Genomic DNA, 55,362 nt, shown 5'->3' with positions numbered 1-55,362 from the left:
GCGCCGCAGTGTGTTGACTCGTTCCTCGCCCATGCCGACGAGGGCCTCGTTGAGCTCGTCCTCCGTCATTCTGCCCAGCGCCTCGGAGGCCATCTGCCGCAGTTTGGCGGCGACGCTGCGCTCGAAGCGGGCACGGTCGGCGAGCTGGTGGGCGATGACGACGCAGTAGTTGCGCAGCGCCTTCTTGCGCAGCTTGCTGACCTCGGGGTCGTCGGCGAGCTCGGCGAGGACGAGGTCGAAGGAGCGGAAGAAGTCCAGCTGGCGGACGTCGCCGATCTGGGTCAGCGAGCTGGCCACGCCCCGGCGGTAGAAGACGCCGCGCAGGCTGGCGGCGACGTAGGAGTCGGCCCTGCGGTGCAGCTCCCAGATCCAGGGGCGGTCCTCGGCGGTGCGCAGTCCGTCGTGGAAGCGCAGCAGGCCGCGGTCGAGCAGCCGGCGGTGGTAGACGCCTGCCCACGCGTACGGGTAGTCGACCATGGTCGTCTCGTCGACCGGGAGGATCGAGGAGCGCGGGTCGAGCGGTATGTGCCGGCGTCCCTCGGGGGCCCGGTGGACGGCGCGCTCGACGCCGGTGACCTGGACGTGGTCGGTGCGCACGAAGTCGACGTCGAAGCGCTGGACGCAGTCGGTCAGGTCGCTCAGGTAGCCCGGGGCGAGCCAGTCGTCACCGTCGAGGAAGGTGAGGTAGGTGCCCTCGGCCGCGTCGATGCCGGTGTTGCGTGCGGTGGCCAGACCGCCGTTCTGCTCGTGCCGGATCACCCTGCTGTTCTTGAGCCGCTTGGTGAGTTCGAGCAACGCCTCGTAGGTCTTGTCCTTGGTGGACCGGTCCTCGACGAAGATGAACTCGAAGTCGTCCCGTGCGTTGTTCGCGAGGCTGGTCACCGTGTCGGCGACGTAGGTCTCGATGTTGTAGCAGGGGACGATGACGGACAGGGTCGGTTCGTTGGCCACGTGTGTACACCCGTGCTCGCTTCGGAAATATCTCCGCGATCCTTCGACGGCTCCGCCGCTCGGACGCGACAGCACAGCAACTCTCAGGTGAACACGGAATGACATTGCGATACGACCGGAAGTGAATTGGCCGTTCCGCCGCGGGGGTGGCTTTCCGGGCGGGTGACCCGGTTCAGCGGATGCCGTACCGGGCCTCGATCCCCGCGACGACCAGGGCCGGCCCCTCCTCGAAGCCGCGGTCGTAGTCCTCGAAGATCTCCGCGCCCGCTGCGGCCGACAGGGGGAAATCGGCCATGCGGCGGGCGCGCTCGGCGACGTCGTAACCCTCGCGGCGCTCGTCCGGCAGCGGCCGCACGCCCTGCTCCTCGGTGACGAAGCCGATGGTGTACGAGTACGCCGTCGAGGTCGCCCGGACCGCGGGCCGGGGACCGCGCCCCCGACGGGACGGTCGACGGCGTACGGCTCTTCGACGCCTTCCGCGGACCGCACTGGACCCTGCTGGGCGCGCGGGCACCGGAGCCGGGCGACGGGGTGCGGACCGTCCGCGGCCCGGCCCCCGAGCCGTACGGAACGGGCCTGTTCCTCGTCCGCCCGGACGGTTACGTCGGCTGGACGGGCGACTCCCCGGCGACGCTCACCGGCTACCTGGCGCGCCTCGGCCTGGGCCGGTAGGCGTCACGAGCTCGCCAGCGACAGCTTCACCGCGAACCCGAGGAACAGCGCGCCCGCCGCCGAGGTCGCCGTCGCCGACAGACGCTTGCGGCGGCGGAAGGCGGCGGCCAGCCGCGTGCCGCCGAATATCAGCGCGCTGAGGTAGAGGAAGCTGGCCACCTGGGCGAAGGCGCCGAGGACCACGAAGGACAGGGCCGGATAGGCGTACCCCGGGTCGACGAACTGCACGAAGAAGGCGACGAAGAACAGGATCGCCTTCGGGTTGAAGAGGCTGACGACGAGGGCACGCCGGAACGGCCGCTCCTGGCCGGCGGCATCCTCGGCGGCGGCCGCCTCGACCAGGCGCTCCCGCCGCGACCGCCACATCCCCCGGGCGGCCCGCAGCATCCCGATCGCCAGCCAGGTCAGATAGCCGGCGCCCGCGTACTTCACGATCCCGAACAGCACGGCGTTCGCCTGGAGCAGCGAGGCGACCCCGGCCGCCGACAGCGTCATCAGCACGGTGTCCCCGCACCACACGCCCGCGGCGGCGGTGTAGCCGGCCCGGACACCGCGACGGGCGGCCACGGACAGCACGTAGAGCGAGTTGGGGCCGGGCAGCAGGACGATCAGGACCAGGCCTGCCAGATAGGTGGGGAGATCGATGACGCCGAACATGCCTGGAGTGTCGCACGCCGGTCCGACACTCCCGTCGTCGGTGCTGGTCAGAAGGCGTCGGAGGGGACGTAGGTGCCCCACACCTCGCGCAGCGCGCCGCACACCTCGCCCACCGTCGCGCGGGCCCGCAGCGCCTCCCTCATCGGGTACAGGACGTTGTCCTCCCCCGCGGCGGCCTTCTTCAGCGCGGCCAGCGCCGAGTCCACCGCCGCCCGGTCCCGTTCGGCGCGCAGCCGGGCCAGGCGGTCCGCCTGCCGGGCCTCGATCGCCGGGTCGACCCGCAGCGGCTCGTACGGCTCCTCCTCGTCCAGCTGGAAGCGGTTGACGCCGACCACGACCCGTTCGCCCGAGTCGGTCTCCTGGGCGATGCGGTACGCGTTGCGCTCGATCTCCTCCTTCTGGAAGCCGCGCTCGATCGCCGCGACCGCGCCGCCGAGGTCCTCGACCCGGCGCATCAGGTCCAGCGCCGCCGTCTCCACGTCGTCCGTCATCCGCTCCACGGCGTACGAGCCGGCGAACGGGTCCACCGTCGCGGTCACGTCGGTCTCGTGGGCCAGGACCTGCTGGGTACGCAGGGCGAGGCGGGCGCTCTTGTCCGTGGGCAGCGCGATCGCCTCGTCGAAGGAGTTGGTGTGCAGGGACTGCGTGCCGCCGAGCACCGCGGCCAGGCCCTGCACCGCCACCCGGACCAGGTTCACCTCGGGCTGCTGGGCCGTCAGCTGGACGCCCGCGGTCTGGGTGTGGAAGCGCAGCATCCAGGACCTCGGGTCCTTCGCGCCGAACTCCTCCTTCATCACCCGCGCCCAGATCCGGCGGGCCGCGCGGAACTTGGCGACCTCCTCCAGGACCGTCGTACGGGCGACGAAGAAGAAGGACAGGCGGGGCGCGAAGTCGTCGACGTCCATGCCGGCCGACACCGCCGTACGGACGTACTCGATGCCGTCCGCCAGGGTGAAGGCGATCTCCTGCGCGGGCGAGGCGCCCGCCTCGGCCATGTGGTAGCCGGAGATCGAGATCGTGTTCCACTTCGGGATCTCGGTCCGGCAGTACTGGAAGATGTCCGCGATCAGCCGCAGGGACGGCTTGGGCGGGAAGATGTAGGTCCCGCGCGCGATGTACTCCTTGAGCACGTCGTTCTGGATGGTGCCCGTGAGCCGGTCCGCCGCCACCCCCTGCTCCTCGGCCACCAGCTGGTACAGGAGCAGCAGCAGGGCAGCCGGGGCGTTGATGGTCATCGACGTCGACACCTTGTCGAGCGGGATCCCGTCGAACAGCACCCGCATGTCGTCCAGGGAGTCGATGGCCACGCCGACCTTGCCGACCTCGCCGTGCGCGAGGGGCGCGTCGGAGTCGTGGCCCATCTGGGTCGGCAGGTCGAAGGCGACGGACAGGCCCGTCGTGCCGTGCGCGATCAGCTGCTTGTAGCGGGCGTTCGACTCCGTCGCCGTGCCGAAGCCCGCGTACTGGCGCATGGTCCAGGGGCGGCCCGTGTACATCGTGGGGTAGACGCCCCGGGTGAACGGGTAGGCGCCCGGTTCGCCCAACTGGCGCGCCGGGTCCCAGCCCGCGAGGTCCCGCGGTCCGTAGACCGGCTCGATCGGCAGTCCGGACTCCGACTCACGCGCCATCGTGGTGCCTCCGCAGTACGTGTCCCGCTCCCCGCAGTGCGTTTGTTACTCCCCACCATGCCCCGTAGTTCGGCGGCGGTCACGCGGGGAAGCATCCCAGGATGAGGAGCAAGGGGATCTTGTCGCGGCGCGCCGCCGCGCTCGGGCGGTCCACCGCCATACGCGGGCGGTCCACCACCGCACCCGGACGGCCCATCGCCGTACCCGCACGGCCCACCGCCGCCGCGCTCGCCTCGGGCGCCGTACTCGCCGCGCTCGCCGTGCTGTGCGGCTGCAGCGTGCAGGCGCCGGACGGGGACGCCAAGCACCGCCTGCCGGTCCACATCGAGTTCCCCGGCAGCTCCGGCCCGCCGTCCAGCCCGTCCCGGGCCTCGCCTGCCGCACCGGGCTCGCCCGGCACCCCGCGGGCATCCCGCGCCCCGGCGCCCGTGCTGTGGTCCCGCGGCGACTCCGGCACCGGCGTACGCGAGCTGCAGGCCCGCCTGCGCCAGGTCGACTGGCTCTTCGACGGGCCGACGGGGACGTACGACGACCTGACGGAGAAGGCGGTCGCGGGCTTCCAGGGCAAGCGCGGGCTGCCGGCGACCGGCAGGACCGACACCGTCACCTGGCGGCGGCTGCGGGACATGACGCATGAACCCGGCCGGTGGGAGCTGTACCTGATGGGCGGTCAGCCGGCCGCCGCGCCCGACCCGCGCTGTCTGACCGGACGCGTGCTGTGCATCAGCAAGACCAGCCGGACGCTGCGTTGGATGGTCGACGGGCGGACCGTGTCGACGATGTCCGTGCGCTTCGGCGCGCAGTACACCCCCACCCGCGAAGGTGTGTTCCACATCTACTGGAAGTCACGGCACCATGTGTCGACGCTCTACGACTCGCCCATGCCGTACGCGATGTTCTTCAGCGGCGGCCAAGCGGTGCACTACTCCTACGACTTCGCGGCACGGGGCTACGCGGGCGGTTCCCACGGGTGTGTCAACGTGCGGGACGAGACCGCGATCGCGCGGCTGTTCGCGCAGGTGCGGAAGGGCGACAAGGTCGTCGTCCACTGGTGACGCGCGAAGCGCGGGGAGCACCGAGAGGGTGTGTGGGGCGCGGGCGGGACCGGGGGAACGTGTCCCGCCCGCGCCATGTGCACGAGCCGTGGGTACGGGGGGAACCCCGGCTCAGTGCGACGGCCGATGACCAGTCGGCTCACTGAGTACTGCGTCCCGGGGGCCGAAAACGTCACACCCCGCGCGAAAAAATTTCGGCGCGGGACGAACGCGCAGGTCAGCGAGGCGAGAACGGGTCAGAGCGCGCTGTACGTCGGGCTCGGCGCCGGGGCCTGAGGCCGCGTCGGACGGTGGGCCGGCAGCGGGCCGAAGGCCGTGGGGGCGGGCGTGACGGCGCCGCCGTCCTGGTGGTGGTCGTTGCCGTGGTCCCGGTGACCGTCCCGGTCCCGGTGATGACGGCCCCGGTGGCGGTCGTCGTCGCCGCCCTGGCCGTCCCCGTCGTCCCCGTCGCCCTTGCCGCCCCGGCCGCCGCGCTCGTCCGCGTCGTCGCCGCCGGTCCTGCCGGGGATGTGGCCGTCCAGGACACCACGGCAGTACCGCCACACGCGCGCGGCTCCGCCCGCGGCCCCCTCCAGGGCGCGCTTGCGGTCGGCGTCGAGGTTCCTGCCGTCCCGGATGTCGCGGCAGGCCGAGAGCGCGCCGCTCCACCACTCGTCGGCCCCGCGGGAGGTGCCCGCGGAGCCGGTCGGTTCGCCGGTGGCCGGGTCCTGTCCGGCCGTGTCGCGCCGGGAGTCGGTGCCCGGGGTGGCGCTCGCCGTGCCGCCGGGCGTCGGGGTGCCGGACTCACCGCCCTGCACGCTGCCTTGGGAGGGCGGCACGAGCGGCTGCTCGGGGGCCGAGACGGAGGCGGCGGGCCCGGGAGGGTCGTTCTGGAACGGCGTCGGCAGGACTCCGGTTCCGGCCGCCACGGCGACGCCGCCGAGCATGCCGGCGGCCAGCGCGGCGGCCAGCGCCAGCCGCACCGGGCGGGCCCGGTTCCAGCGGCGGTCGGGGCGGGCCCGGCCGCCGATGCGGACCAGGCCGACATCGGACGAGGCTTCCGTCCGGCCGGCGCGCCGCGCGGCGAGTTCGTCGCGGTGGCCCGCAGCGACCCGCTCCGCCTCGCTCGCTTCGCGTGCCTTGCGGAATGCGGCCAACGCGCCTTCCTCGCCAGGGAGTTCACCTGCCGCGGGGGCGTCGACGGAGAGTGCGCCGAGGGCCTTGGCGAGTCGCTCCGCCTGCTCACGGGCGGACGCGTCGACGGCTTCCAGCGACTCCCCGCGCAACAGACGTTCCGCCGTTTCACGGTCCAGCCACTTGTACTGCTCGTCGGCCATCACATGTCCTTCTGCGTCCCCGAACGCGTATGCGTCACAGTGGCGGACGTCACCGCGCGACGGCGTGGTTCTCGCTGGGCCGGCAGTGCGTCGAGCACCCCGGCGGATTCCGGATCCTCGCCGAGCAGTTCCGCGAGCCGCTTCAGACCGCGGTGCGCGGCCGTGCGTACGGCGCCGGCGCGCTTGCCGAGGGTCTCCGCGGCGGTCTTGGCGTCGAGGCCGACGACCACGCGCAGGACGACGGCCTCGGCCTGGTCCTGCGGGAGCCGCGCGATGAGGGAGAGGGTGCTGTCGGTGGCGAGGGCTTCGATGGCCTCGCCCGCCGTGTCGGACTCTGCTGCCCGGCCGGTCAGTTCGGTCTCGTCGCCGCCGATCGCGGGCCGGCGGCCGCGCATCCGTATGTGGTCCAGGGCGCGGTTGCGGGCGATACGGGCGGCCCAGCCGCGGAAGCGGTCGGCGTCCCCGCTGAACCGGGCCAGGTCGCGGGCTATCTGCAGCCAGGCCTCGGACGCGACGTCCTCGGCGTCCGGATCGCCCACCAGCGTCCGTACGTAACCGAGCAGTCGCGGATGAACCGTGCGGTACACAGTCCGGAAAGCGGTCTCGTCCCCGTCCTGTGCCGCACGTACCGCGGCGGTCAGCTCCGCGTCGTCCCCCAGCACCCGTGGTTCCTCTATAGATGGTCGCGGCAGTCAGGCCGCCGATCATTGCAGTGATCATGCATCTGCGTTCGACGCGAAAGGCACGTTACGACCTGAAACCGCTCCTCGTCCACGTCCGTACAAGGTGCAACTAACTCGTGACGCAGTGAGGTGTGACAGAAAACGCACTCTCGGCGCTGTAGGGAGTACGGGCCGCCGCGCGGCCCGTGCCGCGCGACGGCCGGGGCCTCTCCTGTGGGGGGTGGCGGCTCCGGCCGTTGCCTCGGCGGCACTCGGCAGATCACGGCGGCGCCCGGCGGACCGGGACGGACCCCGTGGCCGACCACGGGGAATCGGGCACAGAGCCCTTCGAAAGCCACGCGTCCGGCGCGTGACGGACACCGCGTCAGCCCCGGGCGGATCGCCCGTCCCGGCCCCGCGTGAGCCGAATCACTTCTTCTTGGTGCCGGGATTCGGGCTGGCGTCGGGCTTCGCGACGTTGGTGGGCTTGGCCGTATTACCGGTGTTGCCGCTGTTGCCGGCATTTCCGGTATTGCCGGTGTTCGCCTTGGGCTTGTCGCTCTTGGCCGTGTTGCCCGGGTTGGCCGTATTACCAGAGTTGCCGGAGTTGCCCGGCTCGTGGCTCTGGGCGGCCAACTGCTCGGCGCAGTACGCCCCGACGTTCGCCTCGCCGCCCGCAGCCGTGACGAGCCGCTGCCAGGCCGTCGACTCCAGCGCCTTGCCGCTGCCCTTGACCGACTCGTAGGCACGGCAGTGGGCGAGGGTGTCCTTGGCGGTGTCCGGACGGTCGTGCGTCCCGGTGCCGGACGAGGGGGACAGCTTGCCCGACGGGCCCCTGGAGGCCCCGTCCGTGGCGCCCGCGCTCGCGTCCTGGCGGTGCCGGTCGTCCCGCCCGTCGGAGGAGCCGACGGAGCCGATGGCGGCGACCGCGACACCGCCCAGGGTGAGGCCGGCCACCAGCATCGCCGCCGTGGTCTTCACCGACCGCCACATGTGGCGGTGCTCGCGCGGCCGCCAGTCGTCCCGGCGACGGGTCCGCGCCCGGTGGCTGCCGGCGTCCCGGGCGACCCGGAACGCGTCCGTCGCCCGCTGCTCGGCCGCCGGGTCGACGGCGCCGGCGCGCAGGGCGGCACCGAGGTACTCCTCCAGGCCGGCCGGCTCGATCGTGGCCCGCGATCCGTCGGCGCTGTCGTCCGGGTGCACGCGCCGACGGCTGTGCAGCCCACCGTCGCTCTGCCGCTCACCCATGTGCCCATCCATCTCTGTCCGGCGGTCCGCCGCCGCTTTCGTTCATGTCGACTCCCCCAGCGTGCTGGGGCCGTCTTCCGTCACACCCTGGTCCGTCTCGGCCCCGCCTCCGAGCTGGCGGGCGAGCCGTTTCAGGCCCCGGTACGCGGCCGTGCGCACCGCTCCCGGGCGCTTGCCCAGGACCCGCGCGGAGGCCGGTCCGTCGAGGCCCACGACCACCCTGAGCAGCACCGCCTCGGCCTGGTCGCGCGGCAGCCCGCGGACCAGCTCCAGGGCGTACTCGGTGGAGAGGGACTCCAACGCCTGGTCGTGCGTGCTCTGCGGACCGGGCAGGTCCAGTACGTCCTGTTCGAGCGCCGACGCCCGGGGGCGCACCCGTTGCCGGCGCAGGTGGTCCAACGCCCGGTGCCGGGCGATGGTCGCGGTCCAGCCGCGGAACCCGGCGCCGTCGCCCTTGAACCGCCCGAGGTCCCGGGCTATCTCCAGCCAGGCGTCGGAGGCCACGTCCTCCGCATCGTCCCCGACGAGGCCGCGCAGATAGCCGAGCAGCCCGGGCTGCACGAGCCGGTAGGCGACCGCGAAGGCGGCCTCGTCACCGTCCTGGGCCCGCGCGACGGCCGCGCCCAGCTCCCCGTCGTACGCCTGCGTGCGACGGGGTTCCCCTCCGTGGCCCAAGACCGTCCTCGTCCGTACTGAGCTCGTGACCATTGCTCGTGCTCGTTCTCGTAGGGAATCCGCACTGTGCGACACGACCGATCGCGCCGCCCACCCCCACGGTCAACAGCGTCGGGCCTCACAGAAGTGTCACAGTGCACAGCGGACTCCCTGGTCACGCCACTGTCAGTGCCACCTCCTACGCTGCGCCTCACCGATCGGACGACACGGAGGGAAGGAAGCGGCATGGGGGGCAATGGCTGGACGCAGACGGGCCCGTACCGGCGTGATCTGACGGCGGCGTTCCGTCAGGCACAGATGGAGGAACTGGCACAGGACGACCACGGATTCGGAGCGGGCCGCACGATCGAGGCGCTGTGGCTGGACCCCGAATGGCAGGAGTACATCTTCACCGGGGGCACGGGCACCGTGCTGGACCTCCCCATGGTGATCGAGCCGACGGACCCGGAGGACGGCCCGTTCATGCGCCCGCTGACGGAGGAGGAGGTCCGCGCCTGGGCCCCCGACGGCCGCCCCACGTACGCCGACTGGGACGAGGCGCTGCACTCCGACCGACTCGACTTCCCGGGCCGCGCGCAGGGCAGATGCACCGTGCTCTACACGGACGGCGAACCAACCCATATCGGGTATTGGGGAGTTACGGCGGACTAGGGCCTGTGTCCCCCGGCCGGCCGGGCCCCTCCCCTCACACGGGGCCCGGCCGTGTCACCTCGCCCGGGAGCCGGGCCGTGTCACCTCGCGGCGTCGGTCGCGTCGCGGCACAGCAGCCGCAGCGAGCCCTGTCCCTCGTAGCAGCGGCGGGCCTCGTCGATGGGGTCCCACAGGCGGCCGTCGGGCGTACGGATCCAGTGGTCGCCGCCGGTCGCCCACCACTCGGCGCCGCTGTTGCGCACGATCACCTCACCGGCGTACGCCCCGAGACCGCGCAGCACGCTCTGCACGGCGTCGTACGGCGCGCCCTCCCGCCGTATCTCCTCGATCGTCCGGTCGACGCGCCACAGGCTCTGCGCCGAGTAGTCGAGCCGCACCCGCGCGCCCTCGCGCATGGTCACCACCGCGTCCGCCGCCCACCGCGTCGGCTTCGCCGCGGCCTGGGGCCTGGTCTCCTGCTGAGTCGTCACGTACGGAAGAGCGAGGTCAGCGTTCCATTCGTCACCCGTACCCCTGGCCGCACCCGGAACCGGTGCAGTTCTCCCGCACCTCCCCCGCACGACGCTCACAGGAACTTCCCCGAACTCCGGGCGCGCACAGGTGTGATGCTTCGGCGCTCCCGTGCGCTCCATTCAGCGATGAACATGTACTTCCACCTGCGCGCGGTGCCGCCTCCGGCCCTGCGCAACAGCACGACCTGGCTGCGGAAGCTGTTCGAGGACGACTGGGACAGCGTCCGCACACGGGTCGACCGTCATCGCGAGGAAATGCTGGACCGGCGCTACCTCGACCACGACCTCCTCTACGCGGGTGCTCCGCCGTACCAGCCCGAGGAGGAGCCGTGTGCCCAGGTGATCCTGGGCGGCCGGCCGGTGTTCCCCGCCGAGCAGGACAAACCACCGTTCCTGCTGCTCACGGCGGCTCAGGTGAGCCGCGTCTCCGACTACCTCTCGTCCACCGACTTCGGGGCGCTGTGGCACTCGGCGCGCCGTGACCTGCTGCCCAGATACGGCGGCGCGGAGGTGGAACCGCAGACACGGGGTGCCTTCGAGTCGGCACACCGGGATCTGACGGCCTTCTACGCACGGACCGCGGGCTACGGCGACGCGGTGGTCAAGTGGCTCCTCATAGGCCCACACCGCTGAGCACCGTCCGACGGTGACAGGGCATGACTGAGGGACCGCACGGCTGAGAAGCCGCGTGGCTGAGGAGCCGCGTGGCTGAGAGACCGCACGGGCTGAAGGGCCGCACGGGCTTGAGCGCCGGACGGGCTGAAGGGCCGCACAGCTGAAGCACCGCACCGGTCGAAAGACCTCGCGGCTGAGGGCCGCACGGACTGAAGAGCCGTCCGGGCCGAGAGACCGCACGGGCTGAGGGCCGCATGGGCCGAAGGAGCGCACGGCTAAAGCAGCGCTCGGACTGAAGGGTTGTCCGGGCTGAGGGACCGCGGGGCTGAAGCACCGCACGGACTGAAGGGCTGTCCGGGCCGAGGGACCGCATGGGCCGAAGGAGCGCACGGCTAAAGCAGCGCTCGGACTGAAGGGTTGTCCGGGCTGAAGGACCGCGGGGCTGAAGCACCGCACGGACTGAAGGGCTGTCCGGGCCGAGGGACCGCAGGGCTGAAGCACCGCACGGCTGAAAGACCGCGCAGCTGAAAGACCGCACGGGCCGAGAGGCCGCACGGCTGCATGGCCGTCCGGGTTGCTGAACCCTCCGGATTGCTGGGCCGCCCGGGCCGAAGCGCCGTCCGGCATACGGGGCCGTCCGGTATACAAGGCCCCCGGTATGCGGGGCCCTCCGGTGCGCGAGGCCGTCCGGTTCAGCCGCGGCCCCGGGCCCGGCGTGACACCACCGCGCGCAGTACCCGGCGGCCCTCGGTCGACACCTCCAGTGCCTGGCGGAGCCCGCCCGTGCCGTAGCCGGCCAGCAGTTCCAGGACGGTGACCTGGCGTCGCAGTTCGGCGGCGACCAGCGGCGACATGCCCTCCGTACGGCCCTCGGCGGGGATCCCGCCCGCGCGCACGGAGTTGAGGGCGTGCGGGAGCTCGTCGGCCGAGCCGGCGCCGTCCCCGGCGGGGTCGAGGAGCCGGTGTATATGGAGCGAGGCCACGGAGCAGGCGTCGGCCCACACCCGTATCCCGGCTCCGGTGCGCTCGGCCGGGGCGGCGCCGAGCATCCGGCGTGCGAGCAGCGCGGCCTCGTCCTCGGCGGGCTCCTCCGGGCCGACGGAGTCGAGCGCCGTACGCGCCTTCTCCAGGCCCTCCGCCCAGTCGCCGCCGCCGTCCGCGAGGCTCGCCCACAGCGGGCGCAGCACCTCGTCGTCGCCGCCCAGCAAGGGCACGCACCGGTCCAAACAAGCCAACCCGCTGGTCGCCAGTCCGCGTTCGTCGGCCTGAGCGATCAGTTCCACCAGGCTCATCCACGCCTCCCTCGCCAGGGCGCCGACCTTTACGGAGCCCGCACTTCCCCTTACTGCGTGCGACGCCGCCGGAGTGTCACAGCGGCACCACACCGAGCCGGTCGAGCAGGCGGAAGAAGAGGTTTTCGGCCAATGGGTCGGGTTCGGCGGTCAGCACGTCCACCAGCGCCTCGGCCTCGACCGCGTGCCCCGCCTCGGCGGCCCAGGCCACCGCGCGCCCGGCGGCGTCGCCGGGTTCGAGGAAGTAGTCCTCCAGCGTGAGTCCCTCCTGGCCGGCGCCGAGGTACCGGGCCATCGCGGCCCGCGCGAGACAGGTCGTCCAGCCGCCGCTCTGAGGCGCGGCCGCCTCGACGACCACGCAGGCGCTGTCCATGACGTATCCGAAGAGCGCGGGCGCACCGGTCAGCTCGGCCAGGGCGTTCATGTTCCCGACGTCGCCGGCCTCGCTGTCCGGACCCGCGTACTCCCACACCTGCCAGCCGTCGGGCGCCGACGCCCGCAGGGTCATGCCCTCGGCGCCGGCCAGTGTCGCGAGTTCGGCGAGCGGCCGCTCGGCGCGGCCCACGACGAAGTACCCCCAGTAGCCCATGCGCGTCCCCCAATGGCCCGTCCGGTGCGGCTCGGGCCGAATACACCACAGGCCCGCGGGGGTCCGCAGCCTTATGCGGCAATCGGAGGGGTGACGGCCGGACGGCGGCGGGCCGGTGATCAGACCATCGCGGGCACCGGACCGGCCAGCGCCTTCTGGTGCTGCATACGGGTCAGCCGCAGGACGACGAGGATCGCGAAGACGGCGGCCACGATGTCGACGGCGTCCGAGAACAGCATCTGCCGTGCGGCGAAGGCCAGTTCCGACGCGGTGTCGGCCTTGCGGTACTCGACGGCCGCGGCCCGGTCGGCGAACAGGGAGATGATCCACAGCGTCCACCAGGTGTTGACCAGCACGTGCGAGCGGCGCGCGCCCCAGGCGGTGCTGGCGTCCCAGATGTCGAGGGTGATCCGGCGCGGGAACCAGAGGTTCACCACCGGCGTGAACCACCCTCCGATCGCCCAGCCGCGCGACTTCTCGTGCCCGGCCTGGTCGAAGACCTCGGCGTTGACCCGCGCCCGGTAGAACCAGCACAGGAACATGACGATGCTCGCCAGCAGGGCCGTCGTCTGGACGAGGCCCGACACCCGGTAGACGGAGTCGGCGTGGTCGGCCCGCCGGCCCATGCCCGCCGTGTACGCGCCGTCCGCGAGCTCGTCGGCGACCCGCATGTTCAGCAGGTCCGCCCAGATGGCGAACAGGTCGGCGGCGATGACGAGTCCGAGCGCCACGGCGGCGGCCCGGCCGAGCCCGACCGGCGAGCGCAGCCAGGCGTTGGCCGGTGGGGCGAACGGGGCGGCGGGCGCGGGCGCGGGCAGGGCGACGGCGCACTGGGCGCACAGGGTGCCGCCGGGCGCGGCGGCGAAATGATGGCAGCGTGAACAGATCACGATGGAATCCCCCGAGGTGTTGGTCGAAAGCGCCGACGGTCGCTCTCTCCCCCGAAACGCGACGCGCGGCATGCGGAAGATACGGTTCGCGGGCGTCGTACGTCTAATCGATTCCGGTCGGCCGGCCGACGCGGTGGCGGCCCGGCCGGTGTCAGCCCAGCCGGTCCGCGAGCTTCTTGAACTCCGCCCAGCTCAGCGTGGGTCGGCCCGGGTCCCACAGCTTCTGGACGGTGGCCCGCAGCGGCATCCGGATGCCCGCGGCCACCTGCTTCTCCGTCTGGGCGTTCGGGAAGTCGGACCAGACGGCGAAGGACCCGCCGAGGATCTGCCCGTCGTAGCGCGCGGGCACCGCGACGGTGCCGCGCAGCACGCGCGGGGTCCACTGCTCGTAGATCCGCTCTCCCGTCGGATAGACGAAGGTCTGCGGCTGCCCGAGGACGTAGTAGAGGAACTCGTCGTTGTAGTTGAGGACCTGCCGTCCCGCGCTCAGGTACTCCACCGGCTGCCGGGCGCCGATCTCCTTGCCGGTCCAGTAGGCGACCTGGAGGTCCTTGGCGGGCTGCACGGACGTGTTCCGGAAGAAGCCGTCGTTCCAGACCCGCATCGTGCGGTCGTGGGCCCGGATCGTGTCGGCGCGGTCGCCCAGCCAGCCGGTGGCGAGGTCGGCGACGGTGGCGCCGGAGCCGTACCGCTGCCGGGCGGCGGCGGCCGGCTGCGGATACGACGCCTGCGGGTCGGACACCGTCAGGGCCCGGTACTCGTCGCCGCCGAGGTGCCAGTACCCGCCCGGGAACAGGTCGGCGTACTCGCCCAGCAGGTCGTCGACGAGGGCGGCCGCGCTGTCCTTGGAGATGTCGACGGCGCCGCGTGCCGCGACGCCCTGCGCGCTGCGCAGTTGCAGGTCGGGGTGGGCGGCGATGACCGCGCCGAGGTGGCCGGGCGAGTCGATCTCCGGGACGACGGCGATGTGCCGGGCGGCGGCGAGGTCGACGATCCGCCTGACCTGGGCCTTGGTCAGATGGTCCCGGGACACGATCTCCGGGTGGGTCGAGGACTCGATCCGGAAGCCCTGGTCGTCGGAGAAGTGCAGCCCCAGCTGGTTGAACTTCAGGTCCCCCAGCTCGCGCACCCGGTCCTCGATCCAGGATGCGGAGTACGGTTTGCGTGCGATGTCCAGCATGAACCCGCGCTGCGGCTTGGCCGGCTGGTCGCGCACGACGCCCTCCGGGGCCGTACCGCCGCCGTGGACCTCCTGTTTGAGGGTGCGGGTGCCGTAGAAGACGCCCGCGTCGGAAGGGCCGCTGATGCTGACCCGCCCGCCGCGCACGGTCATCGAGTACGACTCCGGGTTCGCGCCCTCGTCGTCGTTGAGTGCCAGTCGTACGTCCCCGGCCCGCACGTCGTCCCGCTCGCCCGCGTACGAGAGGCCGAGCTCACCGGCGATCAGACGCCCCTCGTCGACCAGTTCGGGATCGCCCACGACCACGCGCCGGCCGTGCGCCGGGCGCCAGCCGGGGCCGCGGGCGGGGGTGTGGGAGCGCACGGCGGGGATGGTGCGGGGTGCCTGGGACAGGGGGTAGTTGCGGGTGGGTGTGGGCGTGGGCGCCGCCTCGGCCTCGGACGCCCCGCCCGAGGGCGGCCGTGCCGCTCCCGCGGGGGCTCCCGCGTCGTTCCCGTCCGCGGAGGCCCAGACCCCGAGGCCCACACCGAGGCCGACCGTGGCCACGAAGACCCCTGCGGTCACCGTCCGCCTCTGCCTCAGCTGCTGCGCCGACGGGCGGCGCCTGTGCTGGCTCACCACGCCAACCTACGACTCCCGCGACACGGATGCGTCCACCGCATGTTCCGAAACTCTCCCGTCCGAGTGAATTTCGGGCATCTCTCGGACACACCGTGAACGCTCTCGATAACGTTGGCGACACACCTTTCCCAGTATCCCCTGCCAAAACACCTGTGACGCGAGGATTCACGCTGCCTGCGCACCGTCTCCCGTACGCCTCCGACCTCTCCGGCCGGGCGGCCATACCGGCACTCCCCGAGCAGAGCCGCACCCAGGCGTCCCCCGCGCTGCTGGAGGGCTTCAACACCGCGCCCGCCGACGAGGCGTGCGAGGCGCTCCTGGCCTGCCTGCGCAGCCTCCGCTGGGCCCGGCGCGTCGCCGACCACCGTCCCTATCCCGACCTGGACTCCCTGCTCGCGGCGGCGGACGAGGCGGCGTACGACCTGCCCCCGGGGGATCTGTCGGTGGCCCTGGCGGGCGAGGCGCTGCCGGAGCTGCCGGAGGACACCTACTCGGTGGCCCACATGGCACTGAGCGCGGCCCATGCCGCCTACGAGGCGCGATTCGGCCACGCGTTCGTCATCTACCTGGGCGATGTACACCCCGACGAAGCGCTCGACCGCATTCTCGAAGGCATCCGGTCACGATTGACCAACGATCCGGAGGAGGAGCGGGTGATAGCGGCGGAGGAGCTGCGGCGTCTGGCAAGAGGCAGACTGGCCACGTTCCTCGGCCCTGCGCGGTCGTACCCACCAGCGGCTTCGCCGCGGGGCACGACCGGCCCGAACGCGCCCGTACCCGGTAAATGACCGATGCGGCCACGACCGGTGGGCCCACCCTGGTGGCCGCCCGGCAGTAGCCCGTCCGGTGCCACTTTGATCACACCAACGGGCCCCCCGTCAGCGGCGGCGCACCGCATGGCTACGATGCTGGGGGCCGGTGGACCGTACCCGGCCGGGCCCGACCGACAACCGAAGCCGGCGCGGCCCTAGTCCCCGCTCCCGGAGGGTTCTTCCGTGCCGGCTGGAACGCTGTACCGCGGCCGGGAAGGAATGTGGTCCTGGGTGGCTCACCGAGTCACCGGCGTCCTCATCTTCTTCTTCCTGTTCGTTCACGTGCTGGACACCGCTCTCGTGCGTGTCTCCCCCGAGGCCTACGACAAGGTCGTAGCCACGTACAAGACGCCGATCGTCGCGTTGCTGGAGTACGGCCTCGTCGCCGCCATCCTCTTCCACGCGCTCAACGGCCTGCGCGTCATCGCCGTCGACTTCTGGTCTAAGGGCCCGCGCTACCAGAAGCAGATGCTGTGGACCGTCGTCGGCGTCTGGGTCGTCCTGATGGCCTTCGCGATCTACCCGGTCCTCGGCCACGCCGCTCGTGTCCTCTTCGGGAGCTGACGCCGATGTCCACCACTGAAACCACCGCTTCCGGGATCGGCCCCGTCGAGGGCGACGCGCTCTACAGCGTCGACCACCCGGCCCCCCTCATCGAGTCGCCGCGCAAGCGCACCAAGAAGAGCCCCAAGTCCACCCGGGGCAACTTCGAGATGGCGGCCTGGCTGTTCATGCGCCTGTCCGGCGTCGTGCTGGTCGTCCTCGTGCTCGGCCACCTGCTGATCCAGCTCGTGCTGGACGGCGGCGTCTCCAAGGTCGGCTTCGCCTTCGTGGCCGGCCGCTGGGCGTCCCCGTTCTGGCAGGTCTGGGACCTGCTGATGCTGTGGCTCGCCATGCTGCACGGTGCCAACGGCCTGCGCACGGTCATCAACGACTACGCGGAGCGCGCGAACACCCGGCTGTGGCTCAAGGGCCTGCTCTACACCGCCACGGTGTTCACCATCCTGCTGGGCACGCTGGTGATCTTCACCTTCGACCCGAACATCCGCTAGGCACGGGGCTGCGAGAATCATGAAGATCCACAAGTACGACACCGTCATCGTCGGCGCCGGTGGCGCGGGCATGCGCGCGGCCATCGAGTCCACGAAGCGCAGCCGCACCGCGGTCCTGACCAAGCTCTACCCCACCCGCTCCCACACGGGCGCCGCGCAGGGCGGCATGGCCGCCGCGCTGGCCAACGTGGAGGAGGACAACTGGGAGTGGCACACCTTCGACACGGTCAAGGGCGGTGACTACCTGGTCGACCAGGACGCCGCCGAGATCCTGGCGAAGGAGGCCATCGACGCCGTCCTCGACCTGGAGAAGATGGGCCTGCCGTTCAACCGCACCCCGAACGGCACCATCGACCAGCGCCGCTTCGGCGGTCACAGCCGCAACCACGGCGAGGCGCCGGTCCGCCGGTCCTGCTACGCCGCGGACCGCACCGGCCACATGATCCTCCAGACGCTGTACCAGAACTGCGTCAAGGAGGGCGTGGAGTTCTTCAACGAGTTCTACGTCCTGGACCAGCTGATCACCGAGGTCGACGGCGTCAAGAAGTCGTCCGGTGTCGTGGCGTACGAGCTGGCCACCGGCGAGATCCACGTCTTCCAGGCGAAGGCCGTCATCTACGCCTCGGGCGGCACCGGCAAGTTCTTCAAGGTGACCTCCAACGCGCACACCCTGACCGGTGACGGCCAGGCCGCCGTCTACCGCCGCGGTCTGCCGCTGGAGGACATGGAGTTCTTCCAGTTCCACCCGACCGGCATCTGGCGCATGGGCATCCTGCTGACGGAGGGCGCCCGTGGTGAGGGCGGCATCCTCCGCAACAAGGACGGCGAGCGCTTCATGGAGAAGTACGCGCCGGTCATGAAGGACCTCGCATCCCGTGACGTCGTCTCCCGCTCCATCTACACGGAGATCCGCGAGGGCCGCGGCTGCGGTCCCGAGGGCGACCACGTCTACCTGGACCTGACGCACCTTCCGCCGGAGCAGCTGGACGCCAAGCTCCCGGACATCACCGAGTTCGCGCGCACCTACCTCGGCATCGAGCCGTACACGGACCCGATCCCGATCCAGCCGACCGCGCACTACGCGATGGGCGGCATCCCGACGAACGTCGAGGGTGAGGTCCTTATCGACAACACCACCGTCGTCCCGGGCCTGTACGCGGCCGGCGAGGTCGCGTGCGTGTCGGTGCACGGCGCCAACCGCCTCGGCACCAACTCGCTGCTGGACATCAACGTGTTCGGCCGCCGCGCCGGCATCGCCGCCGCCGAGTACTCCCAGAAGGCCGACTACGTCGAGCTGCCGGAGAACCCGGAGACCTTCGTCGTCGACCAGATCGAGCGGCTGCGCACCTCCACCGGCAACGAGCGGGTCGCCGAGATCCGGCGCGAGCTGCAGGAGACCATGGACGCCAACGTCATGGTCTTCCGCACCGAGCAGACGATCAAGACGGCCGTCGAGAAGATCGCCGAGCTGCGCGAGCGCTACAAGAACGTGTCGATCCAGGACAAGGGCAAGCGGTTCAACACGGACCTGCTGGAGGCCATCGAGCTGGGCAACCTGCTCGACCTGGCCGAGGTCATGGCGGTCTCCGCCCTCGCCCGCAAGGAGTCCCGCGGCGGTCACTACCGCGAGGACTACCCGAACCGCGACGACGTCAACTTCATGCGCCACACCATGGCGTACCGCGAGGTGGGCGACGACGGCACCGAGTCCGTCCGTCTCGACTACAAGCCGGTCGTCCAGACCCGCTACCAGCCGATGGAGCGTAAGTACTGATGGCAACCCCCGTTCTGGACAAGGTGGAGGCGGAGGCCGCGGCGTCCCCCTACATCACGGTCACGTTCCGAGTCCGCCGCTTCAACCCGGAGGTCTCGGCCGAGGCGACCTGGGAAGACTTCCAGCTGGAGATCGACCCGAAGGAGCGCGTCCTCGACGGCCTCCACAAGATCAAGTGGGACGTCGACGGCACGCTGACCTTCCGCCGGTCCTGCGCCCACGGCATCTGCGGCTCGGACGCGATGCGGATCAACGGCAAGAACCGTCTCGCCTGCAAGACGCTGATCAAGGACATCAACCCCGAGAAGCCGATCACGATCGAGCCCATCAAGGGCCTCACGGTCCTCAAGGACCTGGTCGTGGACATGGAGCCGTTCTTCCAGGCGTACCGGGACGTGATGCCGTTCCTGATCACGAAGGAGACGAACGAGCCGACGCGCGAGCGTCTGCAGTCTGCGGAGGACCGCGAGCGCTTCGACGACACGACGAAGTGCATCCTGTGCGCCGCCTGCACGTCGTCCTGCCCGGTCTTCTGGAACGACGGCCAGTACTTCGGCCCGGCCGCCATCGTCAACGCGCACCGCTTCATCTTCGACTCGCGTGACGAGGCCGGCGAGCAGCGCCTGGAGATCCTCAACGACCGTGACGGCGTGTGGCGTTGCCGCACGACCTTCAACTGCACGGACGCCTGCCCCCGTGGCATCGAGGTCACCAAGGCGATCGCCGAGGTCAAGAAGGCGCTCATCACGCGCCGCTTCTGAGCTCCGCCCTCCTGCGAGGAGATGGGCCCCGCCTCCGGTTTCGTGCCGGGGAGCGGGGCCCGAGCGTTTCTCTCGCTTCTCCCTGTTTCCCCTCACTTCTGCCAAGGTGCCGACATGAGCAACTCGACCGCGGCCGCCGTCTTCACCACGCCCGACCTGGAGGAGGCGCTCGGTGTCGTGCGCACGTTCCTGGGGATCGCGGATCTCACCTTCGCCGAGGTGGACTTCGAGGCCACCATCCGCTCCCGGGAGGGCGTGGCGGGGGTACTGAAGGTGCTGCCCGAGCTCGACTGGCGGGCGGCGGAGGCGTCGGAACCGCGGTCGGCGAAGACCGGGGACGACCCCGCACAGTGCCTGCCCGTCTCGGTCCACGACTGGTCCCACCCCCTGGACCTGGCCGAGCCGTTCATCCGGGCCCTGCGCGTCGAGGACGCGGCGGCCGTGCGGTGGGACCTGAGCGGCTGGCCCGAGGTCCCGGAGGCGGGTCTTGAGGAGATCTCCCAGAAGTACGCGTATCTCACGCTGTCGGTGAACTCCCGGGACCTGTACCAGTACGAGTGCTCCCCCGGCCACACCGTCCACGTGCATGTGCGCGCGGGGCGCGACCTGGACCGGGTGCGCTGGCTCGCCGCACAGGTGGGCGGTCACTTCACCGGCCGGACCGAGCTCGCCCCTCTCTGACACCGCCGGGCGGGTGACCTCCGCGGTCTGTCCGCGTGGGTGCTCGTTGCGCCGTACCTAATCTGATGGCATGTCAGATGACGAGTCGTACGAACTGCTCGGGTTCGACAACGTGCTGCTGCCCGTCGGGGACCTCGGGGAGGCCGTCGCCTTCTACGAGCGGGCCGGGTTCACCGCCGCCTTCCGGTTCGACGAGGGCGGGATCGCGCTGCTGAAGGTCGGGGGCGAGACCCCCGGGATTCTGCTGCGGGCCGAGGAGGCGGTGGGGCACCGGCCGCCGCCCTGGCCCTCGCCGCACGTCTGGCTGGAGGTGCCGGACGCGCGTACGGCGGCACGGACGCTCACCGCCGCCGGGATCACGCTGCTCGACGAGCCGTTCTCGGTGGCCACGGGGTGGACCGTCGAGGTCGCCGACCCCTGGGGGAACATCCTCGGATTCACCGACTACACGAAGCGGCCGGAGCTCGCCAGACGGTGCTGAGGTACCCCCGGGGTGCGACTGCGGTGCCCGCGCCACTCGTTAGGCTCTTCTTCCGTGTCCGCGAAGAACGACGGTCCCGACGAGACCGGCCCTCAGAGCAAGTCCGAGCAGACCCGTGCGCTGATCCTGGAGACGGCCATGCGGCTGTTCCAGGAACGCGGGTACGACAAGACCACGATGCGGGCCATCGCCAAGGAGGCGGGGGTCTCCGTCGGCAACGCGTACTACTACTTCGAGGGCAAGGAGCACCTGATCCAGGGCTTCTACGACCGGATCGCCGCCGAGCACCAGGTGGCGGTCCGGGACGTGCTGGCCCGGGAGACCGATCTGGAGGCGCGGCTCGCCGGTGTGCTGAAGGCGTGGCTGGACATCGCGAAGCCGTACCACGAGTTCGCGGTGCAGTTCTTCAAGAACGCCGCCGACCCGGACAGCCCGCTCAGCCCCTTCTCCCCGGAGAGCGAGCACGCGCGCATGGAGGCCATCAGTGTCCACAAGGAGGTGCTCCGGGGGGCGAAGACCAAAGTGCCGGCGGAGCTGCGGGAGGTACTGCCCGAGCTGATGTGGCTCGCCCAGATGGGCCTCGTCCTGTACTGGGTCTTCGACCGGACCGAGGGCCGCGAGCGCAGCTACCGGCTGGCCGCGCGCGGGGCCCGGCTCACCGCGCGGGGCGTGTCCCTGGCCCGGTTCCGGGTGCTGCGGCCGCTGGTGCTGGAGGTGCACGAGCTGTTCACGGACTTCCTGCCCGGCATGACCAGGGTCCTGCCGGACCCGGGGGGCAAGGGGCGGCGGGCCGGGGCGGAGTGATCACTTTCGGGTGAAGCGGTTCGAAGGGGACACCGGGGGTCCTGCCTGCCTACGATGATGCTCTCGACACCAGCCCACGGGAGGCACGCGATGTCAGCAGCATCCGTCGAGCGGCCCCACGGAGACCGTCCGCTGATCGCGGAGGCCAACCTGCTCATGGACCGCAATCCGGGCTACCGCGTCGAGATCATCGGAGGCCAGATCCTCGTGACCCCGCCCCCGGACGGCCCTCACGCAGAGGCCTTGATGGACCTCGCGTTCGTCTTTGCCGCAGCAGGCCTGCACGGCAGCGAGTCCAAGGTGGTCCAAGGCATCGGCATCTGGCTGCCCGGCACCGAGGACTACGCGATCCCTGATCTCTCGCTCGTCGATGCCGACTACCGGGACCACCACGCCGAGAACAACTGCTACGCCCCCGTCTGCTTCCGCCTGGTCCTGGAGGTCACTTCCAGCAATTGGAAGGCCGACCTGCGTCAGAAGGTCAAGGCATACGCCGGTGCGAAGGTGCCCGTCTACGTCATCGTCGACCGCAAACACCAGCGCCTGCACGTCCTGACCGACCCCGCGGGGGACGGGTACGAGAGCCACCGCCCGTACTCCCCCGGCGAAGTTGTCACGCTACCCGCAGCCATCGGCGCCGACGTCACTCTCGACGTCGACGCCATTCTCAAGGCAGGCCGGACAGAAGCTAATTGACCGCGTCCACCTCCCCCTCCGCCAACTCCACGTCGTACACCACCGGCCCGTCCGCCACCGTCACATGCCGGGCCTTCGAGCCGTGTGAGCCCGCCGTCACCGCCAGCAGGTAGGAACCCGGCGCCGGTACCGACACGATGTACGAGCCGTCGGCCAGGGACGTCACCCGGTCCAGTTGGCGACCGCCCTTCGACAGCAGTGTCACGCCCGCGTCCTCGACCGGATCGCCCTCGGGCGTGCGGACGTAGCCATGGATCACCGAGGCGGGGCCGCCCTCCGGATCTACGGCTTCCGCGGCCTCCTCCGTCGGCTCCACCGCCAGATGCGGCAGCCGCTTGTCCAGCCACCCGGGCAGCCACCAGTTCGCCCCGCCCAGCAGATGCATCGCCGCCGGCACGAGCGCCGTACGCAGGACGAACGCGTCCAGGGCCACCGCCGCCGCTAGGCCCACGCCCGCCATCGCCGCGCCCGAGTCGCCGCTCAGCACGAAGGCCAGGAAGACGCAGACCATGATCAGCGCCGCGGAGTTGATGACCCGGCTGGTCTCGGCCAGGCCGACGCGCACCGCACGCGCGTTGTCCTTCGTGTGGACCCACTCCTCGTGCATCCGGCTCACCAGGAACACCTGGTAGTCCATCGACAGGCCAAAGAGCAGGGACAGCATGATGACCGGCAGGAAGGCGTTGATCGGCCCCTCCTTGCCGAGGCCGAGCAGGTCCAGGCCCACGCCCCACTGGAAGATCGCGACCAGGACGCCGAAGGAGGCCGCGGCCGCGATCAGGTTCATCACGGCGGCCGTCAGCGGCACCACCACGGAGCGGAAGGCGATCAGCAGGAGCAGGAAGCCGAGGCCGATGATCGTCGCGATGAAGAGCGGCAGACGGTCGCCGGTGACCGTCGCGAAGTCCTTCGACACCGCCGTCACACCGCCCACGTGCGCCTGCGCGCCCGCGTCCGGGATGACGTAGTCCCGGAGCGTGTCGATCAGCTCGTCCGTCTGCTTCGACTGGGGTGACGTCGCCGGGACCACCTGGATGACCGTGACGCCCCGCGCGGGCGGCAGCGCGGCCGCCTGCGCGACGCCGCGCGTCGCCCGGATGTCCTTGACCAGCGCCGTGGTGTCGCCGTCGGACACGACCACCTGGAGCGGGCCGTTGAAGCCCGGCCCGAAGCCCTCGGCGAGCAGGTCGTACGCCTTCCTCGTGGTCGTCGACGCCTCGTCGTTGCCCTGGTCCGTCGCGCCGAGCCGCAGCGACAGCACCGGCAGGGCGAGGACGGCCATGACCACCAGCGCCAGCGCGGCGATCGTACGGGGGCGCCGCTGCACGGTCCCCGACCAGCGCGCCGCCAGTCCGCTCGCCCGCTCCCGCTCGGGGCCTTCGGCGGCCAGCTTCCGCCGCTGGCGGCGGCTCAGCACCCGTGGGCCGAGGAAGCCGAGCAGGGCCGGGAGCAGGGTCGTGGCGGCCAGCACGCTCAGGACGACCGTGAGCGAGGTGCCGATCACCACCCCGTCCAGGAAGCGCAGGTTCGTCACCAGCATTCCGGCGAGCGCGATGCACACCGTGCCGCCCGCGAACAGCACCGCGCGGCCGGAGGTGTCCAGGGCGGTGGCCGCCGAGTCCTCCGGCGCCATGCCCTTGAGGATGCCGCGCCGGTGCCGGGTGACGATGAACAGGGCGTAGTCGATGCCGACGCCGAGGCCGATCAGGGTGGCGAGCAGCGGGGCCAGGTCAGGGATGTCGGTGGTGTGACTGAGGAGCTGGGTCGAGAACAGGCCGGTGCCGACACCGAACACGGCGACGCCGATCGGCAGCAGCATCGCGAACAGCGAGCCGAAGGCCAGGAACAGCACGAGGGCCGCCGCGACGATGCCGACCATCTCGGCGAGGCCGGTCGGCGGCTCCTGCACCCGCTGGATCGCCTGACCGCCCAACTCCACCTGCAGACCGCCGCGTTCGGCGCCCTGCGCGGTGTCGACGACGTCCTGGACCAGTTCCTTGGGTACGGCGTTCGACCGCTCGGTGAAGGTGATCTGCGCGTACGCGATCCGCCCGTCACGGCTGATCTGCCGCGCGCCGGGGGCGCCGGCGTAGGGTCCGGTGACGTCGCCGACGCCCTTCATCGCCGCTATCTTCTCCAGCGCGGGCTGGATCCGGGACCGTACGGAGGCGTCCCGTACCGACCCCTGGTCGACCTTCCACACCACCGTGTCGGTGTCGCCCGCGCTGTCCGGGAACGCCTTCTCCATCAGGTCGTACGCGCGCTTGGAGTCCGTGTTCGGGAGGGAGAAGACGTTCGCGTAGTCCGTGCCCGCCGTCGAGGCCGAGAAACCCAGCCCGAACAGCGCTCCCACCCACACCAACAGGACCACCAGCCGGTGCCGATAGCACCACCGTGCCAATGCCGCCACGCTCTAACTCCTCAGTCGATCGGTTCGGTCGGTCCCCCAGGTCCTGGCAACAGGATTGGCGGCCACCCGCGCGTGAGGACACGTGATCCGCATGACTCTCAAGGAACTCCAAAGCTGGGGCGTGCCCCGTCGTCCGCGGTCGTGCCGATACTGGGGGCATGACGGCTCCAGGCACCGTGCTGGTCGTGGAGGACGAACCGAGCATCGCGGACGTCCTCGCCATCGCCCTGCGCTACCACCGCTTCGAGGTGATGACGGCGGGCACCGTCCGCGAGGCCCTCGCCTTGACCGAGCGCACCCGGCCCGACGCGGCCCTGCTCGACGTGATGCTGCCGGACGGGGACGGCCGGGCGCTGGGGCGGGAACTGCGCGCCAGGCAGCCCGACCTGGCGCTGGTCTTCCTCACCGCGCGCGACTCCCCCGCCGAGATCGTGGGCGCCCTCGGCTTCGGCGACGACTACATCACCAAGCCGTTCAACATCGACGAGGTCGTCGCCCGCGTCGGCGCGGTGCTGCGCCGCACCCGCTCGGCCGACGTCATCCCCGAGCGGCCGCCGCTGCGGTACGGCGACCTGGAGCTGGACGAGACGACGTACTCGGTGCACCGCGCGGGCCGTACGGTCGAGCTGACCCCGACCGAGTACGCGCTGCTGCGCTTCCTGGTGCGCAACGGCGGCCGGATCGTGCCCAAGGAGCAACTGCTGCGCCACGTCTGGCAGTACGAGCACACCCCGCCCGAGTCGACCGTCGTCGAGACCTACATCAGCTATCTGCGCCGCAAGCTGGACACCCTGGGACCGCCGGTGATCACCACGCGGCGGGGTATCGGATACGGGCTCGCATGAGGCGGCGGTGCGGGGGCATCCACTCCCTGCGCGGCAAGCTGACCCTGACCAATGTCGCGCTGCTCGCGCTCGGCATCGTCGTGGCGACCGCGGTCAGCCTGATGGGGATGCGGCACTACCTGCTCGGCCAGGTGGACGCCGAGCTGACCAAGATGCGCGACTCGCTGGGCAGTTCGGGCCTCACCCTGCGCCAGGTCGACTCGCTGAGCGTGCTGGGCGTCGTCCGCGACCGGATCGCGCCCACGGGCAGGGACGACCGTCCGACACCGGACTCGATCTTCACCGCCGTGGACGGCCGGGGCACGGCCCTCACCCTGTTCGGCATCAAGCCCACCGAGGCCCAGCGCGGGCTCGCGGACGCGGTGGACGACCCGCGGGCGCTCGCCGCCGACCCCGACCCGCACGACGTGAGCGTGCACGGCACCGCGTACCGGGTGACCGCGACCCGGCTCGCCGACGGCCCCTACATCCTGCTGGCCACCTCCACCGAGGGCCTGCACCGGGGCATGGCCAAGGCGGTCGGACTCGACCTCGCCGTGGGCACGCTGCTGCTGGCGCTGCTGGCCTGCCTGACCATGTTCAGCGTGCGGCGCCGGATGCGGCCCCTGGAGGACATGGTGGAGACCTCCTCGGCGATCGCCGAGGGCGACCTCACCCGGCGGGTGCCCTCCAGCCGGGAGCCCACCCAGGAGGTCGAGCAGCTGCGGCTGGCCCTCAACTCCATGCTCCAGCAGGTGGAGTCGGCGTACCGGACGCGCGAGCGCAGCGCGGCCCAGCTGCGCCGCTTCGTCGCCGACGCCTCGCACGAGCTGCGCACCCCGCTGGCGGCCATACGCGGCTACCTCCAGCTGTACGACAAGGGCATGCTGGTCGAGGCGGCCGAGCGCAAGCGGGCCTGGGACCGGGTCAACGCCGAGGCGGACCGCATGGGGCGGCTGGTCGACGAGCTGCTCACGCTCGCCCGCCTCGACCAGCGCCCCGAGCTGCGGTTCCGCAGCGTCGACCTGAGCCGGCTGGTGCGGGACGCGGCCGAGGACCTGCGGGCACAGCAGCCGGAGCGGCCGGTCACCGTGGCCGCCGACGGCGCCCTGCTGGTGTCCGCCGACGAGTCCGGCCTGCGCCAGGTCCTCGGCAATCTGGTGGCCAACGTGCGCACGCACACGCCCGCCGACGTGCCGGTGCGGCTGGGCGTGGAGCGCGCGGACGGGGTGGTGCGGCTGTGCGTGGCGGACGAGGGCCCGGGGCTGGCCGAGGAGGACGCGGTGCGGGTCTTCGACCGCTTCTTCCGCGCGGGCGGCGGCGCGGGCAGCGGGCTGGGCCTCGCGATCGTGAAGGGCGTCGTCCGCGCGCACGGCGGCGAGGTGGCGGTGTGCACGGCCCCGGGCGAGGGCCTGGCGGTGACGGTGACGCTTCCGGTACGGGTGCCCGTGGGGTCGTAGCCGGGGAAGTGCCGTGGGCGCGGCATACGGCGCCTCAGGCGGGGGCCGAGACCAGTGCCCACACCGTCTTGCCGTGGCCGCCGCGGCTCCACACGCCCCAGGCCGCGGCGACGGCCGCCACGAGGTGCAGCCCGCGGCCGGTCTCGTCGCCGTCCCGCACCAGTCGCAGCCGGGGTTCGTGGCGGCCCTCGTCGGAGACCTCGACGAGGCAGGAGCCGTCCGCGAGGGCGGTCACGGCGACCTCGAACTCCCGCTCCAGCAGGGGTCCGTGGCGTACGACGTTGGTGGCCAGCTCGGACACCAGCAGGACCACGTCCTCCAGCGCCGGGTCACCGGACCGGTGGCCCCAGTCGGCCAGATGGTCCCGGACCCGGCGCCGGGCGAGACCGACGGACGCCGGATGCCGGGGCAGCCGGAAGGCGTTGCGTCTCAGCACGTCTGCTCCTCACCCCACGCACACCTCCGTCACAGGGTGCCGCGTCGGGTGTCTGCCCCGCTTCACCCGGGCGTATGTCCGAACGCCGGATCGCGTCAGAACCTCGTCAGATCCAGGTCAGGCGCCACAGCCGGAACACGCCGGTGCCGTCCGAGAGGTACTGGCCGCCGCCGATGTCCTCGCTGCTGACGACGTACTCCTTGCGCTGCCAGAGCGGGATCAGCGGCACGTCGGTGGCCACGTCGGCCTGTAGGTCGCGGAAGTCCTGCGCGACCCGGCTGCGGTCGGCGAACTGCTGGCTGTCCACGATCAGATGGTCGACGAGCTTGTTGGTGTAGCCGGTGTTCATGGTGGAGCCGGTGCCGACGAGCGGAGCGCCGAAGGTGTCCGGGTCCGGGTAGTCGGCGACCCAGCCGACCGCGTACGCGTCCAGCTTGCCGGTGGCCCAGCGCTTTTGGAAGTCGGTCCACTCGTAGCCCCGGACGTCCACCTTGAACAGGCCGCCGGCCTCCAGCTGCTTCTTCAGCTCGGCGGCCTCCTCGGCGCCGGCGCCGCGTCCCTTGCCGTAGCCGAAGGTGAAGCGGACCGGGGTGGTGACGCCGGCCTGGGTGAGCAGGGCCTTCGCCTTCTCGGTGCTCCGCTTCGGGTAGGCGTCGAAGAAGGACGTGGTGTGGCCGGTGATGCCGGTCGGGATCAGCGAGTACAGCGGGTCGACCGTGCCGTCGTACACCGTGGCGGCCAACTGCTCGCGGTTGACCAGCCAGGCCAGGGCCCGGCGGACGCGCGCGTCGTGCAGCGGCGAGTTCGCGCGGGTGTTCAGGTAGAGGTTGCGGGTCTCGGAGCTGTCGGACTCCGTGACGCGCTGCTTCGGGTCGCTGGCCGAGAGGCGGGAGAGCACCGCGGGCGGCAGGGTGCGCGTGGCGACCTCGACGTCCTTGGCCTTCCAGGCGTTGTTCAGCTTGTCGGCGTCGGCGTAGTACCGCAGCTCGACGGGGCGGCCCGTGCCGCCCAGGATGCCCTTGTACCTCGGGTTCGGCGCCAGGTCCGCCCGGGTGTCCTTGGTGTACGACGTGAGCGTGTAGGGGCCGGTGCCGTCGACCTCGGAGCCGGTGCGCAGGGAGCCCGCCGGGTACTTGTCCCTGTCGACGATCGCGCCGGCGCCGGTGGCCACCTTGAACGGGAAGGTGGCGTCCGGCGACGACAGGTTGAAGGTGACGGTGTTCCCCTGGGCGCGCACCGACCCGAGGGTGGAGAACAGGGACGCCGGGCCGACGTCCGAGTTGATCTTCTTGACCCGGTCGAAGGAGTACTTCACGTCCTCGGCGGTCATCGCGCGCCCGCTCGGGAAGGTGAGTCCGTCCCGCAGTTCACAGCGATAGGTCTTCAGCCCGCTGCCCACGAAGTCACAGCTCTTGGCCGCGTCGGGAACGGGCGTGACACCGCTCGGTTCGAAGGTCATCAGGGACTGGAATACGTTGCTGAACAACGCCCAGGATCCCGCGTCGTAGGCCCCGGCCGGATCGAGTGACGTAACGGCGTCCGTCGTGCCGACCCTGATGGTCTTGTCGTTGTTTCCCTGCGCCGGCAGAAGCTGCCAGCCGCCCACTCCCACGGCCGCCAGCACGAGCAGCGTCGCGAGAATCCGCATGCGCACCGATCGCATCGGTGAGTGCCCTCCCCAGGCCCGAACGGGCCCCCTGTGGCCCCTTTGGGCCGTGTGCACAACGCCACTCCCCTAGTGGCGCGGACACCTAATCACAGGAGTTTCAGCTGGGGAAAGAGGGGTTTTGAGAAATGAGAAAGAACTTACCGGGAATTGTTTCCCGATCGTTTCACAGCAAATTCCCAGCAGCGATTCAGGCTTGCTCGGAGGCGAGTCGTACGACGGTGATGTCGGACGGCGCCCCCACCCGCGTGGGCGGCCCCCAGGCGCCCGCGCCACGGCTGACGTACAGCTGGGTGTCGCCGTAGCGCTCCAGTCCCGCGACCGTCGGATTCGCCGCCCGGGCGATGAAGTTGCCGGGCCAGAGCTGGCCGCCGTGGGTGTGCCCGGAGAGCTGGAGGTCGACGCCGTGCCGGACGGCCTCGTGGATCTGCACGGGCTGGTGGGCGAGCAGCACGCACGCGCGTGCCCGGTCCCGGTCGCCGAGCGCCCGCCCGAAGTCCGGCCCCTGGCCCTCGCTCTCGCCCTGCACGTCGTTCACGCCGGCGAGGTCGAAACCGGGCAGCTCGGTGCGGGCGTTCTCCAGCGGGTGCAGGCCGAGCCGGCGCACCTCCTCGACCCTCCCCCAGTGCCTTAAGGGCCTGGGGGGACCCCCAGCTCGGCGCCGGAGAAGTACTCGTGGTTCCCGGTGACGAAGTACGCCCCGTGCCGGGCCCTGAGCTGCGCCAGCGGCGCCGCGGCGGGTCCCAGGTCCTTCACGCTCCCGTCGACGAGGTCACCGACGACCGCGATCAGGTCGGGCTGCGTGGCGTTGATCGTGTCGACGACCTTCTGCGCGAAGCCCCGGCCGAGGATCGGGCCGAGGTGGATGTCGCTGACGACGGCGATCCGGAAGCCGTCCGCGCCCCGCGGCAGCTTCGCGAGTGGAACGGTGACGTGCTTCACCCTCGGGCCGCGCAGGACGCCGTAGGTGCCGTAACCGACGGTGCCCAGCGCGGCGGTGGCGGCGGCTCCGCCCACGACACGGGAGACGAACAGACGGCGGGAGGGGGCGGGTGAGGGCGCCTGGACGGGGTCCGGGCCCGGGTCCGGGCCCGACGGTGCCGGTCCCGCGGGCACCGTCGTTTCCGCCGGCACCGCCGCCGGCGCCGGTGTCACCGGGGCCCGCCGCTCCAACAGCCGTCGCAGCAGGGGTCGTACGACCTCTCCCGCGAGCACGGCCGGCAGCAGGTAGACCGACAGGGCCATCCAGAGGAAGCCGGGCCAGGCCAGGGTGCGCTGGAGCCAGAAGGGGGCGCCGGAGCGTTCCGCGACCAGGGCCGCGATCATCAGGGCCGGCCCCGCCACGAACACCGCCGTGCCCGTGCGACGCGCACGGCCCGGTGCCGCCGTGGTGTCACGGACCAGCCTGCGCCACACGTACCGGTACAGCGCCGCGACGACGGCCAGTACGGCCAGGGCGACGAGTGCGAAGACGATGACCACCCCGCCGTGCCCCCGCTATGACGTCCGGCGCAGTGCGCGCAGTCCGCGCAACCCGATGCCCCCGATGACCGTCCCCAATACGAAGGAAACGACCGCCAGCAGCAGGTGCACCCAGAAGTACGCCGTCGGGTGACCGTCGTCGAACGCGAGTCCGCTGCTGTCCTTGACGAGATTCTTGACGAAAGTGACCCAGATGACCCAGCTCCACACCCCGAAGGCGAGCAGGAACCAGGAGAGCGGGCGGCTGAGCTTCATACGTCCAGTATCGCCGTCGGCCGAGCGGCGCGGTCCTCGGGGTGGTACCGCGAATGGGACTTCGGGGCCCGCGACAGGTACGTTCTCGACCGTGCCCGCACCCAAGCAGCCCACCAGGCGTTCGAACCTGGCCACTTCCCTTACGTCCCTGACCGCCTCCGTAGCCGCGCTGACCGGCCTGGCCACCGTTTCCGTGGCCGCCGCTCCCGCCGCGCTCGCCGCCCCGCACCCGTCGACGACCCCGTCGGCCACGCCCCCGGCCACGATGTCGACGGTCGGCGGCACCCGCCTCGGTACCCCCGGCACGCAGGTCAACCTCGGCAGCGGCGCCCCCGTGCTGCCCAAGGACCTCACCGCGCGCTCCTGGATCGTCTCCGACGCCGAGTCGGGCGAGGTGCTCGCCGCGCACAACGCGCACTGGCGGCTGCCCCCGGCGAGCACGCTGAAGATGCTGTTCGCGGACACGGTCCTGCCGAGGTTCCCGAGCACGACGAAGCACAAGGTGGTGCCGACCGACCTGGCCGGTATCGGCTCCGGCTCCAGCATGGTCGGCATAAAGGAGAACGAGACCTACACGGTCCACGACCTGTGGCTCGGCGTCTTCCTGCGCTCCGGCAACGACGCCGTGCACGTGCTGTCCGCGATGAACGGCGGCGTCGACCGGACCGTCCAGGACATGCAGGCGCACGCCGAGGACCTCCAGGCCCTCGACACCCACGTGGTCAGCCCGGACGGCTACGACGCCGACGGCCAGGTCTCGTCCGCGTACGACCTGTCGCTGTTCGCCCGCTCGGGGCTGCAGAAGAAGGACTTCCGCGAGTACTGCTCGACCGTACGGGCGAAATTCCCGGGTGCCACGACGAAGGGCAAGAAGGGCAAGCCCGGCCGCGAGTCCTTCGAGATCCAGAACACCAACCGGCTGCTGAGCGGCGACAGCGACATCCCGGTCTACCAGGGCATCGCCGGTGTGAAGAACGGCAACACCACCAACGCGGGCGCCACCTTCACCGGCGTGGCCGAGCGCGGCGGCAAGGTGCTGCTGGTGACGGTCATGAAGCCGGAGAAGAACGAGCACAACGAGGTCTACAAGGAGACCGCCAAGCTCTTCGACTGGGGCTTCAAGGCGGCCGGCAAGGTGACGCCGGTGGGCGAGCTGGTGGCGCCGAAGAGCGCCGCGCAGGCCGGTGCCCAGCCGGGCGCCACCGCCTCCTCCGGCTCGGGCAAGGGCGCCGGGACCGGCGGTTCCTCGTCGAAGCCGGTGGCGAGCGCCTCCTCCGGGAGCGGCTCGGGCGGTGTCGGTGTCGCCCTGGGGATCACCGGCGGACTGCTGGCGCTGGTGGCGGGCGCGGTGTTCCTGATCAACCGCCGCTGGCCGCTGCCGGATCTGGTGCGCCGTCGGACGCGTCCGTGAGTTCCGCGCCGTCGCTCGGTGTCGCCGTCCAGGCCGCGCAGTACAGGAGCAGCTTCGAGGTGAAGTTGATCCACAGCAGCAGGGCCACGGGGACACCGAACGCGCCGTACATGCTCTTTCCGGCGACACCCTGGATGTAGCCGCTGAGCAGGAGCTTGAGCACTTCGAAGCCGACCGCGCCGATCAGTGCCGCGACGATCAGGCGGCGGCGCGTCGGCTCGACGCCGGGCAGCAGGGTCAGGACGTAGAGCAGGACCAGGAAGTCGGCGAGCACGGCGACGGCGAAGGCGGCGGTGTGCAGCAGGATGCTGCCCCAGCCCGCCCGTTCGATGCCGAGCTCGTCGGTGATCCGGCCGACCAGGGCGGAGGCCACCGTGGAGATCGCGATGGTGGCCAGGACGGCGCCGCCGAGACCGATGAGGATGACGGTGTCCTTCACCTTCGCCACGAGGGGGTTGCGCTCGCTGTCGGGCAGCTCCCACACGGTGCGCAGGCAGTCGCGCATCTGGCCGACCCAGCCGATGCCGGTGAGCAGCAGCACGGCACCGGCGATGAGTCCGACGGTGCCCGCGTTCTGGATGAGGCCGTTGATGTCCAGCTGGTTCGAGATGCCCGGGACCTGGTCGGCGATCTTCTTCTGGAGTTCCTGCTGCTGCGACGGGCTCAGCGTGGCGGCCGCGATCGCGGCCGCCAGCGTCAGCAGCGGGAACAGCGCGATGAAGCTGATGAACGTCATGGCGGCGGCCAGCCGCGTCCACTTCACCCGGTCCAGCCGTTCGTAGGCGCGCCACGCGTGCGTGGCCATCAGGCGTGTGACGAGCGGCCCGATGCCCGGAAGCCTCTTCAGCCAGTCCATGATCCGACTCTGCCCTGGTCGCGGTGGAATACCCCTGTACGAGTACCCACTGCGGGCGGTCCCACGGCGGCCCGGGCCGACGCTCCGGCCCGGTGCGGCCGGGTCACCAATTCGCCACCGCCAGGCCGTACATCGCGAGCCAGACCGTGCCGATCAGGGCGAGGGCCCGGTCGTGCAGGACCACGTCCTCGGGCTCGCCCGCGGTTCCGCGGTCGGCGAAGACGGCGTACCTGAGGACCGCGAGGACGAAGGCGACCATGGACAGCTGTCGCCAGGGCAGCACGCTCGTGTGCGGCACTCCGCCCTCCTCCAGGGCCCACATGCAGTAGGCGAGGACAGCGACGCCCGCGGCGAGCTGCCAGACGAAGCGGAGGTAGCCGGTGCTGTACTCGGTGAGCAACGCGCGCGTGGCGCCCGCCTTTCCGGCCATCTGGACGGCCTCGGAGTAGCGCTTGGCCGAGACCATGAACAGCGCGCCGAAGCCGGTGGTGATCAGGAACCAGCGGGACAGCGGGATGCCGAGCGCGACCCCGCCGATCATCGCCCGCATCAGGAAGCCGGTGCTGACGACGACCAGGTCGATCACCAGGACGTGCTTGAGGCTGACGCAGTAGGCCAGTTGCATGCCGATGTACGCCGTCAGGAGGGCCGCGACGACCGGGGAGGACAGCCAGGCCGCGGCGGCCGGAGCGAGGACGGCCAGGGCGGCTCCGGTGGCGTACGCGACGGGGACGGGGACCCGTCCGGCCGCGACCGGGCGGTGCCGCTTGGTGGGGTGGGCGCGGTCGGCCGGCGCGTCCCGGGCGTCGTTGATCAGGTAGACGGCGGCGGCGCAGGCGGTGAAGAGGACGAAGACGAGGGGGACCTGGGTGAGCGCCTCCCGGGTGAACAGCCGTCCGGCGGCGGCCGGGGCGGCGACGACCAGGCTGTTCTTCACCCACTGCTTGGGCCGGGTGGTCTTCAGCAGGCCCCGCAGGACAGCCCCCGCGCGGGGCCGCGCGGGTGGCCCGCCGGGCGCTGGCCACTGCGGGCGGGGCGTCTCACCCCGATACGTCGCCGCGTCCGCGGGCGCGGAGCCGGCGAGGGGCGCGGTCTCAGTCATGGGCGCTCCTCGTCATCCAGCGTGCCCCCAGTCGCGCCGAGAGTGCCCCGAGGGCGGCGCCCGCCGCCACGTCGGAGGGGTAGTGGACGCCGACGACCAGGCGGGACAGGCACATGGCGGCGGCGAGCGGCGCGATCCCGTACGCCCCCAGGGCGCCGAAGGCGACGGCGGCGGCCGTGGCGGAGGTGGCGTGGGAGCTCGGGAAGGAGTGCCGGCCCGCGGTGTGCACCCGGGGTTCGACGTGCGTGGGGCGCGCGCGGCGCACGAGCCGCTTCACGCCCATGCTGGCGAGGTGAGCGCCCGCGACCAGCGCCGTGCCGCGCACCCAACAAGCGCGCCGCGCGCCGTCCGCGGCGGCTCCGACGAGTCCCACCGCGAACCACAGCGCGCCGTGCTCGCCGGCCAAGGACAGACCACGGGCGGCGGACGCGACGCGCGGATCGGTGCCGCGGGCGTGCAGGGCGGAGAGGATCCGGTGATCCAGATCGTCGAAGTCGTCCATGTGGACTCACTGTTCACGTTCACCCCGGCCAAACTATGGCAATATTGTGCGACATCCCATTAATCACCCATTTCGGGGAGGGAATTGACGTCGCAGGATCAATCGCCTACATAGGGGCGATACGGTCACCGGCATGTCTGGAGACACGGTTTCCGTCACGGGCTGGGGCCGCACCGCCCCCACCGCCGCCCGGCTGATCCGCCCACGGACGTACGAGGAGGCCGCGGCCGCCGTCCGGAGCTGCGGGGCCCGCGGGAGCATCGCACGGGGGCTGGGGCGGGCGTACGGGGACGCGGCGCAGAACGCCGGCGGATCCGTCCTCGACATGACCGGTCTCGACCGCATCCACGCCATCGACGCCGACGGCGGCACCGTGCTGTGCGGCGCGGGCGTGTCCCTGCACCGGCTCATGGAGGTGCTGCTGCCGCTCGGCTGGTTCGTGCCGGTGACCCCGGGCACCCGCCAGGTGACGGTCGGCGGGGCGATCGGCGCCGACATCCACGGCAAGAACCACCATGTCTCCGGCTCCTTCTCCCGCCACGTACTGGCGCTGGAACTGCTCACCGCCGACGGCGAGGTCCGCGCGGTGGGCCGCGGCACGCCCCTGTTCGACGCGACCGCGGGCGGCATGGGCCTGACGGGGATCGTCCTGACGGCCACCCTGCGCCTGCTCCCGGTCGAGACGGCGTACCTGTCCGTCGACACCGAACGCGCCACGGACCTCGACGACCTGATGGCCCGTCTGACCGCCACCGACCACCGCTACCGCTACTCGGTCGCCTGGATCGACCTGCTGGCGCGCGGCGGGGCGACCGGACGCGCCGTGCTGACCCGCGGCGACCACGCACCCCTGGAGGCGCTGCGGGAGGGCACCCGCGCGCGGCGGCACCCGCTGTCCTTCCGCCCGCGTCGGCTTCCGGCCGCCCCCGCTCTCGTCCCGGAGGGACTGCTCGGCAGCACCACCGTGGGATGGTTCAACGAACTCTGGTACCGGAAGGCACCCCGCGCGCGTACCGGTGAACTGCAGGGGATCTCCCGCTTCTTCCACCCCCTGGACGCGGTGCCGCACTGGAACCGGATCTACGGCCGCGGCGGCTTCGTGCAGTACCAGTTCGTCGTCGGGTACGGCCAGGAGGACGCCCTGCGCCGGATCGTGCGCCGCGTCTCCGCGCACCGGTGCCCCTCCTTCCTGGCCGTCCTCAAGCGGTTCGGCGACGCCGACCCCGGATGGCTGTCCTTCCCGGTGCCCGGCTGGACGCTCGCCCTGGACATCCCGGCGGGGCTGCCCGGGCTCGGCGCCTTCCTCGACGGGCTGGACCAGGAGGTGGCCGCGGCCGGCGGGCGGGTCTACCTCGCCAAGGACTCCCGGCTGCGGCCGGAACTGCTCGCCCCGATGTACCCCCGGCTCGCCGACTTCCGCGCCCTGCGCGCGGAGTTGGACCCGCACGGGGTGTTCGTCTCCGACCTGGCCCGCCGCCTCGGGCTCTGACTTCCCCCGCCCCCTCTGATCGCCCCAAGGAGCTGTCGTGAAGGACGCCTTCGGCCTCCCCCAGTCCCTGCTCGTCCTCGGCGGCACGTCCGAGATCGCGCTGGCCACCGCGCGTCGGCTGATCGCCCGCCGCACCCGCACGGTGTGGCTGGCGGGCCGCCCCTCGCCCGCCCTGGAGGCGTCCGCCGAGAGCCTGCGCGCCCTGGGGGCGGACGTCCGCACCGTGGCCTTCGACGCGCTCGACCCCGAGTCCCACGAGACGGTGCTCGGCAAGGTCTTCGCCGAGAGCGACATCGACATGGTGCTGCTCGCCTTCGGGATCCTCGGCGACCAGGCGCGCGACGAGCGGGAGCCGGTGAGCGCGGTCCGGGTCGCACAGACCAACTACACGGGAGCGGTGTCGGCGGGCCTGGTGAGCGCGGGCGCGCTCCAGGCGCAGGGCCACGGCTCGCTGGTCGTGCTCTCCTCGGTGGCCGGCGAGCGCGCCCGCCGCTCGAACTTCATCTACGGCTCCAGCAAGGCCGGCCTCGACGCCTTCGCCCAGGGCCTCGGCGACGCGCTGCAGGGCACCGGCGTGCACGTCATGGTCGTACGCCCCGGGTTCGTCCGCTCGCGGATGACGGCCGGCCTGGACGAGGTACCCCTGTCGACCACCCCGCAGGCCGTGGCCTCGGCCATCGAACTGGGCCTGCGCCGCCGCTCGGAGACGGTCTGGGTACCGGGCGCGCTCCGCCTGGTCATGTCGGCCCTGCGCCACGCGCCCCGGGCGGTGTTCCGCCGGCTGCCGCTGTGAGGGACCGGCCGGTCGGGCGAAAAGCGAGTACGCCGCTCAGCGGGTCGGGACCGAGCCGCGGTCCATGTGTCCGGCCTGCGGGGGCACCACGGCCCCGGCGAAGGTGAACTCCCGGAGCTTGCGCCACACGCCGTCGGGGCCCTGCTCGTGGAGCGCGAAGCCGGTGCAGGGCCACTCGGCGTCGTAGTCGGCCAGCTCACGGAAGGCTCGGTCCATGCCCGCCTCGTCGATGCCGTGGGCCACCGTGACGTGCGGGTGGTACGGGAACTGCAGCTCCCGCGCCACCGGACCGGAGGCGTCACGGATCCGGGTCTGCAGCCAGGAGCAGGCCTCGGCACCCTGGACGACCTGCACGAACACCACCGGCGACAGCGGACGGAAGGTGCCGGTGCCGGACAGCCGCATCGGGAACGGACGGCCGACCGCGGCGACCTCGGCGAGGTGCGCCTCGACGGCCGGCAGCTCGCCGCCGTCGACCTCCGTCGGCGGCAGCAGGGTGACGTGCGTGGGAATGCCGTGAGCCGCAGGGTCGCCGAAGCCCGCGCGCCGCTCCTGGAGCAGGCTGCCGTGAGGCTCCGGGACCGCGATCGACACGCCGATCGTTACGGTCCCCACGTCGTCTCCTGTCGTCGTGTCCGGTGCGTTTGCGGAGTGCGGTGCGGTTGCCGAGCACGGCGCCGGGCGGGTTGCCCGATTCGTGCTCAGCCGTGTGGCTTCGACTGTAAGGCCACGGCTGTCCTGCGGGCAGGCGCGGCCGGAGTGATGTGCAGCGCTCTGCCCGGTGCCCGTGCGTGCGGGGGTACGCCTCAGTGCTTGGCGGGCAGGAAGCCCACGCGGTCGTACGCCTGGGAGAGGGTCTCCGCGGCGACGGCCCGCGCCTTCTCCGCGCCCTTGGCCAGGATCGAGTCGAGCGTCTCGGGGTCGTCGAGGTACTGCTGGGTGCGCTCCCGGAACGGCGTCACGAACTCGACCATGACCTCGGCAAGGTCGGTCTTGAGCGCACCGTAGCCCTTGCCTTCGTACTTCTCCTCCAGTTCGGCGATACCCGCACCGGTGAGCGTCGAATAGATCGTGAGCAGATTGCTCACGCCCGGCTTGTTCTCGGCGTCGAAGCGGACCACGGTGTCCGTGTCGGTGACGGCGCTCTTGACCTTCTTCGCGGTGGCCTTGGGCTCGTCGAGGAGGTTGATGAGGCCCTTCGGCGTGGACGCCGACTTGCTCATCTTGATCGACGGGTCCTGGAGGTCGTAGATCTTCGCCGTCTCCTTGAGGATGTACGGCTTCGGGACGGTGAAGGTCTGGCCGAAGCGGCCGTTGAAGCGCTCGGCGAGGTCACGGGTGAGCTCGACGTGCTGGCGCTGGTCCTCGCCGACCGGGACCTCGTTGGCCTGGTAGAGCAGGATGTCCGCGACCTGGAGGATCGGGTACGTGAACAGGCCGACCGAGGCGCGGTCGGAGCCCTGCTTGGCGGACTTGTCCTTGAACTGGGTCATGCGGGAGGCCTCGCCGAAGCCGGTGAGGCAGTTCATGACCCAGGCGAGCTGGGCGTGCTCGGGAACGTGGCTCTGGACGAAGAGCGTGCAGCGCTCCGGGTCGAGGCCGGCCGCGAGGAGCTGGGCGGCGGCGAGCCGGGTGTTGGCGCGCAGCTCCGCCGGGTCCTGCGGGACCGTGATCGCGTGCAGGTCGACGACCATGTAGAACGCGTCGTGGGTCTCCTGCAGGGCCACCCACTGGCGGACGGCGCCGAGGTAGTTGCCGAGGTGGAACGAGCCTGCGGTGGGCTGGATACCGGAGAGCACGCGGGGACGATCAGAGGCCATGCTCACCATTCTCTCAGGTATGGGGGGCCAATCCGGTACCGGTCGGAAACAGGTACGGACCGATCCCTCCCCGGACCTGTAACGACCCGGTCGATCGCCGCCGATGAGACGAGAAACACAGTGCGTACGGCCGGGCGCCGACGCACCTTCTCGGGGCGGGAGGCGGCGGCGCATGGCGGTGCGGAAGCCGAGCGGACGGACGCGGTTACGGCTGGTGGCCCTGACGGCGGTGGCCCTGGCACTGGGCGGGACGGCGGCGCCCGGGGCCTGGTCGGCGGGCGCCGCGGCCGACGATCCGGGGGTGAGCGCCGATCTTCCCGACATGGCCGTGCTCGTCACCGGCGGCTCCGGACGGTCCACGACGCTGCACTCCGGGGAGCCCGGCTTCGCGCGCCTGTGGCAGCTGATGGAGCCGACCTACACGGGGACGGAGCGGGTGCCGCCGGCCTGGGCGCAGGGACGGTATCCGGCACCGCGGGTCACCGTGCTCTGGGGGCTGACCGGCGTCGGCGGCTGGCCCCGGACGAGCCGGCCGCCCGGCGGCGACGTGGCCATGGAGCGGCTCGACCAGCTGCTTCTCGCGGCCGACGGGACCCCGTGGGTGCGCTCGGATCCGGCGCCGGACGTGGCGGACGACGACATCCGCTGGCATCGGGCGTCACGCAGGGTGTTCCGGCAGCTGGAACGGTCGGGGCTGGTCGCGGCGGACGGGGCTCCGGGGCCGGGCCCGGGAGCCGACACCGGAACCGGCTCCGGTGCCTCCGGGTGGGACCGTACGGCGGATGGCGCCTGGTGGGCGGTGTCCGGACTGGCCGCCGGGGTCGCCGGGACCCTGCTGATACGCCGCGCGGCGGCCCGGCGCGAGGCCGGACCGCCGCGGGACGAACCACGACAGGAGCTGATCGATCTGGATCGGTGACGGCCGCTCCCCGCGGGGGCCGTCAGCCCAGGTCGATCTCCGGGTACAGCGGGAAACCGGCGACGAGGTCGGTGGCCCGGCGGGAGATCTCGTCCGCGATCTTCGGGTCGAGGACGTGCTGGGCCTTGGACGGCGTGCCCTTGCCGGTGACGCCGGGCTCGGTGGTGGTCAGCACGCGGTCGATGAGGCCGGCGACCTCGTCCATCTCGGCGGTGCCCAGGCCACGGGTGGTCAGGGCGGGGGTGCCGATGCGGATGCCGGAGGTGTACCAGGCGCCGTTCGGGTCGGCCGGGATGGCGTTGCGGTTGGTGACGATGCCGGAGTCGAGGAGGGCGGCCTCGGCCTGGCGGCCGGTGAGGCCGTAGGAGGTGGCGACGTCGATCAGGTTGAGGTGGTTGTCGGTGCCGCCGGTGACGAGGGTGGCGCCCCGGCGCATCAGGCCCTCGGCCAGCGCGCGGGAGTTGTCGACGATCCGCTGGGCGTAGTCCTGGAACGAGGGCTGCCGGGCCTCGGCGAGGGCGACGGCCTTGGCGGCCATGACGTGCGGGAGCGGACCGCCGAGGACCATCGGGCAGCCGCGGTCGACCTGGTCCTTGAGCGAGTCGTCGCACAGGACCATGCCGCCGCGCGGGCCGCGCAGCGACTTGTGGGTGGTCGTGGTGACGATCTGGGCGTGCGGGACCGGGTCGAAGTCGCCGGTCAGGACCTTGCCCGCGACCAGGCCCGCGAAGTGGGCCATGTCGACCATGAGCGTGGCGCCGACCTCGTCGGCGATCTCGCGCATGATCCGGAAGTTCACCAGACGGGGGTAGGCGGAGTACCCGGCGACGATGATCAGCGGCTTGAACTCGCGGGCGGAGGCGCGCAGGGCCTCGTAGTCGATCAGGCCGGTGGCCGGGTCGGTGCCGTACGAGCGCTGGTCGAACATCTTGCCGGAGATGTTCGGGCGGAAGCCGTGGGTGAGGTGGCCGCCGGCGTCCAGGGACATGCCGAGCATGCGCTGGTTGCCGAAGGCCTGGCGGAGCTCGGCCCAGTCGGCCTCGGAGAGGTCGTTGACCTGGCGGACGCCTGCCTTCTCCAGGGCGGGGGCCTCGACGCGCTGGGCGAGGACGGCCCAGAAGGCGACGAGGTTGGCGTCGATGCCGGAGTGCGGCTGGACGTAGGCGTGGCGGGCGCCGAAGAGCTCCTTGGCGTGCTCGGCGGCGAGGGACTCGACGGTGTCGACGTTGCGGCAGCCGGCGTAGAAGCGGCGGCCGACCGTGCCCTCGGCGTACTTGTCGCTGAACCAGTTGCCCATCGTGAGCAGGGTGGCCGGGGAGGCGTAGTTCTCGGAGGCGATCAGCTTGAGCATCTCGCGCTGGTCGGCGACCTCCTGGCCGATGGCGTCGGCCACGCGGGGCTCCACGGCGCGGATCACGTCGAGGGCGGCGCGGAAGGCCGTGGACTCAGGGGAAAGCGGTGCGGAATTCTCAGGCATCGGGACCTCCGGACGTGACGTTCGGCGTACTCGGTTCGGCCCAGGCGCACGGCACTCTTTCGCGCTCGGGCCGCTCCCTGATGGTCCGTCCCATCCCAGCGCGCCAGTCACGGCCCGTTGATCAGCCTACCGGGCGCGTCGCACGGTGTAGTTCCCGCGTCCACCATCCGAGCAGGGATAGGAAGGGGGATGAACCTCGACTCTTCGGCCCTCTGGAGTTCCCGTGACCACGACGGAGACGCTCATCGCCGCCGCCGACGCCCACAGTGCGCACAACTACCACCCGTTGCCGGTGGTCGTGGCCACCGCGGACGGGGCCTGGATGACGGATGTCGAGGGCCGGCGCTACCTCGACCTGCTGGCCGGTTACTCCGCGCTGAACTTCGGGCACGGCCACCGGCGGCTGGTGGCGGCGGCCAGGGCGCAGCTGGACCGGGTGACGCTCACCTCGCGGGCCTTCCACCACGACCGGTTCGCCGCGTTCTGCACGGAGCTGGCGGAGCTGTGCGGGATGGAGATGGTGCTGCCGATGAACACCGGGGTGGAGGCGGTGGAGACGGCGGTGAAGACGGCCCGCAAGTGGGGCTACCGGGTGAAGCGGGTGCCCGCGGAGATGGCGAAGATCGTGGTCGCGGGCGGCAACTTCCACGGCCGGACGACGACGGTGATCAGCTTCTCCACGGATCCCGAGGCGCGGGCGGACTTCGGGCCGTACACGCCGGGCTTCGAGATCGTGCCGTACGGGGACCTGACCGCGATGCGGGAGGCGCTCACCGAGAACACGGTGGCGGTGCTGCTGGAGCCGATCCAGGGCGAGGCGGGGGTGATCGTTCCGCCGGCCGGCTATCTGCGGGCGGTCCGGGAGCTGACGAGGGAGCGGAACGTCCTCTTCATCGCCGACGAGATCCAGTCGGGATTGGGCCGGACCGGGCGGACCTTCGCCTGTGAGCACGAGGGGGTCGTGCCGGACGCGTACGTGCTGGGCAAGGCGCTGGGCGGCGGGATCGTGCCGGTGTCGGCGGTGGTGTCGAGTGCGGCGGTGCTGGGCGTGTTCGGGCCGGGCGAGCACGGGTCGACGTTCGGCGGGAACCCCCTGGCCTGCGCGGTGGCGCTGGAGGTGATCGCGATGCTGCGCTCCGGCGAGTACCAGGCGCGGTCGGCGGAGCTGGGCGAGCATCTGCACCGGGAGCTGGGCGGGCTGCTCAGCGCCGGGAAGGTGACGCAGGTGCGGGGGCGCGGGCTGTGGGCCGGGGTCGACATCGACCGGCGGCTCGGTACGGGGCGGCAGGTCTCGGAGCGGCTCATGGACCGGCGTGTCCTGGTGAAGGACACGCACGGCTCCACGATCCGGATCGCCCCGCCCCTGGTGATCACCAAGGAGGACCTGGACTGGGGCCTCGACCAGCTCCGCGCGGTGCTGGCGACTTAGAGAATCACGTGGGGCAGGAAGCGGGCGTACTCGTCCGTGATCAGGCCCGAGGACTCGCGGATGCCGAGGCCGGCGGACTCGCCGTGGACGACCCAGGCGCCGAGGACGACGTGGTTGCCTCCCCCAGAGCTATCGCCTGGGGGGACCCCCAGGACGGGGAGCGGGGCCAGCTGCTGGTAGCAGCAGGGTTCGTCGCGCGGGGCGGCGGGCGCGCCGGGTTCGTGGACGGTGACGCCGGCGCCCTCGCGGCCCAGGAGGGGCTTGGCGACGTAGCCGGTGGTGGTGGCGAGTTCGCGCGGGCCGTCGAGGTAGGAGGGCAGCAGGTTGGGGTGGCCGGGGTACAGCTCCCAGAGGATCGCCAGGAGGGCCTTGTTGCTCAGCAGCATCTTCCAGGCGGGTTCGATCCACAGGGTGCTGCCGGTGCCGCCGCCGTTGTCGAGCGTGTCGAGGACGTGGCCCGCGAAGGCGTCGGTGGTGAGCCACTCCCAGGGGTAGAGCTTGAAGCAACTGCGGATGAAGCGCAGGTGGTTGTCGACGAAGCGGCCGGACAGCGGGTCCCAGCCGATCTCCTCCATGGAGATCCACTCGGTGTCCAGGCCGGCCTGTTCGGCGGTCTCCTTGAGATAGGCGACCGTCATCAGGTCCTCGCCCAGCTCGTCCTCCGAGGAGTGCGCGAAGTACAGCGGGCTCCCGGGCGGCAGGAGGGCGGCCTGGCTCTTCCAGGCGGCCACCAGCCGTTCGTGGAGGGAGTTCCACTGGTCGGCGCCCGGGAAGCGCTCCTCCATCCAGAACCACTGCGGTGAGGCGGCCTCGACCAGGGAGGTGGGGGTGTCGGCGTTGTACTCCAGGAGCTTCGCCGGGCCCGTGCCGTCGTAGCGGAGGTCGAAGCGGCCGTAGACGGAGGGGAGTTCGGCGCGGCGCCGCCACGCCTCGGCGACGACCTGGGCGACGCGCGGGTCGGTGATGCCGAGGTCGGCGAAGCGGCCCTCGGCCACGATGTGCTCGGCGGCCGCCAGGCACATGCGGTGCAGTTCCTCGACGACCTCCTCCAACGCCTCGACCTCGTCGAGCGTGAACACGTAGTAGGCGCTCTCGTCCCAGTACGGGCGTAGCGAGCCGTCCGGCTGGCGGGTGAGGGGGTAGATCAGCCCCTGTTCCTCGACGGTCTGCTGCCAGCCGGGGCGGGGGGTGGTCGTACGGCGTTCCATGGGACGATTCCTCGTCAGCCGCCGGAGCTGCCGTGGCCGCCGCCGAAGCCGCCACGGTGGACGCCGCCGTGCGAGCCGCCCGAGCTGGAATGCGAGCCGGAGCCCTTGCTCGGCTTGGTGAAGGAGCCGCCGCTCGCCCAGGAGCCCTTCTTCTTGCCGCCGTAGTACCAGGCGCCGTCGGCGAAGGCCTTGGTGGACTTGCAGTTCTTGTCGGAGACGATCTTGTAGCCCTTGGCCAGCCGGTAGCTGTCGCGGTCGACGCAGCGCTTGTCCGGGGCGGAGGAGCAGGCGGTCAGGGCGGTGGCGAGCAGGCCCATCCCGCCGAGCAGAACGGTTCCCGAGCGAAGGCGTCGGCGTGCGGTGTCCATGCTGGTGTCTCCCCCGTTGGCTGGCCTGTTTTCGGCGGTCAGCCTAGAGAACGGTAAGAGCGGCCACCGAGGCGGGTCACCGGATCGCCCTCTCCCCCGATGTCACTTCGTGGTCTTTGGGATGGTGTGTGCCGCACCGTGGAGCACGGTGGCCGTGCGGAGGAACGGGCGAGTCATATTGAGCGCGTTAAGAAGAGCCGCGCCACGCTCCGCGTCGTCGATGCTGACGGCGAATTCCCTGCCCTTTCCCCGGGTCCGGATGACGAGGCATTCTCCGCTCCGCAGCATGACCGTGGTGCCGAGACCACGGAGCCGGTAACCCCAGCCCCCGACCTGTGCGGGGGTGCGGTTCTCGGCGCGGGCCGATTCGATGTCCTCGGCCGGCCAGCGCCGGGCGGGCCAACCGAGCGGCCCGAACGCCACTTCCAGGCCGCGCTCCGATGCGCGTGCCTGCACGGTGGCGCAACCGGCCACGGCCAGGGACGTGAACGCGAACGGAGCGAGCAGCGCCCACAACGGGCCGGCGGTCGCGAGGCCGCTGACCAGAGTGACGAGGGCCGCCACCGCCACCAGGCCGGCCACTGCCGCCAGCAGGTGCAGCCAGGGATTGGTGATGCGGGAGAACCACACCAGGCGCTGCCCGCGCGGGATCTCCAGAACCGGGCCGGAGGGCTCCTGTGTGGCGGGCGCGGCCGAGACCGCCACGCGCGAGTTCACCAGCCATCCGACGACTCCGGCGGCGACGGCCGCCCCCGCGAGCGTCACGACGATCCACGCCGTCGGCTGACGGGCCTGGTGCCAGTCCGCGTGATCCAGGTTCGCGCGGACGACGGACGCCTGCGCGCCGCCGAGGAGGATGCCCCCCGACAGCAGGGCGGCGGCGGTCCACGCCCGCGTCGTGCCGCGCGCGGGGTCTCCGGCCCGCCGCTGGGCCACGAACACGATCGCGGTCAGGGCCAGCCAGATCAGGGCCGGAAAGAGGGATGCCGCCCAGAGGGGCATGGACCCGTCCGGGGTGTCCTGCCCCGACCCCCAGTGGGTGGCCAAGCGGTCCGGCAGCCGCCCGTGGGCGGCCCAGGGCAGGGCGGCGATCAGACCGGCCGTACCCACTGTCCGGCACCCCAGCGCGCACCGCGCCCGGTCCTTGTGCCGTCGTTCACGCCATCCCCCTGATCATCTCGATGAGATCGGTCCTGCTGTAGCCCAGACGTGCCGCCTCGGTCACCAGCGCGTACACCTGGTTCAGAAGTCCGGAGCGCTCGTCTGCGCCTTCCGCCACGGTCACGCCCCGGCCTCTGCGGAACTCCAGCAGTCCGTCCTCCCGGAGGCTGCGCAGCCCCCTGAGGACGGTGTTGACGTTGACGTCCAGCGCCGCGGAGAGGTCGCGTGCCGACGGCAGGCGGTCTCCCGGCCGGCACTCGCCCTCGGCGATGGCGCGCCGGATGGCCCCTGCCACCTGCTCGTGCAGCGGGCGGGTGTCTCTCTTGTCCAAACGCAGCAACATGGTGCTACTGAAGATAGCACCATGCGCTTTACCCGGACAGGGCGCGGGGATGGCTGGGCCCGTGCTCGCTGAACTCGTCGCCCCGATGGATCCGTTGCCGTGCAGAGGGACCGACGGACGGGCTGTGCACGCAATCGGTATGAGAGCGGGTGCGGAGGCCTCCGCGATTCCCTGTTCGCCTAAAGTCACTTCGTGCTCTTCGGAATGGTGTGTGCCCTGGCCGCGGCGCTCTGCTTCGGTGCGGCGACGGTGTTGCAGGCGATCGCGGCGCGGGAGGCCGGTACGGGCGGGGGCGGCGAGGCGGCACTGCTGCTGCGGGCGCTCAGGCAATGGCGGTACCTGGCAGGTCTTGCGCTGGACGGTCTTGGCTTCCTGTTCCAGATCGCCGCGCTGCGCTCGATTCCCATCTACGCGGTCAGCGCGGCACTGGCGTCGAGTCTGGCGGTGACGGCGGTGGTCGCGGCGCGCCTGCTGCGGGTGCGGCTGAGCGGCACGGAGTGGGGCGCGGTGGGCGTGGTGTGCGCCGGGCTCGCGATGCTGGGGGCGGCGTCCGGGCCGGAGGGCGAGCAGGAGGGTTCGGACGCCCTGAAGTGGGCGATGCTCGCGACTGCGGTCGGCATGCTGCTGCTCGCTCTGCTGGGCGGGCGGCTGACCGGGCGTATGCGGGCGCTGGTACTGGGCCTGGGGGCGGGCTTCGGATTCGGGGTCGTGGAGGTCTCGGTCCGCCTGATCGACTCGCGGCGGTTGGCCGATCTGCTCACCAACCCGGCGGCCTACGCCCTCCTGATCGGCGGCGGCGCCGCCTTCATTCTGCTGACCTCCGCCCTGCAGCGCGGCGCGGTGACGACGGCGACGGCCGGCCTGGTGATCGGCGAGACGATCGGCCCGGCGGCGATCGGCGTGATCTGGCTCGGCGACCGGACGCGGGAGGGGTTCACCTGGCTGGCTGTGCTGGGGTTCGCGGTGGCGGTGGCGGGAGCACTGGCGCTCGCACGGTTCGGGGAGGCGCCGGCGGAGGAAGAAGCCTGAAGCCGCCTCCTCAAACCCGCCACTCGCTGGGTGCCCAGGACGAGCCCTGGGCACCCAGGGCAGCATGCTTCTACACCGTCACTCCCCGTCCGCCGCAATCATGCCCACGCATTCGCCGAGCGCAGCGTGCAACGGCGGTACGAAGGCGGCGAGTTCGGCGTCCGACGCCTCCCCCGCCTCAAGTACGGCACCGACGAGAGCCACCAGGACGGCGGAGGCCTGCGGACGGCCAGGCGATGAGAGGCGGCGGCGTGTCGGCGCGGGGCGCTCCGCGGGAAGGCCGGAAGAGGCTCAGGAATGCGGCATGTACGGGAACAGGGCTGGACGCGGGGCGAAGTCGGACTGGGGACCTTTGTGGCCGACCCCCTGCCACCCTCCCCTGCGACCCCCGCTTAGCCGAAGCCACCCTCAAGGCAACACCCTGCACAGCGCCCGCAACGCCCCCGCCCACGCGTGTTCCGCCGGTGTCCCGTATCCGACGACCACGGCGTCCAGCGGCTCGGTCGCGGCGTGTTCGTGGCGGAACGCGGACAGGCCGTGCAGGGCGAGGCCCTGCCAGACGGCGGCCTGCACCACCGTGCGCTCGGTGCCGGGCGGCAGGCGCAGCACGGCGTGCAGCCCGGCCGCGATGCCGGTCACCTCGATGGGGGGTGCCTCGGGCGGGCGGGCGGCGACGGCCGCGACCAGGGCGTCGCGGCGGCGCCGGTAGCGCAGCCGGGCGGAGCGCACCTGACGGTCGTAGGCCCCGGTGGTGAGGAACTCGGCGAGGGTCAGCTGGTCCAGCACCCCGCACACGTCGGTGTGGCCCTTGACCGCCGCGCACTCCTCGACGAGCGCCGGCGGCAGCACCATCCAGCCCAGCCGCAGCCCGGGGGCCAGCGACTTGCTGGCGGTGCCGAGGTAGACCACGTGGTCCGGGTCCAGGCCCTGCAGCGCGCCGACCGGCTGGCGGTCGTAGCGGAACTCACCGTCGTAGTCGTCCTCCAGGACCAGCCCGCCGGTGCGCCGCGCCCAGTCCACGGCGGCCGCCCGCCGGTCGCGGTGCAGGACGGTGCCCATCGGGAACTGGTGCGCCGGGGTGAGCAGCACGGCCCCGGCGTCGGCTGCGTCCGTGGCGGCCGTGGCGTCCGTCAGCCCGCCGGTGTCCGTGCCGCGCGCGTCGTACGGGAGCGGCCGGGTGGCGCAGCCCGCCTCCGTCAGGAGGGTCCGGTGCTGGACCAGGCCGTACGACTCGACGAACACCGTCCCCGCGCCGCGGTTGTGCAGCACCGTGGCGAGGATCCGCAGGGCGTGGGTGATGCCGGAGCAGATCACGATCGCCTCGGGGTCGGCGCGCACGCCGCGGGCGCGGGCGAGGTAGCCGGCCAGGGCGGCGCGCAGTTCGGGGCGCCCGCGCGGGTCGCCGTAGCCGAGGGCCTCGGAGGGGGCGGCGGTGAGGGCCCGGCGGGCGGCCCTGAGCCATTCGGCGCGCGGGAACGCGGCGAGGTCGGGGGTGCCGGGGATCAGGTTGTGGACGGGCCGCTGGGGTGCGCGGCGGCGGGGTGCCGTGCCGGCCGGGCGGGCCACCGCTCGTTCGGCTACCCGGGTGCCCGAGCCCTGCCGGGCGGTGAGCCAGCCCTCGGCGACCAGGTCGGCGTAGGCGTCGGCGACCGTGTTGCGGGCGATGCCCAGGTCGGCGGCGAGGGTGCGGGAGGAGGGCAGTCGGGTGCCGGGGGCGAGGCGGCCGGTGCGCACGGCGTCGCGCAGCGCGTCGGTCAGGCCCCGGCGCAGACCGGCCGCCCCGGTCGGTTCGAGGTGCAGGTCGACGCCCAGAGTGGCCCAGGATTCTGCCATGTAAATGGACCATACTCCTGGGCTGCCTTGCTCCTAGGGTCGATGGCATGACCACAGAACACACCACCCCCTACGCCCCCGAAGTCCCGCCCCGCCTGCAGTGGGCCGAGCACGCCCCCGAGGTCTACCGGGCGATGGTCCGGCTCGACAGCGCCGCTCGTAAGGGCCTGGACCCCACGCTGTACGAGCTGGTGAAGATCCGCGCCTCGCAGCTCAACCACTGCGCGTTCTGCCTCGACATGCACACCAAGGACGCGCTCGCGGCCGGTGAGAGCGTCGAGCGGATCGTGCAGCTCAGCGCGTGGGAGGAGTCGCGGCACTTCTACACGGAGAAGGAACTGGCGGCGATCGAGCTGACCGAGGCGATCACGGTCCTCACGGACGGCTTCGTGCCGGACGAGGTGTACGAGCGGGCCGCCAAGCAGTTCGAGGAGGCCGAGCTGGCGCAGCTGATCGCCGCGATCACGGTGATCAACGCGTGGAACCGGTTCGGCGTGACCACGCGTATGGCCCCGGGCCACTACCAGCCGGGCCAGTTCGGGTGACCCGTACGGGAACGACCGGGGAGACCGGGCCGGTCCGCGGGATCGACGTGTTCCGCGCCCTGCACCGCAGGCGCGCGCACGGCGACCCGCTGGTCCTGCCCGGTCCCTGGGACGCGGCCTCGGCCCGGGTGTTACAGGAGGCCGGGTTCCCGGCACTCGCCACGCCGAGCGCGGGCATCGCCGCTGCCTTGGGCCACGCGGACGGGTCGACCCCGGCGGACGAGATGTTCGCGGCGGTGGCGCGGATCGTACGGGCCGTGGACGTGCCGGTGTCGGCCGAGGTCGGTGGGGGTCCCCCCTGGTCGAGCGGCAGCCGAGAGCTTGGGGGAGGCTACGGGCTGGCGCCGAAGGAGCTGGTGGAGCGGCTGCTGGAGGCCGGCGCCGTGGGCTGTGACCTCGAAGACTCGCACCGGGGTGCCCTCAAGGACCCGCGGGAGCACGCCGAGCGGCTCGCCGAGGTGCGCGCGGCCGCCGCCGACCAGCTCTTCGTCAACGCCCGCATCGACACGTTCCTGTGCGGAGTCGCGGATCCCGAACGGGCCATCGAGCGGGCCGCGTTGTACGTCGCCGCGGGCGCCGACTGCGTGTACCCGATCCACGCCCCGGCCGCCGTGCTCCCCCTGCTGCGGGCCGGCATCGAGGGGCCGATCAACATGCACGGCCATCTGGACGGCACGGGCCCCTCGCCCACCGAACTCGGTGAACTCGGGTCCACGCGCGTCACCTTGGGGCCGGGGCTCCAGCGGCACACCGCCCGTGCGCTGCGGGAGATCGCCGACGGCCTGCCGAGATGAAGGAATTCAGGACAGCCACGCCTTCCACACCTGGGGGTGGCTGTCCACCCACTTCTTCGCCGCCTCCTGAGGTGTCAGCTTCTGGTCGGCGATCATCAGGGACACCCGGTCCTGGTCCTCGGTGGTCCACCGGAACTTCTTCAGGAAGGCGGCCGCCTTGCCGCCGTCCTTGGCGAAGTCCGCGTTGAGGTACTTCTGCAGCGGGGTCTGCGGATAGGCGCAGGCGACCTTGGCCGTGTCCGCGTCGCAGCCCTCCTTGTAGGCGGGCAGCTTCACCTCGGTCATCGGGACCTTCTTGAACAGCCACTGCGGCGTGTACCAGTACGTCAGGAACGGCTTGTGCTCCTTGGCGAACTGCCTGATCTGGGTGATCTGGGCGGCCTCCGAACCGGCGAAGACGACCTGGTAGTCCAGCTTCAGGTTGGTCACCAGCGCCTTGTCGTTGGTGACGTAGGACGGGGAGCCGTCCATCAGCTGGCCCTTGCCGCCGCTCTCCGGGGTGCGGAAGAGGGAGGCGTACTTGTTCAGGTTCCGCCAGTCGGTGATGTCCGGGTGCTGCTTGACCAGGTACGTGGGGACGAACCAGCCGATGTGACCCGTCACCCCGAGGTCGCCGCCCCGGGCGATGGTCCTCTTGTCGGTGACGTAGCGCTGCTCCTGGTCGGGGTGGCCCCAGTCCTCCATGATCGCGTCGACCCGGCCCTGGCTGAGCGCGTCCCAGGCGGGGACCTCGTCGACCTGCACGGTGTCGACGCGGTAGCCGAGCTCGTGTTCCAGGAGGTACTGGGCCACGGCCACGTTGGACTGCGCGCCCACCCAGGACTGCACGGACAGGGTGACCGTCTTCGCGCCCTGGGCGTTCGCGAACGGCGAGGCCTGCTTGGTCATGTCGGCGGCGCCGCAGCCGGTGGTCAGGGCCAGGAGGGCCACGGCGGCCGTGAGTGTCGTACGACGGGACATACGGCGGCGCATGTCACGCTCCCTTCTTCGCGCGGCGTTCGGTCGGCTGGGTCACCCGGTCGAGCACCAGGCCCAGGCAGACGATCGCCGCGCCGGCCACCAGGCCGGTGGCCAGGTCGCCCTGGGCGAGGCCGAAGGCGACGTCGTAGCCGAGGGCGCCGGCGCCGACCAGGCCGCCGATGATGACGACGGCGAGGACCAGGACCACGCCCTGGTTGAGGGCGAGCAGCAACGAGCGCCGGGCGAGCGGCAGCTGGATCTGCCACAGCTGCTGCCGGCCGGTGGCGCCGAGCGAGCGCGCGGACTCGAGCGCGGCCGGGTCGACCTGGCGCAGACCCTGCGCGGTGATCCGGACGACCGCCGGGAGGGCGTAGACGACCGCGGCGGCGACGGCCGGGGCGCGGCCGACGCCGAACAGCGCGACGACCGGGATCAGGTACACGAACTGCGGCATCGTCTGGAAGACGTCCAGCACCGGGCGCAGGGCCCGTTCGAAGCGGTCGCTGCGGGCCGCGGCGATGCCGGCCGCGAAGCCGAGCACGAGGGTGACGGCCACGGCCGCGAGGACCTGCGAGAGCGTGTCCAGGGACGGATCCCACACGCCGAGCACACCGATCGCGGCCATCGCGAGGACGGCGGTCAGGGCAGTGCGCCAGGTGCCGATCAGCCAGGCCAGGGCGGCCACCAGCAGCAGCACCGACCACCAGGGCAGCCACTGCAGTCCGTCCCGCAGGGGGTCCAGGACCCAGGTGGTGAAGTGGCCCGCCCAGTCCGCGGTGCCGCCGATGTACGGGACGCCGGAGTAGAGGTGGGCGGTCATCCAGTCGACGGCGCGGTTGACCGGCTCGGCGATGTTCAGGGTCCAGCCGGAGGGCCAGTCGAGGTGGCCCAGCAGACGGACGGCCACGGCGACGGCGACCGTGCCGAGGGCGCCGTAGGCCCAGGGCCGCAGGTCGCGGTGGCCCTCGCCGGCGTGCTCGCCGGCGGCGCCGGTCACCCGGTCGAGGACGACGGCGAGGAGCACGATCGGGATGCCGGCCGCGAGGGCCGCGCCCACGTCGACCGAGGCCAGCGCCTGGTAGACGCGGTCGCCGAGGCCGCCGGCGCCGATGACGGACGCGATGACGGCCATCGACAGCGCCATCATGATCGTCTGGTTGAGGCCGAGGAGGAGTTCCTTGCGGGCCAGCGGGATGCGGGCGGTCAGCAGGCGCTGGGGGCCCGTCGCGCCGAGCGACTCCACGGCCTCCAGGACCTCGGGGTCGGCGCCGCGCAGGCCCAGCGCGGTGAGGCGGGCCATCGGCGGGGCGGCGTAGACGACGGTGGCGAGGACGGCGGCGGGGACGCCGATGCCGAAGACCAGGACGACGGGGAGGAGGTACGCGAACGCCGGGAGCACCTGCATGGTGTCCAGGACCGGGCGCAGCACGCGGTCGAGGCGGTCGGAGAGTCCGGCGCCGAGGCCCAGCAGGGCGCCGACGGCCACGGACACCAGCACGGCGACCACCATCAGCGCGAGGGTCTGCATGGTCGGCACCCACATGCCGAGCAGACCGCAGGCCAGGAACGCGGCGGCCGTGCCGAGCGCGAGGCGCACCCCGGCCACCCGCCAGGCGACGAGGGCGCCGAGGGCGGTGACCCCCGCCCAGCCGGCGGCGAGGAGCGCCAGGTAGACGGCGCGTACGGACAGCACGACGGCGTTGCTGACGTAGCCGAAGAAGTACAGGAACAGCGGGTGGCTGTCCCGGTTGTCGATCACCCAGTCGCTGGCGTCGGCGAGCGGCTTGGACAGGTCGACGGTGAGGGCGTGCGGCCAGCTGCCGCTCGCCCAGCGGGCGTGGGCCAGCGGCACGAGAACGGCCGCGGCGAGGGCGAGCAGCACGAGCTTGCGGGCCGCGGGGCGCCGGAGGAATCCGGGCAGCGCGAGGCGCGGGGCGGCAGCGGTGACAGTGGCCATTACGCCGCCTCCTTGCCCGGCTCCGTTCCGGCGACCACAGCGAGCAGCCGCTCGTGGTCCACCACCCCCAGGCACCGGCCGTTCTCCACGACGCAGGCCGGCCTGCCGCCGTGGGCGACCGTTCTGATCGCGTCGGCGACGACCGCCTCGGGGGGCAGCGCGCCGGGGTGTTCCGGGCCGCCGCAGTCGCCGGGCCGCATCGCCGTGCGGACGGTGACGACCTGCTCGCGCGGGACGTCGCGCACGAACTCGCGGACGTAGTCGTCGGCCGGGGAGTTCACGATCTCCTCCGGGGTGCCGAGCTGGACGACGCTGCCGTCGCGCATGAGGGCGATGCGGTCGCCGAGCTTGAGGGCCTCGCTCAGGTCGTGGGTGATGAAGACCATCGTGCGGCCCTCCTCCCGGTGCAGGCGGGTCACCTCGTCCTGCATGTCGCGCCGGATCAGCGGGTCGAGGGCGCTGAACGGCTCGTCGAAGAGCAGCACCTCGGGGTCGACGGCGAGGGCCCGGGCGAGGCCCACCCGCTGGCGCTGGCCGCCGGACAGCTGGGCGGGTCTGCGCTTCTCCATGCCCTCCAGGCCGACCTTGGCGACGACCTTCCGCGCCCGCTCCCGGCGCTCGGACTTGGCGACGCCCTGGATCTCCAGGCCGTAGGCCACGTTGTCGAGGACGGTGCGGTGCGGGAGCAGGCCGAAGTGCTGGAAGACCATCGCGGCGCGGTGGCGGCGCAGTTCGCGCAGCCGGGTGCGGTCCATCGCGCGGACGTCCTCGCCGTCGATGGAGATGCTGCCCGCGGTCGGCTCGATGAGCCGGGTCAGACAGCGCACCAGCGTCGACTTGCCGGAGCCGGACAGGCCCATGACGACGAAGACCTCGCCCTTGCGCACGTCGAAGGAGACGTCGCGGACGGCGGCCGTGCAGCCGGTGCGGGCGCGGAGTTCGGCGGGCGGCAGGCCGGTCAGCTCGGGGTCCGCGGGGATGCGGTCGGCCTTCGGGCCGAAGACCTTCCACAGTCCGTTCACGGAGAAGACGGGAGTACTCATCGCGCACCACCTTCGATCAGGTCGACGGCTTTCTCACCGACCATCAACACCCCGATCATCGGGTTGACGGCGGTCATGGTCGGGAAGACGGAGGCGTCGGCGATGCGGATGCCGTCGAGGCCACGGATCTTCAACTCGGGGTCGACGACGGCCTGTTCGTCGTCGACGGCGCCCATCCGGCAGGTACCCGCCGGGTGGTACACGGTGTGCGCGACCTTGCGGGCGTACTCACCGAGCTCCTCGTCGCCCGTGACGTCCGGGCCGGGGCAGACCTCCCGCTTGAGCCAGGAGGCCAGCGGCTCGGCCTTGGCGATCTCCCGGGCGATGCGGATGCCGTCGACGAGGGTGCGGCCGTCGTAGTCGTCCTCGTCGGTGAAGTAGCGGAAGTCCAGGGCGGGCTTCACGGACGGGTCGGCGCTGGTGAGGTACAGGCGGCCGCGGCTCTTCGGCTTGGGGATGTTGGGGGTCATCGAGACGCCGAACTCCGGGCGTTCGTAGCCGAGGCGCTCCGGGTTGTCCGTGAAGGGGATCTGGTAGAAGTGGAACATCAGGTCCGGGCCCGTGTGTTCGGGGTCGCGACGCACGAACAGGCCGGCGTCGGAGTCCATCGCGGAGTTCTCCGGGATGGGGCCGTGGGTCTCCCAGACGATCACCGACTCGGGGTGGTCGAGCAGGTTCTCGCCGACGCCCGGGAGGTCGTGCGCGACCGGGATGCCGAGCTTCTCCAGGTCCGCCTTCGGGCCGATGCCCGAGTGCAGGAGCAGCCGGGGCGAGTCGACCGCGCCCGCGCACAGCAGGACCTCGCGGCGGGCCCGTACGAGGAGTTCCTCGCCGTCCTTGGTGCGCACGTGCACGCCCTCGGCGCGCGTGCCGTCCAGTTCCAGCCGGTACGCCCAGGTCTCCAGGAAGATGCGGAGGTTGGGCCGCTCGTCCATCACCGGGTGCAGGTACGCCACCGACGCCGACGACCGCTTGTTGGTCTCCGGCTGGTAGGCGAGGTCGAAGAAGCCGACGCCCTCGGCGAACGGCTCGCGGTTGAAGCCCTCGACGCGGGGCACGCCGAGCGCCGTCCGGGCGGCGTCGACGAAGTCGCGGGCGATGGCGTTGCGGTCGTTCTCGTCGACGGGGACGATGTTGTTGCGCAGGCGGGCGTAGTACGCCTCCATCGGCACCGCGCCCCAGCCCTTGGCGCCGGCCTCCTCCCACTCGTCCCAGTCGGACGGCAGCGGCTTGAAGGAGATCAGGGTGTTGTGCGAGGAGCAGCCGCCCAGGACGCGGGCCCGGCTGTGCCGGATGTGGGAGTTGCCGCGCGGCTGCTCGGTGGTCGGGTAGTCGTAGTCGAGTTCGCCGCCGAGCAGGCCCATCCAGCGGCGCAGGGTGAGCACGTCGTCGCGGTCGACGTCGCTGGGGCCGCCCTCGATGACGGCGACGGTGACATCCGGGTTCTCGGTCAGGCGGGAGGCGATGACGGAGCCCGCCGTGCCGCCGCCGATCACGACGTAGTCGTAGGTATGG

At 71.9% G+C, this 55,362-nt stretch carries 53 protein-coding genes, 3 pseudogenes and 1 riboswitch (1 of these 57 only partly in view); of the genes and pseudogenes, 23 read left to right on the top strand and 33 right to left on the bottom strand.

All coding sequences use genetic code 11. The annotated features are described in order from the left end of the window. Both IPZ69_RS27290 and IPZ69_RS27285 read right to left on the bottom strand, forming a co-directional pair. Positions 1-951: the 5' portion of a glycosyltransferase family 2 protein gene (locus IPZ69_RS27290; protein WP_235457184.1), read on the bottom strand. The gene continues 33 nt to the left of window position 1, outside the view; 951 of the gene's 984 nt are visible here — the first part of the coding sequence; it begins with the start codon at positions 949-951; the stop codon falls past the left edge of the window. 172 nt (positions 952-1,123) lie between these two features. Next, a pseudogene (locus IPZ69_RS27285) lies at positions 1,124-1,369 on the bottom strand (TetR/AcrR family transcriptional regulator C-terminal domain-containing protein); the annotation flags it as partial. On the opposite strand from IPZ69_RS27285, the pseudogene IPZ69_RS27280 reads away from it, so the two are divergent. Further along, positions 1,369-1,623, top strand: a pseudogene (locus IPZ69_RS27280) (aromatic-ring hydroxylase C-terminal domain-containing protein); the annotation flags it as partial. The pseudogenes IPZ69_RS27285 and IPZ69_RS27280 overlap by 1 nt on opposite strands. Before the next feature lie 3 nt (positions 1,624-1,626). On the opposite strand, the gene leuE reads toward IPZ69_RS27280, so the two are convergent. After that, the gene (leuE, locus tag IPZ69_RS27275) at positions 1,627-2,280 is read right to left on the bottom strand and encodes a leucine efflux protein LeuE (protein WP_235457183.1); all 654 of its coding nucleotides are present in this window, start codon (positions 2,278-2,280) and stop codon (positions 1,627-1,629) included. A 47-nt stretch (positions 2,281-2,327) separates the two neighbouring features. Continuing rightward, the gene (locus IPZ69_RS27270) at positions 2,328-3,908 is read right to left on the bottom strand and encodes an acyl-CoA mutase large subunit family protein (protein ID WP_235457182.1); all 1,581 of its coding nucleotides are present in this window, start codon (positions 3,906-3,908) and stop codon (positions 2,328-2,330) included. Between the two features lie 119 nt (positions 3,909-4,027). On the opposite strand from IPZ69_RS27270, the gene IPZ69_RS27265 reads away from it, so the two are divergent. After that, the gene (locus tag IPZ69_RS27265) at positions 4,028-4,963 is read left to right on the top strand and encodes a L,D-transpeptidase family protein (protein WP_374293986.1); all 936 of its coding nucleotides are present in this window, start codon (positions 4,028-4,030) and stop codon (positions 4,961-4,963) included. A 236-nt stretch (positions 4,964-5,199) separates the two neighbouring features. On the opposite strand, the gene IPZ69_RS27260 is transcribed toward IPZ69_RS27265, so the two are convergent. From IPZ69_RS27260 to IPZ69_RS27245, 4 genes are all read right to left on the bottom strand, one after another. Beyond that, positions 5,200-6,279, bottom strand: coding sequence for a hypothetical protein (locus tag IPZ69_RS27260; protein WP_235457181.1), 1,080 nt, complete (start codon positions 6,277-6,279; stop codon positions 5,200-5,202). Beyond that, positions 6,279-6,941 (bottom strand): RNA polymerase sigma factor, encoded by a 663-nt coding sequence (locus IPZ69_RS27255; protein ID WP_235457180.1) that lies wholly within the window; start codon positions 6,939-6,941, stop codon positions 6,279-6,281. The genes IPZ69_RS27260 and IPZ69_RS27255 overlap by 1 nt, the downstream gene beginning before the upstream one ends. Positions 6,942-7,370: 429 nt before the next feature. Further along, positions 7,371-8,189 (bottom strand): hypothetical protein, encoded by an 819-nt coding sequence (locus IPZ69_RS27250; protein WP_235457179.1) that lies wholly within the window; start codon positions 8,187-8,189, stop codon positions 7,371-7,373. A gap of 42 nt (positions 8,190-8,231) precedes the next feature. Beyond that, positions 8,232-8,864: an RNA polymerase sigma factor gene (locus IPZ69_RS27245; protein WP_235457178.1), complete on the bottom strand. Its 633-nt coding sequence runs from the start codon at positions 8,862-8,864 to the stop codon at positions 8,232-8,234. Positions 8,865-9,089: 225 nt separating this feature from the next. On the opposite strand from IPZ69_RS27245, the gene IPZ69_RS27240 reads away from it, so the two are divergent. Further along, on the top strand, positions 9,090-9,515 hold the full coding sequence (locus IPZ69_RS27240) for a hypothetical protein (protein ID WP_235457177.1): 426 nt from the start codon (positions 9,090-9,092) through the stop codon (positions 9,513-9,515). 80 nt (positions 9,516-9,595) lie between these two features. On the opposite strand, the gene IPZ69_RS27235 is transcribed toward IPZ69_RS27240, so the two are convergent. Next, complete coding sequence (locus IPZ69_RS27235) at positions 9,596-9,985, bottom strand: hypothetical protein (protein WP_235457176.1); 390 nt, start codon at positions 9,983-9,985, stop codon at positions 9,596-9,598. A gap of 168 nt (positions 9,986-10,153) precedes the next feature. Between IPZ69_RS27235 and IPZ69_RS27230 the strand changes: the two genes are divergently transcribed. Further along, positions 10,154-10,660: a DUF1877 family protein gene (locus tag IPZ69_RS27230; protein WP_235457175.1), complete on the top strand. Its 507-nt coding sequence runs from the start codon at positions 10,154-10,156 to the stop codon at positions 10,658-10,660. Positions 10,661-11,334: 674 nt separating this feature from the next. On the opposite strand, the gene IPZ69_RS27225 is transcribed toward IPZ69_RS27230, so the two are convergent. The 4 genes from IPZ69_RS27225 to IPZ69_RS27210 form a co-directional block, all read right to left on the bottom strand. Continuing rightward, positions 11,335-11,934, bottom strand: a complete 600-nt coding sequence (locus IPZ69_RS27225; RefSeq protein ID WP_235457173.1) for a hypothetical protein — start codon at positions 11,932-11,934, stop codon at positions 11,335-11,337. A 76-nt stretch (positions 11,935-12,010) separates the two neighbouring features. Next, complete coding sequence (locus IPZ69_RS27220; RefSeq protein WP_235457171.1) at positions 12,011-12,523, bottom strand: hypothetical protein; 513 nt, start codon at positions 12,521-12,523, stop codon at positions 12,011-12,013. Between the two features lie 119 nt (positions 12,524-12,642). Then, positions 12,643-13,413 (bottom strand): DUF4328 domain-containing protein, encoded by a 771-nt coding sequence (locus IPZ69_RS27215; protein WP_235457169.1) that lies wholly within the window; start codon positions 13,411-13,413, stop codon positions 12,643-12,645. A 151-nt stretch (positions 13,414-13,564) separates the two neighbouring features. Continuing rightward, positions 13,565-15,211 carry a beta-N-acetylhexosaminidase gene (locus IPZ69_RS27210; protein WP_235457167.1) on the bottom strand — a complete coding sequence of 549 codons (1,647 nt, stop codon included), beginning with the start codon at positions 15,209-15,211 and terminating at the stop codon, positions 13,565-13,567. 155 nt (positions 15,212-15,366) lie between these two features. On the opposite strand from IPZ69_RS27210, the gene IPZ69_RS27205 reads away from it, so the two are divergent. The 9 genes from IPZ69_RS27205 (at position 15,367) to IPZ69_RS27165 (ending at position 22,275) form a co-directional block, all read left to right on the top strand. Next, a complete protein-coding gene (locus IPZ69_RS27205) occupies positions 15,367-16,002 on the top strand; it encodes a 2-oxo-4-hydroxy-4-carboxy-5-ureidoimidazoline decarboxylase (protein WP_235457166.1) in 636 nt (211 codons plus the stop codon). Between the two features lie 207 nt (positions 16,003-16,209). Next, a complete protein-coding gene (gene sdhC, locus IPZ69_RS27200; protein ID WP_308407547.1) occupies positions 16,210-16,590 on the top strand; it encodes a succinate dehydrogenase, cytochrome b556 subunit in 381 nt (126 codons plus the stop codon). Positions 16,591-16,595: 5 nt separating this feature from the next. Then, positions 16,596-17,078 carry a succinate dehydrogenase hydrophobic membrane anchor subunit gene (locus IPZ69_RS27195; RefSeq protein WP_235457165.1) on the top strand — a complete coding sequence of 161 codons (483 nt, stop codon included), beginning with the start codon at positions 16,596-16,598 and terminating at the stop codon, positions 17,076-17,078. A gap of 19 nt (positions 17,079-17,097) precedes the next feature. Further along, positions 17,098-18,852, top strand: coding sequence for a succinate dehydrogenase flavoprotein subunit (sdhA, locus tag IPZ69_RS27190; RefSeq protein ID WP_235457164.1), 1,755 nt, complete (start codon positions 17,098-17,100; stop codon positions 18,850-18,852). Further along, positions 18,852-19,613, top strand: a complete 762-nt coding sequence (locus IPZ69_RS27185; protein ID WP_235457163.1) for a succinate dehydrogenase iron-sulfur subunit — start codon at positions 18,852-18,854, stop codon at positions 19,611-19,613. Before sdhA ends, IPZ69_RS27185 begins: the two co-directional genes overlap by 1 nt. Before the next feature lie 114 nt (positions 19,614-19,727). Further along, entirely contained in the window at positions 19,728-20,294 is a 567-nt protein-coding gene (locus IPZ69_RS27180; RefSeq protein ID WP_235457162.1) for a hypothetical protein, read from the top strand. Positions 20,295-20,364: 70 nt separating this feature from the next. Beyond that, the gene (locus IPZ69_RS27175) at positions 20,365-20,775 is read left to right on the top strand and encodes a VOC family protein (RefSeq protein ID WP_235457161.1); all 411 of its coding nucleotides are present in this window, start codon (positions 20,365-20,367) and stop codon (positions 20,773-20,775) included. A gap of 54 nt (positions 20,776-20,829) precedes the next feature. Beyond that, a complete protein-coding gene (locus tag IPZ69_RS27170; protein ID WP_235457160.1) occupies positions 20,830-21,579 on the top strand; it encodes a TetR/AcrR family transcriptional regulator in 750 nt (249 codons plus the stop codon). Between the two features lie 90 nt (positions 21,580-21,669). Then, on the top strand, positions 21,670-22,275 hold the full coding sequence (locus tag IPZ69_RS27165) for a Uma2 family endonuclease (RefSeq protein WP_235457159.1): 606 nt from the start codon (positions 21,670-21,672) through the stop codon (positions 22,273-22,275). On the opposite strand, the gene IPZ69_RS27160 is transcribed toward IPZ69_RS27165, so the two are convergent. Beyond that, positions 22,268-24,676: an MMPL family transporter gene (locus IPZ69_RS27160; protein WP_235457192.1), complete on the bottom strand. Its 2,409-nt coding sequence runs from the start codon at positions 24,674-24,676 to the stop codon at positions 22,268-22,270. The two genes, IPZ69_RS27165 and IPZ69_RS27160, sit on opposite strands and share 8 nt — an antisense overlap. A 167-nt stretch (positions 24,677-24,843) precedes the next feature. On the opposite strand from IPZ69_RS27160, the gene IPZ69_RS27155 reads away from it, so the two are divergent. Next, complete coding sequence (locus tag IPZ69_RS27155) at positions 24,844-25,530, top strand: response regulator transcription factor (RefSeq protein WP_235457158.1); 687 nt, start codon at positions 24,844-24,846, stop codon at positions 25,528-25,530. Continuing rightward, positions 25,527-26,969 (top strand): sensor histidine kinase, encoded by a 1,443-nt coding sequence (locus IPZ69_RS27150; protein WP_235457156.1) that lies wholly within the window; start codon positions 25,527-25,529, stop codon positions 26,967-26,969. The genes IPZ69_RS27155 and IPZ69_RS27150 overlap by 4 nt, the downstream gene beginning before the upstream one ends. A 34-nt stretch (positions 26,970-27,003) precedes the next feature. Here the strand turns inward: IPZ69_RS27150 and IPZ69_RS27145 are convergent, their stop codons facing one another. The 4 genes and pseudogenes from IPZ69_RS27145 to IPZ69_RS27130 all read right to left on the bottom strand — a co-directional run bounded on the left by IPZ69_RS27145 (position 27,004) and on the right by IPZ69_RS27130 (position 30,808). Then, entirely contained in the window at positions 27,004-27,405 is a 402-nt protein-coding gene (locus IPZ69_RS27145; RefSeq protein ID WP_235457154.1) for an ATP-binding protein, read from the bottom strand. A gap of 106 nt (positions 27,406-27,511) precedes the next feature. Continuing rightward, positions 27,512-29,068, bottom strand: coding sequence for an ABC transporter substrate-binding protein (locus IPZ69_RS27140; RefSeq protein WP_235457152.1), 1,557 nt, complete (start codon positions 29,066-29,068; stop codon positions 27,512-27,514). Between the two features lie 193 nt (positions 29,069-29,261). Beyond that, a pseudogene (locus tag IPZ69_RS27135) lies at positions 29,262-30,553 on the bottom strand (metallophosphoesterase). 15 nt (positions 30,554-30,568) lie between these two features. Further along, entirely contained in the window at positions 30,569-30,808 is a 240-nt protein-coding gene (locus IPZ69_RS27130; RefSeq protein WP_235457151.1) for an SCO4848 family membrane protein, read from the bottom strand. Between the two features lie 91 nt (positions 30,809-30,899). On the opposite strand from IPZ69_RS27130, the gene IPZ69_RS27125 reads away from it, so the two are divergent. After that, complete coding sequence (locus IPZ69_RS27125) at positions 30,900-32,219, top strand: D-alanyl-D-alanine carboxypeptidase family protein (protein ID WP_374293976.1); 1,320 nt, start codon at positions 30,900-30,902, stop codon at positions 32,217-32,219. On the opposite strand, the gene IPZ69_RS27120 is transcribed toward IPZ69_RS27125, so the two are convergent. The 3 genes from IPZ69_RS27120 to IPZ69_RS27110 all read right to left on the bottom strand — a co-directional run bounded on the left by IPZ69_RS27120 (position 32,167) and on the right by IPZ69_RS27110 (position 34,679). Beyond that, a complete protein-coding gene (locus tag IPZ69_RS27120; protein ID WP_235457148.1) occupies positions 32,167-33,075 on the bottom strand; it encodes a YihY/virulence factor BrkB family protein in 909 nt (302 codons plus the stop codon). The genes IPZ69_RS27125 and IPZ69_RS27120 overlap by 53 nt on opposite strands. Positions 33,076-33,178: 103 nt before the next feature. Continuing rightward, positions 33,179-34,177 carry a decaprenyl-phosphate phosphoribosyltransferase gene (locus tag IPZ69_RS27115; RefSeq protein ID WP_235457146.1) on the bottom strand — a complete coding sequence of 333 codons (999 nt, stop codon included), beginning with the start codon at positions 34,175-34,177 and terminating at the stop codon, positions 33,179-33,181. Continuing rightward, on the bottom strand, positions 34,170-34,679 hold the full coding sequence (locus tag IPZ69_RS27110; protein ID WP_235457145.1) for a phosphatase PAP2 family protein: 510 nt from the start codon (positions 34,677-34,679) through the stop codon (positions 34,170-34,172). Before IPZ69_RS27110 ends, IPZ69_RS27115 begins: the two co-directional genes overlap by 8 nt. A 133-nt stretch (positions 34,680-34,812) precedes the next feature. On the opposite strand from IPZ69_RS27110, the gene IPZ69_RS27105 reads away from it, so the two are divergent. Together IPZ69_RS27105 and IPZ69_RS27100 are read left to right on the top strand one after the other, a co-directional pair. Beyond that, a complete protein-coding gene (locus IPZ69_RS27105; RefSeq protein WP_235457142.1) occupies positions 34,813-36,168 on the top strand; it encodes an FAD-binding oxidoreductase in 1,356 nt (451 codons plus the stop codon). 37 nt (positions 36,169-36,205) lie between these two features. Beyond that, positions 36,206-36,961, top strand: a complete 756-nt coding sequence (locus IPZ69_RS27100) for a decaprenylphospho-beta-D-erythro-pentofuranosid-2-ulose 2-reductase (protein WP_235457141.1) — start codon at positions 36,206-36,208, stop codon at positions 36,959-36,961. 36 nt (positions 36,962-36,997) lie between these two features. On the opposite strand, the gene IPZ69_RS27095 is transcribed toward IPZ69_RS27100, so the two are convergent. Beyond that, entirely contained in the window at positions 36,998-37,576 is a 579-nt protein-coding gene (locus IPZ69_RS27095) for a 2'-5' RNA ligase family protein (RefSeq protein ID WP_235457140.1), read from the bottom strand. 191 nt (positions 37,577-37,767) lie between these two features. After that, positions 37,768-38,781 (bottom strand): tryptophan--tRNA ligase, encoded by a 1,014-nt coding sequence (trpS, locus tag IPZ69_RS27090; protein WP_235457139.1) that lies wholly within the window; start codon positions 38,779-38,781, stop codon positions 37,768-37,770. Positions 38,782-38,953: 172 nt separating this feature from the next. On the opposite strand from trpS, the gene IPZ69_RS27085 reads away from it, so the two are divergent. Then, positions 38,954-39,700: a hypothetical protein gene (locus tag IPZ69_RS27085; protein WP_268835085.1), complete on the top strand. Its 747-nt coding sequence runs from the start codon at positions 38,954-38,956 to the stop codon at positions 39,698-39,700. A gap of 22 nt (positions 39,701-39,722) precedes the next feature. On the opposite strand, the gene IPZ69_RS27080 is transcribed toward IPZ69_RS27085, so the two are convergent. Then, on the bottom strand, positions 39,723-41,177 hold the full coding sequence (locus IPZ69_RS27080) for a glycine hydroxymethyltransferase (protein ID WP_235457138.1): 1,455 nt from the start codon (positions 41,175-41,177) through the stop codon (positions 39,723-39,725). A gap of 31 nt (positions 41,178-41,208) precedes the next feature. Beyond that, positions 41,209-41,298: riboswitch (ZMP/ZTP riboswitch) on the bottom strand. Between the two features lie 102 nt (positions 41,299-41,400). Between IPZ69_RS27080 and rocD the strand changes: the two genes are divergently transcribed. Further along, positions 41,401-42,606, top strand: a complete 1,206-nt coding sequence (gene rocD, locus IPZ69_RS27075; RefSeq protein WP_235457137.1) for an ornithine--oxo-acid transaminase — start codon at positions 41,401-41,403, stop codon at positions 42,604-42,606. On the opposite strand, the gene IPZ69_RS27070 is transcribed toward rocD, so the two are convergent. The 4 genes from IPZ69_RS27070 to IPZ69_RS27055 form a co-directional block, all read right to left on the bottom strand. Further along, positions 42,603-43,814: a glutathionylspermidine synthase family protein gene (locus tag IPZ69_RS27070; protein ID WP_235457136.1), complete on the bottom strand. Its 1,212-nt coding sequence runs from the start codon at positions 43,812-43,814 to the stop codon at positions 42,603-42,605. The two genes, rocD and IPZ69_RS27070, sit on opposite strands and share 4 nt — an antisense overlap. 14 nt (positions 43,815-43,828) lie before the next feature. Then, positions 43,829-44,182 (bottom strand): hypothetical protein, encoded by a 354-nt coding sequence (locus IPZ69_RS27065; RefSeq protein WP_235457135.1) that lies wholly within the window; start codon positions 44,180-44,182, stop codon positions 43,829-43,831. 102 nt (positions 44,183-44,284) lie between these two features. After that, positions 44,285-45,292, bottom strand: coding sequence for a DUF1648 domain-containing protein (locus tag IPZ69_RS27060; protein ID WP_235457132.1), 1,008 nt, complete (start codon positions 45,290-45,292; stop codon positions 44,285-44,287). Positions 45,293-45,338: 46 nt separating this feature from the next. Beyond that, positions 45,339-45,686, bottom strand: coding sequence for a GntR family transcriptional regulator (locus tag IPZ69_RS27055; RefSeq protein ID WP_235457131.1), 348 nt, complete (start codon positions 45,684-45,686; stop codon positions 45,339-45,341). Positions 45,687-45,890: 204 nt separating this feature from the next. On the opposite strand from IPZ69_RS27055, the gene IPZ69_RS27050 reads away from it, so the two are divergent. Beyond that, on the top strand, positions 45,891-46,715 hold the full coding sequence (locus tag IPZ69_RS27050; protein WP_235457190.1) for a DMT family transporter: 825 nt from the start codon (positions 45,891-45,893) through the stop codon (positions 46,713-46,715). A 408-nt stretch (positions 46,716-47,123) separates the two neighbouring features. Here IPZ69_RS27050 and pdxR read toward each other — a convergent pair whose 3' ends face one another. Next, positions 47,124-48,548 carry a MocR-like pyridoxine biosynthesis transcription factor PdxR gene (gene pdxR / locus IPZ69_RS27045; RefSeq protein ID WP_235457129.1) on the bottom strand — a complete coding sequence of 475 codons (1,425 nt, stop codon included), beginning with the start codon at positions 48,546-48,548 and terminating at the stop codon, positions 47,124-47,126. 47 nt (positions 48,549-48,595) lie between these two features. On the opposite strand from pdxR, the gene IPZ69_RS27040 reads away from it, so the two are divergent. Beyond that, positions 48,596-49,093, top strand: a complete 498-nt coding sequence (locus IPZ69_RS27040) for a carboxymuconolactone decarboxylase family protein (RefSeq protein WP_235457128.1) — start codon at positions 48,596-48,598, stop codon at positions 49,091-49,093. After that, entirely contained in the window at positions 49,090-49,887 is a 798-nt protein-coding gene (locus IPZ69_RS27035) for an isocitrate lyase/PEP mutase family protein (protein ID WP_235457127.1), read from the top strand. The genes IPZ69_RS27040 and IPZ69_RS27035 overlap by 4 nt, the downstream gene beginning before the upstream one ends. Positions 49,888-49,893: 6 nt before the next feature. Here the strand turns inward: IPZ69_RS27035 and IPZ69_RS27030 are convergent, their stop codons facing one another. The 4 genes from IPZ69_RS27030 to IPZ69_RS27015 all read right to left on the bottom strand — a co-directional run. Next, on the bottom strand, positions 49,894-50,859 hold the full coding sequence (locus IPZ69_RS27030; RefSeq protein ID WP_374293970.1) for an ABC transporter substrate-binding protein: 966 nt from the start codon (positions 50,857-50,859) through the stop codon (positions 49,894-49,896). A 1-nt stretch (position 50,860) separates the two neighbouring features. Further along, complete coding sequence (locus IPZ69_RS27025) at positions 50,861-52,804, bottom strand: ABC transporter permease (RefSeq protein WP_235457126.1); 1,944 nt, start codon at positions 52,802-52,804, stop codon at positions 50,861-50,863. Continuing rightward, positions 52,804-53,847, bottom strand: a complete 1,044-nt coding sequence (locus IPZ69_RS27020; RefSeq protein WP_235457125.1) for a quaternary amine ABC transporter ATP-binding protein — start codon at positions 53,845-53,847, stop codon at positions 52,804-52,806. The genes IPZ69_RS27025 and IPZ69_RS27020 overlap by 1 nt, the downstream gene beginning before the upstream one ends. Continuing rightward, positions 53,844-55,362: GMC family oxidoreductase (locus IPZ69_RS27015; protein WP_235457124.1), on the bottom strand; the 1,519-nt coding region annotated here is incomplete at its 5' end. The genes IPZ69_RS27020 and IPZ69_RS27015, both read right to left, overlap by 4 nt.

The organism is Streptomyces olivochromogenes (genome assembly GCF_021538895.1).
Taxonomy (GTDB): domain Bacteria; phylum Actinomycetota; class Actinomycetes; order Streptomycetales; family Streptomycetaceae; genus Streptomyces; species Streptomyces olivochromogenes_A.
Note: the sequence above shows the minus strand (reverse complement) of the source record. Positions and strands in the feature narration are given on the sequence as shown.

Excerpts from the sequence above, each read along its gene's own strand:
- leuE (WP_235457183.1), bottom strand. The coding sequence starts at position 2,280 with ATGTTCGGCGTCATCGATCTCCCCACCTATCTGGCAGGCCTGGTCCTG.
- IPZ69_RS27270 (WP_235457182.1), bottom strand. The coding sequence starts at position 3,908 with ATGGCGCGTGAGTCGGAGTCCGGACTGCCGATCGAGCCGGTCTACGGA.
- IPZ69_RS27260 (WP_235457181.1), bottom strand. The coding sequence starts at position 6,279 with ATGGCCGACGAGCAGTACAAGTGGCTGGACCGTGAAACGGCGGAACGT.
- IPZ69_RS27250 (WP_235457179.1), bottom strand. The coding sequence starts at position 8,189 with ATGGGTGAGCGGCAGAGCGACGGTGGGCTGCACAGCCGTCGGCGCGTG.
- IPZ69_RS27240 (WP_235457177.1), top strand. The coding sequence starts at position 9,090 with ATGGGGGGCAATGGCTGGACGCAGACGGGCCCGTACCGGCGTGATCTG.
- IPZ69_RS27230 (WP_235457175.1), top strand. The coding sequence starts at position 10,154 with ATGAACATGTACTTCCACCTGCGCGCGGTGCCGCCTCCGGCCCTGCGC.
- IPZ69_RS27225 (WP_235457173.1), bottom strand. The coding sequence starts at position 11,934 with ATGAGCCTGGTGGAACTGATCGCTCAGGCCGACGAACGCGGACTGGCG.
- IPZ69_RS27220 (WP_235457171.1), bottom strand. The coding sequence starts at position 12,523 with ATGGGCTACTGGGGGTACTTCGTCGTGGGCCGCGCCGAGCGGCCGCTC.
- IPZ69_RS27195 (WP_235457165.1), top strand. The coding sequence starts at position 16,596 with ATGTCCACCACTGAAACCACCGCTTCCGGGATCGGCCCCGTCGAGGGC.
- sdhA (WP_235457164.1), top strand. The coding sequence starts at position 17,098 with ATGAAGATCCACAAGTACGACACCGTCATCGTCGGCGCCGGTGGCGCG.
- IPZ69_RS27185 (WP_235457163.1), top strand. The coding sequence starts at position 18,852 with ATGGCAACCCCCGTTCTGGACAAGGTGGAGGCGGAGGCCGCGGCGTCC.
- IPZ69_RS27180 (WP_235457162.1), top strand. The coding sequence starts at position 19,728 with ATGAGCAACTCGACCGCGGCCGCCGTCTTCACCACGCCCGACCTGGAG.
- IPZ69_RS27175 (WP_235457161.1), top strand. The coding sequence starts at position 20,365 with ATGTCAGATGACGAGTCGTACGAACTGCTCGGGTTCGACAACGTGCTG.
- IPZ69_RS27165 (WP_235457159.1), top strand. The coding sequence starts at position 21,670 with ATGTCAGCAGCATCCGTCGAGCGGCCCCACGGAGACCGTCCGCTGATC.
- IPZ69_RS27155 (WP_235457158.1), top strand. The coding sequence starts at position 24,844 with ATGACGGCTCCAGGCACCGTGCTGGTCGTGGAGGACGAACCGAGCATC.
- IPZ69_RS27150 (WP_235457156.1), top strand. The coding sequence starts at position 25,527 with ATGAGGCGGCGGTGCGGGGGCATCCACTCCCTGCGCGGCAAGCTGACC.
- IPZ69_RS27140 (WP_235457152.1), bottom strand. The coding sequence starts at position 29,068 with ATGCGATCGGTGCGCATGCGGATTCTCGCGACGCTGCTCGTGCTGGCG.
- IPZ69_RS27130 (WP_235457151.1), bottom strand. The coding sequence starts at position 30,808 with ATGAAGCTCAGCCGCCCGCTCTCCTGGTTCCTGCTCGCCTTCGGGGTG.
- IPZ69_RS27120 (WP_235457148.1), bottom strand. The coding sequence starts at position 33,075 with ATGGACTGGCTGAAGAGGCTTCCGGGCATCGGGCCGCTCGTCACACGC.
- IPZ69_RS27115 (WP_235457146.1), bottom strand. The coding sequence starts at position 34,177 with ATGACTGAGACCGCGCCCCTCGCCGGCTCCGCGCCCGCGGACGCGGCG.
- IPZ69_RS27110 (WP_235457145.1), bottom strand. The coding sequence starts at position 34,679 with ATGGACGACTTCGACGATCTGGATCACCGGATCCTCTCCGCCCTGCAC.
- IPZ69_RS27105 (WP_235457142.1), top strand. The coding sequence starts at position 34,813 with ATGTCTGGAGACACGGTTTCCGTCACGGGCTGGGGCCGCACCGCCCCC.
- trpS (WP_235457139.1), bottom strand. The coding sequence starts at position 38,781 with ATGGCCTCTGATCGTCCCCGCGTGCTCTCCGGTATCCAGCCCACCGCA.
- IPZ69_RS27085 (WP_268835085.1), top strand. The coding sequence starts at position 38,954 with ATGGCGGTGCGGAAGCCGAGCGGACGGACGCGGTTACGGCTGGTGGCC.
- IPZ69_RS27080 (WP_235457138.1), bottom strand. The coding sequence starts at position 41,177 with ATGCCTGAGAATTCCGCACCGCTTTCCCCTGAGTCCACGGCCTTCCGC.
- IPZ69_RS27070 (WP_235457136.1), bottom strand. The coding sequence starts at position 43,814 with ATGGAACGCCGTACGACCACCCCCCGCCCCGGCTGGCAGCAGACCGTC.
- IPZ69_RS27065 (WP_235457135.1), bottom strand. The coding sequence starts at position 44,182 with ATGGACACCGCACGCCGACGCCTTCGCTCGGGAACCGTTCTGCTCGGC.
- IPZ69_RS27055 (WP_235457131.1), bottom strand. The coding sequence starts at position 45,686 with ATGTTGCTGCGTTTGGACAAGAGAGACACCCGCCCGCTGCACGAGCAG.
- IPZ69_RS27050 (WP_235457190.1), top strand. The coding sequence starts at position 45,891 with ATGGTGTGTGCCCTGGCCGCGGCGCTCTGCTTCGGTGCGGCGACGGTG.
- pdxR (WP_235457129.1), bottom strand. The coding sequence starts at position 48,548 with ATGGCAGAATCCTGGGCCACTCTGGGCGTCGACCTGCACCTCGAACCG.
- IPZ69_RS27040 (WP_235457128.1), top strand. The coding sequence starts at position 48,596 with ATGACCACAGAACACACCACCCCCTACGCCCCCGAAGTCCCGCCCCGC.
- IPZ69_RS27030 (WP_374293970.1), bottom strand. The coding sequence starts at position 50,859 with ATGCGCCGCCGTATGTCCCGTCGTACGACACTCACGGCCGCCGTGGCC.
- IPZ69_RS27025 (WP_235457126.1), bottom strand. The coding sequence starts at position 52,804 with ATGGCCACTGTCACCGCTGCCGCCCCGCGCCTCGCGCTGCCCGGATTC.
- IPZ69_RS27020 (WP_235457125.1), bottom strand. The coding sequence starts at position 53,847 with ATGAGTACTCCCGTCTTCTCCGTGAACGGACTGTGGAAGGTCTTCGGC.